Origin of the sequence: Alkaliphilus sp. B6464, from assembly GCF_018141165.1 — a bacterium.
GTDB lineage: Bacteria > Bacillota > Clostridia > Peptostreptococcales > Natronincolaceae > Alkaliphilus_B.
The window spans coordinates 634,386-692,056 of the sequence record NZ_CP058557.1; the positions used below are offsets into that span (position 1 = coordinate 634,386).

Here is a 57,671-nt window from a genome sequence, read left to right on the forward strand (position 1 = left end):
ATAGCAGACATTTCTGCTATTACCGTTTCTACCAAGAAGGGTTTCATAAATGTAGCTGTAATAGTAATTAAACCTTGATAAATAAAAACCGCTATACCAGAAAATGCAACTCCTATACCTAAAGTAGATGAAAATATTATTGCAGAAATACCATCAATCAGAGACTTAGCAAATAAAATTTCATGATTACCAGTTAGTCCACTTTCTAGAGCACCCATAATCGCCATAGCTCCAACACAATAAATTAAACTAGCCGTAACAAAACCCTTAGCAATTCCACCTTCCTTGTTACCAACTTTAGTTTCTAGCCATTTCCCTACATTTTCTAGCCTATCTTCTATTTTTGCCATTTCTCCTATTATAGTGCCTATAACAACACTTGAAATCATAAGTAGTATATCTCCAGTTTCTAGAGCTCCCGATAAGCCTATAACAAAAACACTTAAGCCTAGTCCTTGCATTATCGTTGCCTTATACCCTTCTGGAATACCTTTTCTTAAAAAAACTCCGCCAATTCCTCCAGCTATAATTGCTATAGCATTTACAATAGTTCCTAACATCGATTCATCCCCCAGTTGTTTAACATATGAAAATTTTATCCCCACATCCGTAATGGATGTGGGGACTTAAATATTTAATATTCCTAATCTTCCACTGTATTGATATTATCACTATTTTACATCCTTTTCAAGCTAAAACTCTCATGGTGATAAACTATACAATAATCTATTTCCCTATTCCAAGTTCTCTAGCATAGTAAAATAGATACTGTTGTGCATACCCACCATATTTTCCAAACTTATCTCTAGCAAACTCTTCGATTTTTTTATTAGGTGTGTCTTCATGAAAATAAAAATATTCCATGACTCTTTTAACCCATACATCTACAGGGACTGCTTCTACCTTTCCCATAGCAAATACTAAAATACAGTTAGCTACTTTAGGCCCTACTCCACTAAACCTACGCATAGCTTCAAAGCAATCTTCACTATTTAATTCTTTTAATTGTTCTAAAGAAATATTTTCATCAATCACTGCTCTAGCTGTATTTAAAATGTACTTAGATCTATATCCCACTCCGCAGGCTGCTAATTGTTCTTCCGACAAATTATAAATAGCCTCTGGAGTTGGAAAACTATAATAGTCCTTTCCACCATATTGTCCTAAATATTCCCCAAAATTTTCACTTAACAATCTTACAGATTTTTTTATACGAGGTATAGCATTGTTAGCAGAAATAATGAAAGAGATTAAAGTTTCCCAAGGTTCCTGCTTAAGTATTCTAATTCCATCGCCAAAATTAGTAGCGTCTTTCATAACCTCATCATCTTTACTTAAATCTTCTTTAATTTTCCCGTAGTTGTTATTTAAATCAAAATAAGAAGTCCATATGTTATTAAAATCTTCTATATTTGTATTGCTAAAAACGATTGTATCTTCTTCTTTTCTTACATTTAAAATTTTACCATAGGCGACTCCAATATAGCTTCCATCATCCTCTAGGTCCCATCTAAAACATTGACCACATTCAAAAATATGCTTGGGTTCAAAATCTCTTATGTTTTTTAATATTACTTTATTATCTTTATGTAGAATTTCCAACTAAATCTCTCCTCTCCATATATCTTACAGCTAATAATTCTAAAACTACATATATACTTATGTCTTTGCTTATTATACCCAATATTAAATCCCTAAAAACCTTCTGGTCTCTAGGGATTGTAATCTTATTTAAAATCAAACAAAAGGTCTATTTCAACTCTATCATTTAACAAACCTTTATTATCATAAGCAGCTTCATTAAGTCCACAAATATTGAATCCTTCTTTAATAAAAAACTTAATAGCAGGGTAATTATAATTTTCTACTTGAACAATAATACCTCTAGCCTTGTTAAATCTAGCAAATCCTTTCGCTGACTTTACAAGCTTTCTACCAATATTTCTTTGGCGCACATCCTCTTCTACCCAGAGGTTTATTATTTGTAGAAGATTATTATGCTGAGTACATAACATCTCTATATATCCAAAAATTCTTTCATTCTCCTCTATTAAAAAAGTCTTAGTATATTTACCTTTCTCATCCATTAATTTAATACTATACTTCTCTTCATGACTTTCTCCCAGTTCTTTTATCTCTAACTTATAACTAGACCCTTCCTTACTAACCTTATAATATTTATTAGATTTAAGGCTATAGTCAAGTCTTTTTATATTGTCAATATCATCCGCTACCATTTCACGTATAATCATTGATAATTTTCCTCCGTGGACATGTAGGACACGGGCTCATATATAGAATATGCCTCATAAACCTGATTTCCTGTAACTATATCAAAGTATAGCTTTCTTATATCTTCTTTTTTAGTTGATTGATAACTATAAGTAGCTACTGGTCTATAGTGGGTATAAAATGACCTAACAACTGCTATTCCATTATATTTCATATCTAAAAGTTGTTCACTATGTTTTTGCTCCACATCCTCTAGGGACACTACTACTTCTGACATAGGTACTACTGTACCGTTGAAGTTATTAGAGTATTTAATAACCTTCCCACCATGAGAAGAAACATTTACTTTAACTATGTCACTAATCATAGTAATATCATCTAAGGTAGGAATAAATTGAAATGCATAAATAGTATTTTTTGTATTTTCATCTGTAATTGCCGATACCCCATCTATCATCTGCTCATAGGATTCAAATCTATTTATAAACTTTTTAGCGATTTCTGAAGCTTCATCTTTAGAAACAAGTGTATCCTTAACATCTGCTGTATAATCTTCAAATTGTCTAAGGAATCCGTTAACAGCGTCTATCCATATTGAATATACTAAATCATCTTCAATATAATAATTTATTTCATAATAATGAACACCATCTCGGATTTGAATATTTTCTGTTACTTCCCTAGATCCCGAAAAATTACCAAGCTCAGGAAGCATTTTATCTACTCTTGTTAATATTGAGTCTATTGGCATATATGCAGGATGCTCATTAGGAATACGACTATGTCTATATAGTCTAGATACTTCCTCTATATTATTTGCCCACTGTCCTAATCCACCGTCACCATTATCCGGATCTTTAATTTCGCGTACTCGTCTTTGAATATTATTGTATACTGCTGAAAATCTATCTAACTGTTCATAAATTTTATCTAAAAACACTATATCATAATCTGTTAAATTTTCATTACGGCTACTAAACTGATTGTTCAGATTATGAACCACTGCACTTCTTAAAGTTTCTAGTCCCTGTAATCCTCTCATTAATGCCTCATTAGGTTTTTCCTCTGTTTGATTTAAGTCAACCCAACTGTTAAAAATCAAAACTAGTTGTTGAATAGAACGCTGTAAATCGATCATCTCTTCCTTTGCACCTGTTTCTTTTATTTCTTTTATTGAATGCATTGTATCCCTAATAGCACTTTCCACCCGTGTGGATATAACTATATTGGAATTACTAACCTTTTTCCCTAATAATCTTAACTGAATAGCAAAAAATAGATTAGCACTTAAGCTAATAATTGTAATTAAAATAATCAAATATCTAACATATCTTCTATAACTATACAACGGAACTCCTCCTCACTAAACATGGGCACTTTCCTGTTTATAACAACTATATCATAAAATCTTTAAAGTCCTATTATAGGTTCATTGCTCATAGATAAAAATAAAGTATCCTTTTATATAATAACATAAACCAGATTGATTGGTAATAACTATTAGCTTAATTTTATCCTTTTCCTTCTTTTTAAACCCTTTATTATTATAAAAATATATTCTATATATTAATTATTTAAGTGGTCTGATGCTTCACAAATATATAAAACTAGGTTATTATAAATTAATAGTACATAGATTTATTCCGTAGCTTACATAATTGCGAGCTCAGCAGGATAACAGCACCCTCTGAATGTAGTATTAATTTCTGGTTATAATGTTGAATATACTAATATTTGAATAGGAGGATTTTTATGGATCAACCTCAACAAATGATGGCAAATGCAGGGAAAGAACTTGGTATTAATGTTGGTAATAAACAATTTGCGAGAATACCAGTTAAAACACATTTAATTAAGCGAGAAGATAATATTGTGGATGTAGCATGTAAATATTTAAAGGACAAGGTACGAGAGAAAGATATAGTATTTATAACTGAAAAAATAGTAGGAATTACTCAAGGTCGAGCTATTCCTTTAAAGGAAATAAAGCCTAGACCTTTAGCTACTTTTCTTGCTAAATATGTAACTAAAACTCCAGCAGGGATAGGGCTAGGTATGCCTGAAACTATGGAAATGGCTCTTAGGGAGTGTGGAACTATTAGAATTCTATTTGCAGCTATAGTTGGAGCTATAAGCAAAATACTTTTTAGAAGAAGAGGGGATTTTTATAGAATTGCTGGCCCAAAAGCCAGGGCAATTGATGGGCCTACCTCTGGTACAATACCACCATATAATACACATGTAGTATTAGGTCCTGCTAATCCTGACGAAGTTGCTCAAGAAGTTAGTAGAGCTCTAGGAGGCATTAGGGTAGTCATTTCAGATATTAATGACCTAGGAGGCAATATATTAGGTGGATCTCATAAGGATATTAACTTTAATGAAGTAGTTCAAATACTTAAAGATAATCCTCTAGGGCAAGGTAAGGAACAGACACCTATGGGAATTATTAGGGAAATATAATTGTTTATGCAAGATTAAAAATACAGCTCCATATGTAATAGAGCTGTATTTTCTATTTTAAATCTATTCAATTTCTCTAAATCTTTTGGTGGTAAAGCTACTCAAAAATTTAAACAATACTATGGATATAACAATATATATTACCACTAGAGATAAATAAATAATTAGTGAGCTTGCTTTAATCTTAAACATAAATAATACTAACAAAACATTAACAACCAAATACGCCATTCCAAGCAAGAAAGCAAAAAATACATTCATATTTTGTTTCATTGCTTTCTGAGGATTATCCCAATCTAACAATGGTCTCGAAATATCAATAAGCATAGCCAGCTCCGTTATAGGTATGCCTCCTAAAATACCTAAGATAGTAACTATTAATATAGTTGATAATTTTAGAGGAACAACAAATAGGGCTACACCTAAAATTATAACTAATGCTAATATTTGAATCAATATAGAGCTTAGTATTTTTCCCATAACCTGATCTTCTACTTTAATAGGAACAATCCTTGAAATCCAAAATTGTCTACCTTCTCTTGAAAAGGTTGTAGCTCCTATACCATTATTTGCAGCAATAAACATTATAAAAGCAGATAATATAAGATTAACTATTGTTGTATTGCTTTCGTTATAAAACTGTGCAATTGTGCTTAGCATCTGTGGATCTGTAGTAAAAACTGGGATTGCTAAAGCAAATGGAATAATTATTACAGCCCCAATAGAGTTCATTAAGAAAATAGGTGTCCTAACTAAAATTTTCATATCTCTTTCTAATATGGCCAAAATAGGATGTCGTACTTTGCCAATTTGATTACTAAACTGTTTATCCGTCAGTTTTTTCTTTTTAGACGATACCTCTTGCCCACCAATTAACCCTTTGTAAAATACTTTCTCACTTATATATACCATTCCATAAAATACAAGTCCAGAAATACCCATAAAAGTAAGTAAAGACAATAGGCCATTTATATTGTTAAACTCGACCAATGCGGTAGATGCCCAAATACTTGGTGGAAATGATACTCCTATCTGTCTAATCAAAATGTTTTTTTCACTAATCAGCCTAGCAATGTACTCCATTTCTCCTCCTTGAGGAAGAGTTGTAGCAGTTTTTTGAGTAATAATTTGTACTGATAAAATAATTAACACCATTAGTACTCCACCAATTACTCTTATTAAGTCTCTTTTACCCTTTATATTTGTATATCGCATGAAAATCATTACTACTATAGATGAAAGAGCTAATGGTATAACAGGAATAGCAATGATAATTAAAATACTATAGAGCCAATATAATATCCCTAATCCACTTTGTATTCCATAGACTAACAGAATAGGTAATATAATCGGAAGTACTGTTAAATACTCATTTATCATTACAGTAATAAAACGAGCTGTTAGTATTGTACTTGGCTTAATAGGTAATGGTATTAAAATTTGTAAATCATCTGCATAATAAAACTTTGCAAATATATGGGATATACCAAATATAAAAAGAATAATCTGAGATCCTAAAACTCCAACCAATAAAATAGTACCTTCTTGATTGATGGACTTCAAAGATGAAAATACACCACCCAGTAGTTTAATATAGCCTATATATAATGGCAATAGAGAAAACATTGCAATTAAAAATATAATTGGCTGCCATAACTCCTTCTTTTGTTTAAAATACTTGTACTTAATAGCGGAAATACCAAAATTCACATTCAATTGAGTTTTTAATAAAGAACCTAACCCCCTCATTACTCTGTCAACTCCAAAAAGATATTTTCTAACGACTGTTTACTTTCAGATTGCTGTCTTAGTTCCTCCATAGTTCCACAAGCAATAATTTGACCTTTTCGTATAATAGCTATTCTGTCGCAAAGTTTTTCTGCCACTTCCAATACATGAGTGGAGAAAAACACGGACTTTCCTGCATCACATCTATCCCTCATTATTTCCTTTAACTTAAAAGCAGACTTGGGATCAAGTCCAACTAGAGGCTCATCTAATATAAAAACCTCTGGATCATTTAGTAAAGCTCCTATTAAAACAATCTTTTGCTTCATTCCATGGGAATAACTTTTAATTAAATCTCCTGCAGCATCTTTTAATTCGAAGAGCTCTAAACACTCATTTATTTTCTTACTTCTTATATCCTTTGAAATACCGTACATATCTCCCATAAAGTTTAAATACTCTATTCCTGTTAACCTTTCATATACTTCATGATTATCCGGAACATAGCTAATCATCTTTTTTACTTCTATAGAATGTTCTTGAAAATCTAGCCCATTTATAAAAATATTCCCTGCATCAGGCTTCAAGAGTCCTACTATCATTTTTAAGGTTGTAGTTTTACCAGCTCCATTTGGTCCTAGAAAACCAAATATTTCACCAGGCTTTACTTCAAAACTAACATTATCAACCGCTTTTACATTTCCACTACTATAAGACTTACTAACATTTTCTAATTTTAGCATACAATCATCCTCTCCTTAAATTATATTTTATAGGTATAAAATGACTCTGAGTACTTCTACTCTGGGTACCCTTTGCCTGTAGATTTTAATTCCTTTTAAATATTTAGCAATATAATTAATAATGGTGTGATAAAGACCGTAATAAGCCCTGCAATGCCAATTGAAAGACTACTCATAGCCCCTTGCTTTTCACCTATTTCCATTGCCCTACTTGTTCCTAAAGCATGGGCAGCAGTACCATAGGCTATACCTACAGCCACTTCATCCTCTATCTTTAATGCTCTAAACAAAAACCCTGCCATAACAACACCTACATTACCTGTTATTATTATAGACATAACTGTTATAGAAGATATCCCTCCTATTTGGTTAGAAATTTCTATTCCTATTGGTGTAGTTACAGATTTAGGAATCATAGAAAGCACCAAAGCTCTATCTATACCAAATAATGTACTAAGGGCCCATACACTAACAATGGCAGTCAAAGACCCTGCTAATATTCCTCCAAGTATAGGTATTAGATTAGACTTTAAAAGATCAATTTGCTTATAAAGTGGAACTGCAAGAATCACTGTTGCAGGCCCTAAAAAGAAATTAATAAAACTTCCACCCTTTTCATAAACCTCCACATCTATATTAAAAGAAAGTAGAAATACTATAGAAAGAATTATGCTTACAAAAAGGGGATTAAATACTGCTAGCTTTGTTCTCTTATATATAATTCCTCCTATTTCAAAGGATATTATAGATAAAAGTATACCAAAAACCGGTGTGTTTAATAGTTCCATTATTTTGAAATCCTCCTTTTTAAAAACTGGACTGTAAATCCTGTTACAGCAATTACTAATGCGGTTGATATAACTAATATTATTGTAATATACAGCCACTCGTTCTTTACTAGATGAAAATTTTTAATCATACCAACACCAGCCGGCACAAATAGAAAGGCAAGATGATCTAGTAAAAATTTTGAAACATCCTCTATAGTTTCAACTTTTAATATACCAGTTAAAAGACATATCAATAATATTATCATACCTAAAATATTACCTGGTATAGGAATTGCAGTAAAGCTCTTTATAAATTCGCCTACAAAAAGTATACCCAGTATAATCGCAAACTGCCTTAATAGCTTCAAATAATCATCTCCAATATGTAGAATGTTAATATAATTATAGCATGATTCAAAAATTAAGCATATATATTCAATTTTATTTAAACTTAAGCTAAATAAAAAACCGAGCTCAAATGAACTCGGTTTTTTTATATATTTAATATTTAAATATTAGTACCATCCTCTAAGTTTCATTGCATCTGCAACTCTCTTAATAGAAATCATGTAAGCAGCTGTTCTCATTTCTACTTGCTTTTCTTCTTTAAGATCCCAGATTTCATTGAAAGCTTTAACCATTAATGCTTCTTGCTTTTCTTGAACTTCTTCAAATGTCCAGTTATATCTTTGTAAGTTTTGTACCCACTCGAAGTATGATACAGTTACTCCACCAGCGTTAGCAAAAATATCTGGAACAACGATGATTCCTTTTTCGTTCATGATTTTGTCAGCTTCTAAAGTTGTAGGTCCATTAGCACCTTCACAAACAATTTTAGCTTTAACGCCACCAGCATTGTCAGAAGTTATAGCATTTTCTAATGCACATGGTAATAAAATATCTGCATCAAAAGTAATAATATCTTCTTTAGGGAATTCACTTTCAGCTCCTGGGAATCCTTTAATGCATCTATGCTCTTGTACATATGCAGCTAATGCATCAACATCGAATCCTTTGCTGTTATAAAGTCCAGCTGTATGGTCAGCAACTGCTACTATTGTTCCTCCTAGTTGAGCAACGTATTTAGCTGTAAAGCTACCAACATTTCCAAAACCTTGAATAGCTACTGTAGCTTGTGTCATATCAATACCAACTTTTTTAGCAGCCTCTCTAGCAGCAAGAGCAACTCCATATCCTGTAGCTTCTGTTCTAGCTAAAGAACCATAGAAGGATACTGGCTTACCTGTGTATACTCCAGGAGCAAATTCACCAGTTGCTTTTTGGTATTCATCTACAAACCAAGCCATAACTTGTCCGTTTGTTCCAACGTCTGGAGCAGGGATATCTACTTTTTCACCAATGATAGGAGCAATAGCTCTTGAGTAACCTCTAGATAATCTTTCTAATTCACCTTGAGATAATTCGAAAGGATCAACGATAACGCCACCTTTACCTCCACCGTAAGGTACACCAACAACTCCACATTTAAAAGTCATCCATGTAGAAAGAGCTTTAACTTCATCCGCATTTACTCCTGGATGGAATCTAACTCCACCTTTAAATGGTCCAATAGCATCGTTATGTTGTGCTCTGTATCCAATGAAAGTTTTAACAGTTCCATCATCCATTTTAACAGGGATAGCAACCTCTAATGTTCTCATTGGGTTTTTAAGAATTTCGTATACCGCTTGTTCAGTACCTAGTTTGTCACATGCAGATTTTACTTGTTGTTGAGCGGTCTCAAAAGGATTTGCTTTTCCAGCCATTATAATACCCTCCTAAAAATTTATTAATGAATTATTAATGCAAAAAATATAATGTTATATATTTTAAGAAAGTGTCCTAATTAGGGCATCTTCCTAAAATGTCGCAATTTTGAATCGTTATTTCTTTAACCTAATATGTACATTTGAATTATATCATACCTACATTCCGATTGTAAACCTTTTACTCTAGTATAACTAAATTTTATATATATAACATACTTAATCCTAATGATACCCTATAATATAACTAAATTTTTCACATTTACATCTATAGAAACTATATTAAAGGAAGTCATATCCTCTATTTCTGTTTTAACTTGTTCTTGAAGTCTTTCAACTAAAGGTCTAATAGGATTTCCATATACAATTCTAGCATCCATTTCTATTATAAGGCCGTTGTTAGTATTATTTATATTTATATTATTGATTTTAAAAATACCTATTATTTTACTAGCCACATGATATACTAAATCCTCAATAACACCATTTGAAATAAAATATCTTCCCATATAGCTAAAGGTCGGTCTCACCACAGAACGCTCTTCCCAATCGTGAGCTTCTTCTTTGCTGAAGTTTCGAAATATCTTTAATGGATTTAAAAAATATCCAGAAAAGTCCTTCTTTATCTCAAATGTTGGTACAGGAATAATATGTTTACCTTCCTTTACCCGATATTTTCGTGCTAGCCTAATTTCATCCTTACTTGCAACATCTTCTATAAAAATCCATTCTTTAATTTCCCCAACTCCTAAAGTTTCAACTATAGACTCCACCATTTTATCTGAAGTACCTAAAATCAATATTCTATTCGGTTTCTCTTTATCTAAAATTCGAATAATTTTTCTTCTATGATCATCCTCAATAAAAAGAGCCCTTTTTATAGCCGACATCTTTGACTTTTCTCTTTTAGCGGAACTACCCCCAAGAACCTTATTTCCTTTTATTAAAAGACCATCATCAATTATATATTCAATATTTTTTTGTTTTGCTACACTGATAGCCCGAAAGCTTTTGCCAGTGCCACTAGAGCCTACAAGCACAAATACTTCCATAAATCTCACCTCTCCTTTTACTGGCTCAATAATATTTGCTAACAACTATAAAACTTTATATTTAATAATAATATTACCGCTGCATAATTTACTTCTTTATCTAATAATATCACATTAATAATCTAATACATTAAAATCAATACATTTTATAATAGATTATAATGAAAGCTTATATTCTACGACAGTTAGATGATATTCGACTTAGCTAATTAGAGTGAAAATCATTATATATTTTATATTTTTATCAAATATTTATATTTCTTTATTGATTCTATACTTTTTATGTTGCTATAATACAGTTAGTTAGTTTTATTAATAATATTTACATATAGGAGGTACTTATAATGGCTTATAAAATTTCAGATGCATGTATTAGTTGTGGTGCTTGTGAACCAGAATGTCCAGTAAGTGTTATTTCAGCTGGAGATACACAATACGTAATCGATCCAGAAGGCTGTATCGAATGCGGTGCATGTGCTAACGTTTGTCCAGTAGATGCTCCACAAGCAGAATAATATTTATTAAACAAAAAAGGTTAGAGTACTCTAGCCTTTTTTTATTATAATTATACATAAATATCTAATTTTCGAATTATTGACATTTATTTAATGAATCAGTAGACTAGTAATATTTTAAGTACTTTAAATTTAAAAGCTTAGAGTTTAAAATCGAGTGCACATAGGTCCATGTGATAGCACAAGACGAATTTTAAGGAGGGTTTAAATGACAATTTTTTTAAAAAAGAAGACCTTATTTATGCTCATTACAATTTTATCTATTTCCAGCATATTAGTAGGATGTGTAGAAAAAAATGTTAAAGCAGACGAACTTCTGCCTCAGTCTATTGAAGTAATGAGGACATTAGACAGTTACCTATCTGACGTTCAGGTTATTTTCACTTCCGAAGCTAATGAAGGCGGAGAAGTAAATATGAATGCTATTATTACTTACAATAAAGAGCCTTTTGCCTATTCTAATGTTCAAGAAATAACTAGTACTAATAAAAGTCCAAACAATCCACTAGACAAGCTTATTCTTTCTCTTCTAGCAAAAGATGGAGTTGTATATACAAACAATTCAATTACAGGATTATGGATAGACGAAACAGACCCTGAGCTTGTTAAGGAAGTAGAAAATAATGCAGACTTATTTCAAAATTTTAATATAGATCAGTTTACAGATTTAGAAGTAATATCTATAAATAAAAATAAGGTAACTATTAAAGCAACCGCTAATAACTCAACTTTTCTTAAAAGTCTACTAGCCTCCTTTAATACAGAAACTTCTGGATATGTAGAAATGATTATAGATATAGATACTAAATATATGGAATCATTCACATACTATCCGAAAATTGATGCTAAATCAGGTGAACAAAACAAAATAACTATAAAAACTAAAGATTTTAATAATGCTGATGAAGTTGTAATTCCAAAAGAGGCCTTATACGAATAAAAAAGTAGGAAATTAGCTTTCCTACTTTTTTTCTCTATTTAGCATTTCTAATTTTACAAGAAACTTTAATATAGCCTTTTCTTCATTAAATGTAAAATCGTTAAGTAAAGAGAAAATCATCTGTTTCTCTTTATCTGTAATTTCTTCAAATACTCTTCTACCCTTATCCGTTAATTGTAAAAAATATGCTCTTTTATCATCGTCACTTCTACTCTTAACTACATAGTCTTGAATAATCAATCGATTAATTATTGTCTTGAAAGCATTACGATCTATATTTATTATATCCATTACTTCAAACATCTTCTTACCTTCTCCATGTCCTAGTAATTTTAGGATTAAAAGATCAGTAATAGACAGATAGAATCCATTGTTGTTAACGCCTTTTTTATCTAATACAATAATATTACTAATTAATTTTTCCAAATATTCATGTATTTGGGCATAATAATTTCTCATAGAATCACTCTTGTTTATTATTTTCTGCTTCTCTTTCATTCAATAGGTATGACAACGTAAATAAGCTTTCACTAAGATGCACATTTTCTACTATAATGTCTTTTGGTACCTTTAGATCTGTAGGTGCAAAGTTCCAAATTCCTTTAACATTTTTTTCATTAAGCTTATCTACTATACCTTGGGCAAATTCTTTTGGTGTACAAACAACAGCAATATCCACATGATTATCTAAAGTAAACTGTTCTAATTCATCTACATCACGAAATGGAATATCTCTAATTTTCATTCCTATCAATTTAGGATTTATATCAAACAGTGCTAATAGCTCAAAACCAGACTTTTCAAAGCTAGTATAGTTAGCAATTGCCTGCCCTAAATTACCAGCCCCGATGATAATTAATTTATAGGTTTTATCTAAACCTAATATTTTACCAATTTCATTATATAATTCTTCAACATTATATCCATACCCCTGTTGTCCAAATCCACCAAAACAATTTAAATCTTGACGAATTTGAGATGCGGTAAAACCTATTAATCTGCTTAACTCTTTTGACGAGATACGGTAAATTTCTTTGTCTAATAATTCTTTTAAATACCTATGATATTTTGGTAATCTTCTAATTACTGCCATGGAAATATTGGCAAGACTTTTATTATTCACATTCATCAACTCCCATTATTAAATATTTTATTTATAATACATCCAATATAATTGCACCTTCACGCTCAAATTATGCTTATTAAATAAAGTAGATACCATTATTATGACATTTAATAAACAAATTGTCACTGATTAATGTACCCATTTAATAGCTTTTAAAAACTATGAACATTAAGTTTAAGCTATTTATAAATATAATAAGCCTTTAATTTAAAAATTATAACAGTCTTTTTTTCTAGTGTCAATGTATCTTTGATATAATGTTATCATCTATTGCTTTAAATAAGTTACTTTTTTTGTTAAAATGAACATACGTTAAATGTAATTTTTAGGAGGAAAAATCTATGATTGTCTTATCTTGTAATAATATATGTAAATCCTTTGGTATAGATATAATTCTGAATAATATTAGCTTTAGTATAAATAAAGGCGAGAAGGTTGGCCTTGTAGGAGTTAATGGTGCCGGTAAATCTACCCTCTTTAAGATTTTAACCAATCAACTGTCGTATGATACAGGGGAATTATTTATTTCTAAATCTACTACAATTGGTCATCTAGAACAAAGTACAATATTAAATGAAAATTCTAGTATTATGGAAGAATGTATGAGTATATTTCAACATTTAATCGATATGGAGCAAAACCTGCGCAGTCTAGAAATAGACATTGCTAACTTGAGTAATAATGAAGAACAATCACATTACCTAGATGAAGCTATGCATAAGTATTCCATTTTACTAGAAGAATTTAATGAAAAAAATGGATACGGCTTTCGTAGTGAAATAAAAGGTGTATTAAAGGGATTGGGCTTTTTAGATGAAGAATTTGTGCAACCCATATATCAATTAAGTGGCGGACAGAAAACACGTGTAGCCTTAGCAAAGCTTTTGCTAACTCATCCTGATCTTTTATTATTGGACGAGCCTACAAACCACTTAGATATTGAAGCCGTTGAGTGGCTTGAAGGTTTTTTAAGAGATTATGATGGAACTATATTAATGATATCTCATGATCGTTATTTTCTGGATCAAATGGTTAATAGAATTTTTGAAATTGAAAATCATAGCCTAACTAGCTACAATGGTAATTTTTCAATATTTATGGAAAAGAAAAGAATCTTAATAGAGCAACAAATAAAAGAGTATATAGAACAACAAAAAGAGCTGGATAGACAAAAAGATATAGTTAGAAGACTTAGGCAGCACGGAACAGAAAAGCTAATGAATAGGGCAAAAAGTCGCGAAAAACAATTAGAGAAGATAGAACAAATGGAGGCCCCTATAGTATATAGAAATAAAGCGTTTATTCGTTTTGAAGCTCAAGTAAAAAGCGGTAACGATGTTTTATCTTTACAGAATGTTAGCAAAAGTTTTAATAACAATATGTTGTTTGAAAATGTTGCCTTTGATATATATAAAGGAGAAAAGGTTGCCTTAATTGGTCCTAATGGAATAGGTAAATCTACATTATTTAAAATAATATTAGATGAGTTTAAGGCTAATAGCGGAAATATACGGTTAGGTCACAATGTTTTTACTGGCTACTATGATCAAGAACAAAAAAATCTTAATTATAGTAAAACCGCCTTAGATGAAATTTGGGACGACCATATTAATTTAAATCAAACAGAAGTACGAACACTTCTGGGATCCTTTCTTTTTAAAGGTGATGATGTTTTTAAAACAGTAGAATCCTTAAGTGGTGGCGAAAAGGGGAGACTTTCTCTGCTTAAGCTTATTTTATCCAAATCTAATTTACTACTATTAGATGAGCCAACTAACCACTTAGATATTGACTCTAAAGAAGTTTTAGAGGAAGCATTGATAAATTACGATGGTACAGTATTTGTTATCTCCCATGATCGTTATTTTTTAAATAGGGTGGCTACTAAAATTATAGAACTTAGTCCAAATGGTAATGAAACCTATCTTGGTAATTATGACTACTATACTCAAAAGAAAAAAGAAAAGTTATCAATGAATGAACCTGAAGCAAAAGAAGAAAAAACAAAAACACAGTTAAAAGAAGAAAAAAGAAAAGAAAGAGAAGAAAGAGAAAACTTAAGAGCCATAGCTAAAACTCAAAAAAAACTTGAGGCAGAAATTTTAGAGTTAGAAGAAAAAATAAATGAATTAGAAGAATTAATGTGCCGAGAAGAAATCTATTCTAATGAGGAAAAAAGCAAAGAAGTACATCAAGAAACTCAAAAATTAAAGGAAAGCTTAGAGCTTCTTTACTCCGAATGGGAAGAGATTATTGATATGTAATTATATTTAAGGACGATTTTTACACAGTAATTTCTACGTGCTAAAAAAATCGTCCTTATTATATGGAATATTTCAGCCACACTGTGCATATATTTTAAATAGAAAAAGTCTGTCCACATTTATCCACAAGTAATCCACAGAATCCACAGAATTATCCACAATATTTTTGTGCATATTAGTATTGTTCATATGTCTTACACATTATCCACATTTTTCGTGCTTTTTATATGTGAATAAAACTCTTCTGCTGCTGCCCCAATTAACTAAAAAAACATCCCTATTTTTAAATTTGGTATAGCATTTAAATCTAAATTTGATCGTAAACCTCTTACATAATCATAGTAGGCAACACAACCTATCATGGCTGCATTATCAGTGCAGAGAGTTAGAGAAGGATATTTTAAGTCTATATTGTTTTTATCACATTCTCTTTGTAAATAGCTTCTTAGTCCACTATTTGCCGCTACTCCGCCTGCAAGCACAACACGATTTACTCCCTTTTCTAATGCACATTTAATAGTTTTCTCTGTTAATATTTCGACTACAGATTTTTGGAAACTGGCAGCAACATCAGCAACTTCTATATCCGATCCCTTCATTTTTTGAGAATTTAAATAGTTCAGTACCGCTGACTTTAATCCACTAAAACTAAAGTCATAGCTTCCTTCTTCTAAATATGCTTTAGGGAATTGAATAGCATCTGAATTTCCTTCCTTAGCAAGCTTGTCTATTTGAGGTCCTCCAGGATAGCCTAGTCCTAAAGCTCGTGCCACTTTATCAAAGGCTTCCCCTGCTGCATCATCCCTAGTCTTACCTAAGACCTCATATTGTCCATAGTCCTTCATATAAACTAAATGAGTATGTCCACCAGAAACAATTAAACAAATGAAAGGCGGCTCAAGTTCTTTATGCTCAATAAAATTAGCATAAACATGACCTTCAATATGATTAACACCATTTAGTGGAATTTCTCTAGCAAAGGCTATAGCTTTAGCTGCAGATAACCCAACTAATAAAGCACCTACCAACCCAGGACCATATGTAACTCCAACATGGGTTATATCACTAAATGAAACCTCAGCTTTTTCCAAGGCTTCACTAATTACTCCATTAATATTTTCAATATGCTTTCTCGATGCAACCTCTGGAACTACACCGCCAAATTTTTTATGTTGCTCAATTTGAGAATTAATAATATTAGATAAAACCTCTCTTCCGTTTTTCAAAACGCTTACAGAGGTTTCGTCGCAGCTTGATTCTATTGCCAACGTAATTATATCTTCTTTAAATTTTATTGACATCTCTTATTCTCCTTTATTTTTTACCTATTGATATTATATCCTAATTATAAAAATTGTTCATTTAAATAATAGTAGTTTTTAGTTTTTTTGCAAATACTATTATAGATCTTCTTTTTAAAATCCTATAAGGAGTGATCTATATGGATAGACATACTCGTTATGATAATGTTAAGAAATCTTTTTCTCAACGTTTAGGAGAGGCTAATGTAATGCCTGATGGTATGTTATCAGCTATAGATGATACAGACCTAGCTATATTAGCTATAGAAAAGGGAGCTCAAGAAGCAGAGGAAACATATGAAAAAGATCGATAGAAGAAATTTCTTCTATCGATTTTTTATTTATACTAAATCCTTCCACATAATAAGAGCATCTTCTCCATTATCCTGATAGTAACCTGGTCTAATACCACAAGGAATAAATCCTAGCTTTTTATAAAGTCCTTGAGCCGTCAAGTTAGAACGTCTTACTTCCAATGTCATTCTATAAATATTAATTTTTTGTCCTTCTAATATTAGGCCCTCTACAATTTTTTTACCTATTCCCTTGCCACGATATTTAGGATGTACAGCTATATTGGTAATATGAGCCTCATCAACAACTAACCACATTCCCCCATAGGCTGCAACATTGCCATCAACTACTACTACACAATATTTAGCTAGCTTATTTTTTTTAAGCTCCGTTACAAAAGCATTTCTCGTCCAAGGGATTGAAAAGGAATTTTCTTCAATATCTAATACAGAATCAATATCCCCCAATTCCATTTGTCTTACAATGATTGACTCCATAAAGAATTATTCCCTGCCTTTCATTCTTTCTTCATATTGAACCTCTGCCGCAGATTTCCTCATGTATATAGGAGTAATATCTGAAACAAGTCCATTTTGAATTTTAACTTTGGCAGCTTCTCCAACAGAAGAAGCAGAAGGTATTAAAAACTTTTTCGGTGGAACACAAAACTGTTCTCGCAATTCATCTTTTAAAGGATCATAAAACTTGTCTAAAGCATCTCCAACAAAGAAAATCCTTTCATTTTCTTCCTTTAGTCTAGTAATTAATTCATCTATATGTAACACCTGCTGCTCCATTACTTCTAACATACGGCCATCTATCCATTGATAAAGCCCTGTATATACTAGATCTCTTTGAGCATCTATAATAGGACAAACTAGTCCCTGAGTATTAAACAAATTGAAAGCTAATGCCTCTAGTGTAGGCACTCCTACTACGATTTTATTCAGTGCTTGAGCCATAGTGGTTATAGTAGCAATACCTATCCTAAGTCCCGTAAATGAGCCTGGTCCTAAGGATACTGCAAATACATCAATATCCTTTGGAGTGAGATCACAGCTATTAATTAACTCCTCTATCATAGGCATAAGCTTCTGAGAATGACTTTTCTTGTGATTTAAGGTATATTCTCCAATTAATTTATCATCGTCTAACAGTGCAACTGTAGCTGTCATTGATGATGTATCTAAGGCTAATAGTTTCATTTAGCTAACAACTCCTTAATCATTTCCTCATAGTAATCATTTGTACTAGTAAAACAGATCTGTCTAGATTCTAAACCCGTTACTTTAATTTCAATCCATAATCGCTTATCTGGAAGAATCTCCTCTATTAAAGAGGCCCATTCTATTACACAAACTCCATTACCATAAAAATATTCTTCATATCCTAAATCTTCCATCTCGCTTACATGGTTAATACGATATACATCGAAATGGTAAAGTGGAATCCGTCCATCATATTCATGAATTAATGTAAAGGTTGGGCTAGTTACATATTCTTCCACACCTAATCCCTTTGCAAAGGCTTGTGTAAAAGTAGTTTTCCCAGCACCTAGGTCTCCAGTCATACAAAGAATATCTCCACCATTAACTAATTGGCCTAATTTTTTAGCAAATACTTCTAATTCTCTTTGGTTTGATATATCAATACATATCATAATTACACCCACTTACTATTATTTTCCTTATATATAGCTTGTACTACTTAGTTTTCCAAGCTTTAATAATTACATTCATAATGATAGTAACTTCATCTACTCTATTTTAGCATAATTTATTTAGTAAAGCATATGTTGTTTACAATTTCCTTTTAGATACCTCTGTAGAAAACCAAACTACACCTACAGTTACAATAGAGGTAAAGCAAAAAAGAGCCTCCAAATTGAGACTCTTCTAATCTTATTTTTACTTAATTATTTTTTAATATAGGAGATATCTTTTTGTAAATTGGTAATGTTACAAAAGCGATAACTGCTCCCTTTAGTATATTAAAAGGTGAAATACCATATAAAATCAATGTGTTTACGTCCACAATCTTGCTATTAACAGCATTACCAATGCCTACTATAGCATCCATTGAGCTAAATGCAGCGTAAAAGGGAAGCGTAATATACTTATTTACTACTGCACCCGCTAAGGTCATCACAAGTGTACCTGCTATTAAACCAATTAAAGCATGGTTACGATCTTTTTTTCTATGATAAATAATTGCAGCTGGTAATATATAAGAAACTCCAACTATAAAGTTTGCAAGTTCTCCTACTCCACCAGTTTGAGTTTTTGTTAAAAGGTGTAGTGTTACCTTTACTAGTTGTACAAGCACCCCAGCCATTGGTCCCATAGCAAAACTTCCTAAAAGTGCAGGTATATCACTAAAATCAAGCTTTAAAAATGGTGGGAACATAGGTAGTGGAAAATCAATTACCATTAAAATATACGATAATACTGATAATACTGATATTTTCACTAAGCTATTTGTTGTGAGCCTTGGTTTACTTACACCAGTTGTTTTTGTTATTTTTTGCATAATCCTTCCTCCTTTATTAATTCATTACTAAATAAATAAGTAGAGGAGAAACCATAAAGAGGGAATAAAATTTGTTCGTTTGCACTCCCAAACTTTATATCGCACTCAATTCTAAGCTTTGCCTAGAATTGAGTGCTCAAAATCAAAAATGCCCTGGAATACTTCCAGGGCATAAGCATACAAAATAACCTCTTTAATTCTTCTCCCATCCAGACTCTACTGTCGGTACTGGAATTTCACCAGTTCAATCGATTTGCATCGACTCACGGACTTTACCGTCGGTCGGGAATTTCACCCTGCCCTGAAGAATTTTTTATTAAATTAATTCTACACTTTTATTATATACATATTCAGTATATAATGCAATACTTCTCTTGATACTTTTGAGCACTTAAAAATTTTAATGCTAGTTTGAAATTTAAGTAGTATAGGAGTTGATTCAATAGAATAGGGCTACTTTTCTAACCTTATTTTTTCTTTATCCTTAATATTCCTATTTCGTCTTCTAATGTAAAATTATGCTTCAAACACAGATAGACTAATATAGATAGTATACAAAGATGTGGTAAAAACAAAGCAACTCTCAACCAACTCCTTGACATTATTTCTGCCAACGATACTCCTATAAGCTTAGGAATAATAAGAACCATAGTTCCTTCTATCAAGCTAGTTATAGTAACACCTATTAAAACTCCTAATAAAGATAAGCAAATAGGCATTCTAATTATTAACCATACTAATATGCACATAGTAATATACTGAAGCAATATATGCAGACCAAACCCTACATTTTTTCGAATATAATAAGCCGCTACTCCTTGAATAATTGCTGCTACAACGATTTTTCTAAATGGGGGACGCATTCCTATTAATATAAGACCTAAAGAAATTACCAATATTGCTTCTGGTATAGAACCAAAAACAACTACATTTATAGGCATTCGATCCATATAACATAACCTCTTTTCCCCCGTGTTCTCTAATAAATCTCTCTAATCTATAATGTTAATATTTTTTATATACAACACTTCCATCTATAATTGTACAAACTACAGAGGATTGTATATCAAAAGGATGACCGTTCCATATAACTATATCTGCATCCTTACCAACCTCAATACTTCCTACCCTATCTTCTATTCCTAATATTTCAGCAGGATAAATAGTAATAGCCTTCAATGCCTCTTCTTCTGGTAATCCTGCCTTTGCAGATAATGCAGCGCATAAAGGCAAATTCTGTACCGGAATTACTGGGTGGTCTGTCATAATAGCAATCTTAACTCCTGCCTCCCATAACATTTTAGGAGTATCAAAGGTTTTATTTATAAGCTCAAATTTAGAACGATCTCCAAAGGTAGGTCCTACCACTGCTGGTAATCCCTCTTTAGCAATATAATCCGCAATTAAATGTCCCTCTGTACAATGCTCTAAAGTTATTTTTACTCCAAATTCTTTAGCAATTCTAATAGAAGTAAATATATCATCTGCTCTATGGGCATGTGCTTTTAACGGAATTTTTCCTTCCAATACATCCATCATGGCTTCCATTTTCATATCTAATGCAGGAGCCTTTGATTTATCATCTTTCGCTTCCTGCTTCTTATTATAATATTCCTTGGCTTTCATTAATGTATCCCTTAATAAAGCAGCTGTTGCCATCCTTGTCATAGGCATACGTTTTTTATCGTTATACACCCTTTTAGGATTTTCTCCAAAAGCCACCTTCATTGCTGAAGGCTCTTGAACAACCATTTCATCTATCCTTTTACCATAGGTCTTAATGGAAGCAAATTGTCCCCCAACAACGTTTGCGCTTCCAGGACCTGTTGATACGGTTGTAATTCCACCTTCATAAGCTTCTTTAAAAGTTCTATCCATTGGATTGATAGCATCAATTGCTCTTAGATGTGGTGTAATAGGATCTGTCATTTCATTGCCATCAGATCCTTCAAAGCCTATAGCATCTTCCCACATTCCTAAATGACAATGGGCATCTATCATACCTGGAAATACAAGCTTACCTTCAGCATCTATAACTTCTGCATCAAAAGGTGCTACAATATCTATACCTATTTCTTTAATCTTACCTTCTTCTAATAAAATTGATCCTTTTTCAATGACTTCACCAGCCATTGTATAGATTTTCGCATTTTTTACTAATATCATATTATTTCCTCCCCACATGTTGTGATCTACTATGCATACAGCATAATACATATATATTTCAACAGGTGTACAGAAAATTCCTGCAATATTTTTAGGGAATAGAAATATTTTTACTGTTTTTTGCCATTCCTATATTAGACCTTTTAAATTTAAAAAAGTTTCTATTTTTTAAATTCTTTAAACCTGCTTAATGCTAAGTGAAATTTTTCCTCTTTCAATATCTAAACCAATAATTTTAACTTTAATCTCATCACCAACAGATACAATATCCATTGCATTTTTTACAAATTTATTACTAAGCTCAGAAACATGTACCAGTCCATCCTGTTTTACACCAATATCAACAAAAGCTCCAAAGTCCACTACATTTCTTACTGTACCTGTCATAATCATATCTAGCTTCAGATCCTCCATCTTTAAAACATCACTTCTAAATATAGGTTTTGGCATCTCTTCCCTAGGATCTCTACCTGGTTTTTTTATCTCCTCTATTATATCGTTTAGGGTAAGTATTCCTATACCTAATTCATCTGCCAGCATTTTTATTTGATTATCTAATCCTTTTGCTGATGCTTTAGCATACTCAGATATTTTCTCCTCTATATTTTTTAGCTTACCTGCTCTTATGTCTTCAGTAGTATACCCAAGCTTTTCTATTAATCCCATAGTTATTTCATAAGACTCTGGATGTACAGCAGTATTGTCTAATGGATTAACTCCATCTGAAATTCTTAAAAAGCCTGCACATTGTTCAAAGGCCTTACCACCTAATCTTGCCACCTTTGTAAGCTCTTTTCTACTTTTAAACTTTCCGTTTTCTTCTCTATATTTTACAATGTTTTTAGCTACGGCAGATGAAATACCAGATACATATTGAAGTAGAGATGGAGTGGCAGTATTTAAATCTACTCCAACACTATTAACGCAATCCTCCACAACATTTTTTAGTGTTTCTCCTAATTTAGTTTGGTTTAAGTCGTGCTGATATTGACCAACCCCAATGCTTTTAGGATCAATCTTAACTAGTTCTGCTAAAGGATCTTGTAATCTACGCCCTATTGAAATAGCTCCTCTAATAGATACATCTATATCTGGATATTCTTCAGTAGCTAGTTTTGATGCTGAATATACAGAAGCTCCTGCTTCACTGACAATTGTATAATATACATCTTCTCTAACGATTTCTTTTATAGTGTCTGCCACAAGTAGCTCCGTCTCTCTAGATGCGGTTCCATTACCAATTGGAATTATATCTATATTGTACTTATCTATTAATTCTTTAATAACTTTTTTAGATTCTTCTATCTTGTTATGAGGTGCATTAGGATAAGTAGTAGTATAATCTAATAACTTGCCAGTCTCATCTAAAATTGCAATTTTACATCCAGTTCTATAACTTGGATCAATAGCCAAAACCCTAACATCTTTAACAGGAGAAATTAATAATAAAGGTTTTGTATTTTTACCAAATACTTTTATAGCTTCCTCCTCTGCTCTTTCTGTTAATAGATTTCTAACTTCTCTTTCTATCGAAGGCGATATTAGTCGTTTATAAGAATCTTCTATAGTCTCTTGTAATACTTCTTTTGTTATTGCTTTGTTATTTGTTATAACCTGCTTTGTTATATATTCTATTATTTCATTCTCCGGACTTAATAACTTTACTTTAAGTTTTTTCTCATTTTCTCCTCTATTTAAAGCTAGCACTCTATGGTTTGCAATTTTATTAACAGCCTCATTAAAGTCATAATACATTTCATAAACAGTTTTTTCTTCCTTATCTACTGCCTCGCTTTTAATTGTACCACTTTTAATATTCATATTTCTTATATTTTCTCTATACTGTGCATTATCGGATATAATTTCGGCTATTATATCTTTTGCTCCGTTTATTGCATCTTCCACAGTACTTACCTCTAACTCCTCATTAATAAAGGGCAGAGCCATATCCTCAATAGTTCCCTGCATAACACTTTGCTCTAATATTAACTCGGCTAATGGCTCTAGACCTTTTTCCTTTGCAATGGTAGCTCTAGTTCTTCTTTTAGCTCTAAATGGTCTATATAGGTCTTCTATTTTCTGAAGCACATCAGCCTCTAATATATCCTTTTTTAATTCTTCCGTTAACTTTCCCTGCTCATTAATCAGTCTTATAACTTCTTCTTTTCTAGCTTCTAAGTTTCTTAAATATATAAGCCTGTCATAAAGATCTCTTAAAACCTCGTCACTTAATCCGCCAGTCATTTCTTTTCTATATCTAGCAATAAAAGGAATAGTGTTTCCCTCATCTATTAATTGAATAGTGCTGCTTACCTGACTTTCTTTTATTCCGAACTCTTTAATCAGTTGTTTTATAATATCCATAAAATTCTCCTCTCTGATTTTTTATAGGGCTATTATATCATAATGATACTTAATTTTATAAAAAGTTTCAAGAATTCGTCTGATGCTAGTGAATATACTGGCCCATAAGACTATTAAAAAACATCCTAGTCTTTAGAATGTTTTTTACACTCTACTAAGACTAGGATGCTTCATTATTGTTATTTTAACCCTTTTGCCATCTATCATCGTTATTGATTACATAGTCATTAAGCTGGCCCTTTCCGTAGGTCATGCCTGCAACAATAGCTGGTCCATTAGTAGATTTTGTACCTACTTGGGAGGATGTTGCAGATACCTCGTCTTTTTCTCCAAGCTCCTGCCATGCTTCATATAGAGGAGTTATTACTTTAATAGCTTCCTCCAGCTTTCCTTTATCACATTTCGATTCAGCTTCTGTAACTATTTTATTTAAATAAACATAAATACTTCTTAAGTTATTAGCAATTTCGAAATCACCTTGAAGGGTCGCTAAAAGCTCAGCTAAAATTTCTCTAATTTTATTAATAGAAATATTTAGCTTGTCTGGACTTTTAGACTCAATATCTTCAATAGCAGTTTTTATTGTATCTATTAGTCCTTCATATACTAACACAACTAGCTGTGCATCGTTGGCATTAGCTACCCGATTAGCTAAGTATTCTTTTTCTATCATTTTTTCACCTCGATACATGTGTATAATTTTATAGTATTAAAACTATACATAAAACATACATTCATGCGGTTTCTAATTAGTTGCCTAAAAGTTGTAATATAGTTTGCGGTCTCTGGTTTGCCTGAGCAAGCATTGCAGTACCAGCTTGGACTAGAATATTATACTTAGTAAACTCAGACATCTCTAATGCCATATCAGTATCCTCGATACGAGATAGAGCAGCAGTTAAGTTTTCTGCAGCATTGTCTACATTAGCAATAGTATGCTCTAGCCTATTTTGAGTTGCTCCTAGTTTTGAACGGCCTTCTGATACTGTTTGAATAGCCTTATCTATTATTGTAATCGCTTTCGAAGCAGACTCATTATCTTTAATTACATTATCACCAGGAATAAGAGGTCCAGTAGGATTGTCTGGATCAGGTACCTCTGTTTTTAAAACATCAATTTTTAAGTTTCCAGTTGTGATATCCACAAGGTTAAATTTCATAACCTCATTTTCATTGGCGCCGATTTGAAGTTGGATTTCATCAGTAGTGTTACAAATATTTTTACCATTAAATTGAGTAGTCTTTGCTATATTATCTATTTCCTCTAATAATTCCTGTATTTCATTATTAACAGATTCTATATCATCATCTTTATAAACCCCATTTGAGGTTTGTACAGCTAACTCTCTCATACGTTGGAGCATTGCATGAACCTCGTTCATAGCTCCTTCTGCAGTTTGTATTAAAGATATACCATCTAATGCATTTCTTGAAGCTATTTTAAGTCCATTTACTTGGGCTTTCATCTTTTCTGAAATAGCCATTCCTGCCGCATCGTCTGCAGCACGGTTAATTCTTTTACCAGAAGAAAGCCTCTCCAATACTTTTGCAGATGCATTGGAGCTTCTATTCAGCATTCTATGTGAATTAAGTGCAGGTATATTATTGTTTATACGCATTTTGTTTCCCCCTTGAAATTTAAGTTTATATTGTTTTTTTATATTAATTCATTTACAACTACAACTCAATCTAAAATTCATATTTCATTGATGCAAGTATTCGTATAGTAAAAATACTATCTACAATAATTAGCTTTAATAATTGCTTACTAGAATAGTTATCGTCTATTTCTATCAAAATCTTTATAGATTTTACTAGTAATATTTAGTGTATTTTGCAGAACCTTTTTTTTGGTCTATATTTTCTATAAAAATTAGGACTTGAGCCACGATTTCATAAAGCTCTGGCGGTATTTCTGTACCTACTTTAAATTGAAGCAATTCCTTCACCAGCCTTTCATCCTCGTATATAGCAACATCACTTTCTATTCCTTTTTCTACAATTTTATCTGCCACTGTGCCTAGTCCAGAAGCTGTAATAATAGGGACACTATCTTTTTCTAAGTCATATTTAAGGGCTACTGCCTGTCTTACCTTGGCTTTTTTCTCCACCATATCACTCCTATTCTAAATCTTCACATCAAGTAGATTTTTTAGTGTACGATGGCTACCTTCAGTTTCTTTAATCATAGAAGTTATATGATTATCTTCATCTATTCTAAAGGATAAATCCTTTAGATCATAACCTAAGTCTTCTAAATACTTTTCCAGCTCCTTAGAGTAGCTCTCAACAAGACTCTGGTCATCCTTGTTAGCTAATCCCATCTTCATAACTATATTTTTATAATTAACTGCCACATAAATATTTACATTACCCATATTATTTGTATCAAAGTTTAATAGTACAGACATATTCTTCGGATCAATTTTTTTGCTACCCTTTTTATCTCTCATAATATACATCTGAAGATTTTTAAGTTGATCTCCCATCATCAATGGAAGCTGCAAAAGCGTATCCTCTCTGTTTAAATGAAGTTGTAGTTCCAAAGAATCCAGTAATTTTTCAGCACTTTTTTGTAGCGTTGCTCTCTCTCCGCTAGATAAGAAGGATGACTTACTCTCCAACTCTTTAAGCATTCTGGAAAACTCCTCATAAGGCCGTTCACCTATTTGCTTGCCATCTTTAATATCTCTATTTATTTTTATAAGATTTTTTTTAAGTTCTTCAGAAAGCTTAATAACATCATCATTATTATTTTTATCAATTAAGTCCAATATCTCATCCAGCTGCTGGCCTATCTGCCTCTCGTTACTTAAAAAAAATGATAAATTTCGAACTTCTTTTAATGTTAAAGGCATTGCATTTTTCATTAATAAAGAAATTATGCTATCTCGCCTTTCAGGCGAAATCTGTTTTAGAGCATCCACCATATCTTTCATCTTGTCTACTGCCTCAGCCACATGGACAGTATTTTTTAAAGTACTCTCAGTTCCTTCATCCTTTTTGAGTTTATCTCCATTTAAGGAAGTTGCCATATCAGCTAATCTACTTAAGCTTAGCTTTTCTACTGCTGTACCTTCCTCTGTGGCTATTTGGAGTACATCAGATGTTAAATTATCTGAAACCCTATCTAAACTTTTTTTAGTCATATAGATTTCCTGCATATTTATATTATTAAGAGTAATACCATTCTGAAGTAGTGCCTTGGCCATTTCACTTCTATAACCTTCATCCATTATAGGGCCTAATTTATCACCATTAGATCTTAAATAAGTTTGAGCAGCTATATCTAGCTCCCATGTTTCATTATTAGCTAGCCTATCTAATATAGCTATTAGATCAGATTCATCTGTTTTAGATAATATATCTCCTACACCATCTAAATCACTTAAAGTGTTTATCCATTCCTCAACTGTAATATCCCCATCGAGTAGACTCTGAGAAATATTCAAACTCTCTAAAGTAGTCGGTAGACTTAGCTTCATATGTAGAGCTAATGTCTTTATATCTATATTCTCAATTAATTCCAATATCTCAAGTCTATTTAAACCTAAACTAATACCTTCCTCAGCTACTCCCACCATATTAACAAGCTCTGCAACATCTACCTTCTCTACTATCACACCGGAAGCCATTAATAGAGCAGTTTTCTCGTAGTCCAGACTAGAGCCAAGTTCTGCAATTGCGCCCTTTACAGCCATTATTTTCTCTAAATTTTCCTTAGTTAAATCTAATCCTCTAGCTATAACATCCTTTGATAGTTTTACTAATTCTTCTGTAGCTTTTATGCCCAATTCTTCTAATCGGCCTCGAATATCTTCTTCTATTTGACTAAGATCCCTTTCCGTTACAGAACTGACTGCACCACTATATGCTCCATATACTTTACTCGCCAGCTGCCCTAGCTTTTCCTCAGCATGTATAGCACCTCTTACCACTGCATTTTTTAGTTTGTATAAGTTATCTATAGATGTATCTATTTTATTTTTCAAACTATCAATTATAGTTTTATCTTCTATATTTTCGATATTGTTTAGCTTTGAAAATACAGTATTTATCTCTTCTATCTTTTCCTTTGTAGGCTCTAGTCCAGCTTTATCTAGAGCCTTAATAATATCTGTAATGTCCTTACCCATCTTGCTTCCATATAAATTATAGGAAATTTTTTCAGCTTCCTCTGTAGACATATCTTTTTTTATACCTAAAAATCGTAAAAGTGAAAAAGGCCGCTTTTCTCCCTGTACATTTTGCATTTCCTGTAGCACTTTTTGAAGTGACTCCTTTTCAAAATCTACATCCTTATCTTTAAGCTTAATAACAGTGTCATAATCTAGCTTTTCGCTTATACTCCCCAGCTGCTCCTTTGCAGACATGAAGGATAATATATTTTCTTTTGTAATATCTACACCATGGTTATCTAAAGTTTTTACAGCCCAAATACTCTCTTCCTTTTTAGAAATACCTAATGAGCTTAAAATATAATCGTATTTACTTTGGGAGTTTTTGATAGACTGTGTCTCTACCACATTAACCATTTGTGACTTTACTATATCTTTTCTATCTATTACTACAGTATCTCCTATCTCTGCCTTTAATGGCTTATTTAGAGTAATCTCTAATGCTTTTTGGTCTCCGATACTAAGCTTTATTCTATTTTCATTTATCTCCAGCAAGGTTCCTTTTATTTTAGAATTGCTGGGTGTTTTCATATATGAATTGATCACATTGCTATATACACCTTTTCTCCATATATTATTATTCATCAAAAGTTTCACCCTCAATCTATATTTACTTCTTCTCTCAAATAGTTATCGACATTTAATCAGATTTTCTTTAATTTCTATAATTATATATCCAATGTTACAGCCCTAATGTATTTCACTTATTTTGCCGATAGTATATAATAGAAGGTATAAAGGAAGGTGTTTTGAGAATGGATTCTATTAAAGGCATTGGTCCTGTAGAAATGGGAAATATAGTTAATACTTCAAATAAAAGATCCGAGGTCCGTAACAGTCAATTTGTCGAAAAGTTTCAAAATATAAAATCAGAGCAAGTAAGAGATCATTTGGAAAAGTTATTTACTCAAATTACAGCCCAATCAGAAAAGATAAATGAAAAACTCCATCTAAGTGAAGTGATACGATATAAAGGTCTAGTTAAGGAATTTTTAGATGTGGCGGTAAAAAACTCCCATCAATTTTCTAAACAAAATTTTCTCGATAGACGTGGAAGACATAGAGTTTATTCTGTAGTTAAAAATGTTGATAGAGAGCTAGAAGCTATAACTAAGGAGTTTTTAAACAAGGAAGTTGATCGTCTGTCTATTGTTAAACGCCTAGACGATATTCGTGGTATGCTACTTGATGTCTTTATGTAAAAAATTTAGTCCCTTAACTCAAAGGAGTTAAGGGACTTTTTATTTCTATTTTATTCAACTATTTTTTCTTCATATTCTAGAATATTATCTTCTACAATATACTCATCTGCTATTTCATCGTATTTATCGGCTTCAACTGTTTCTGTACATGCTACTTCCAAATCTACTTCCTTATATTCACCCTCTAAATCCTGTATTACTTCTTTATTGTTAGTTGTAATAGAATCTGCTAATATTTCTTCCTCCTGAATATCGTATGCAAAATCATTATCAGTATTTAAATTATCCTGTTCACATTCTATAACTAATTGACTATCTTCATCCGCTAAATAAGTCATAGATACTTCATCTTCTATACCACTTATTTTAAACCTGTTTACAAGCCCTTTTAGTCCTTGGGCCATTTGACTTAATGTATCTGCAGATGTATTCATATGTTGGATAACGGAAGTTTGCTCCTCTGTGCTTGCAAGTATCTCCTCAGCACCTGCTGCTGTAGCCTGAGCCACGCCAGATACTTCTGTTATTGTATTTTCTACAATAGCAACACCCTGGAATATTTTATCTATATTGGCAGATAGACTTCTCATGGCCTCTGCGGACTCATTAGTTTTTTCAACAATTTCATTAAAAGATATTGCAGCTTTATCCGTAACAAGGTTACCTTGCTTTACTCCTTCAGCACCTTGATCTATAACTTCTACAGCTTTTCTTGTTTCTACTTGAATATTATTAATTAAGGATATAATTTCACTAGATGCATCTTTAGATTGCTCTGCCAGTTTTCTAACTTCATCAGCCACAACGGCAAATCCTCTGCCGTGTTCTCCAGCTCTAGCCGCCTCTATAGCTGCATTTAAAGCTAATAAATTTGTTTGCTCTGCTATTTGGGTAATAAGCTGACCTGCCATTCCAATATTTTGAGTATGCTTATCTAAATTTCGTATTAAAGTTGCAGTCGTGCTAGATGCAGTAGTAATATTAACCATCATATCCTGTATATTTTTTATATTTTCAGCACCATTTTGTGCTAAACTAGAAGCCGCCTCCGAAGCCTTAACTACCACATTATATCGCGCAGTCATTTCATCAATCTCATTCACCATATTGCTAATAGCTGTAGCTGTGCCTTCAACACTATTCATCTGATGGGTAGTATCTGATGCCATACTTTCTATAGCTTGAGAAACTTCCATAGAAGCCTTAGAACTTACTTCAATATTATCATTTAAATCTACAATAAAGCTATTTACTTCATCTGTAGTTCTATTTATTTCACTTAAAATATCCCCTATAGAAATGGTCATTTCGTTAAAAGCTTCCTGCAGTTGACCTATTTCATTATCTATGGTCACATCAATACGTTCTGTTAGATCTCCATCTTTTATTTTCATAGCACTATCTACTAATTTTGTAATAGGACGTGTAAATACTGTAGAAAAGATATATGTAACAATCAATGATAAAACTAAAAGTATAGTTGCAATTATTAAGCTTCTTTTTAAAGACACTCTTGTTTGACCAAGTATTTCATCTTCATTTTGCTCTACTATAACTATCCAATTATTTGTTCTTACTTTAGATCCAGTGATTAGGCTCTTTTCTAATTGATTATTTACTCCATATACTACATCATCTTCTGATTTTCCCACCTTTTTCACATCTTCTGAATTTCCATAGAAAACATTATATCGTCCTAAAACATATTCTGTAGTCAGCCTATGTCCAACAACATATCCATTTTCATCTATGGCATAAGCATAACCATCCTCACCAATTGTAGCATTCTTTACAAGCTCATTTATTTGGTTCATACCTACCATAACAGCCAGCACCCCTGCCCTTGCGCTAAACTTATTACTAATAGGAACACTGATCATCATACCAACCTGACTACCTTTATCAGCTTTAATAGATTGGCTAATAAATAGCTTGCCACTCTTAGCATTTTTAAACCAGTCCATTTCAGATACATTTTCATCTTTACTACCTAGATTGCTAACAATAACGTTTCCATTTAAATCTATGTATTGAAATCCGATAAAATCCTTATTTTGATAAGCATATCTTTTAAAAACATCTTCCATTTCATAGCGATCCATTTCAGTAAAATCATTAGTAGATGCAAGTAACTGCATTGTATTCATTACAGATTGTATATATATATCGATTTGGGTCGCTATAGAATCTCCGATATTTTTGTTTGTTTCTTCCGCCCTAGTTTTGATATCCCGAGAATCTATATAATATGCAATAATAGTGTTCGAAAGAATTGGAATTAATAATAATAGAAATACTATACTCATTAATTTAGTCTTTATGCTTTTTCTTTTTTTATCTTTCCCACTATTATTATTGACTAAATTTTCTGCATACTTCTTAGACCTTTTAGATACTATCCGCTTCATTCTAATCCCCCTTTTACTCTCTCTAAAATGCTTAATTAGGATATTTGCTAAATAAACATAAAACAAATAAATCTTCTGACTAATACTTCGACGAGAAAGTCCTTTTCCCTTTATTTATCTGACCTTTTTCTATCTCCATAGAAAATATTCAACTATAATTATGTTAGGCTTTAATAAATAAACCTAGACATTACTGTCTAGGTTTACTTTAAGATACCCATTTATAAATGGATCTATATCTCCATCCATAACACTTTGTATATTTCCAATCTCCACATTAGTACGATGATCTTTAACTAGGTTGTACGGATTGAAAACATAGGACCGTATTTGGCTTCCCCATGCAATTTGATTATACTCACCTTGTAAGTCTTCAATCTTCTCCTTTTTTTCTGTTTCCTTCAATTCGACTAGCTTGCTTATAAGCATTTTCATTGCTGTTTCTCTATTGCTATGCTGGGATCTTTGATTTTGACATTGCACTACCAGTCCAGTAGGAATGTGGGTTATTCTAACGGCAGAATCCGTCTTATTAACATGTTGTCCACCAGCACCACTAGCTCTATAGGTATCTACCCTAATATCGTTTGGATTAATTTGAATATCCACATAATCATCAATTTCTGGCATAACATCTACAGATGCAAATGAAGTATGTCTTTTACCAGAGGAATCAAAGGGAGAGATTCTAACTAACCTATGCACTCCCTTTTCCGACTTTAAATATCCATAGGCATTAATTCCCTCAATAAGAAGAGTAACACTTTTAATACCGGCTTCTGTATCTGTTAAAATATCTAAGGTTTTAACCTGGTATGCTTTATCTTCTGCCCAACGAGTATACATCCTCAAAAGCATCTTTGCCCAATCTTGAGCATCTAATCCTCCTGTCCCTGCATGGATAGATATAATAGCATTACTCTTATCGTATTCTCCTTGAAGAAGAGTTTCAATTTTTATTGTATCAATACGATCTTCAAGCTCCTTTATGCCTTTAATTAAATCCTTTTCAAAGGCTGTATCTCCCTCTTCAATAAAGACAGTCATCATTTCCAACTCTTCATAGACCTCTATTAGTTTTTCATAGTTCTCTATTTTGTCTTTGTAACTCCTTGCCTTTTTTAAAGTACTTTGAGCTTCCTGTGGATCATTCCAAAAGGTTTCCTCTGCCATTTTATATTCTAGTTCTTCGCTTAATGAAGCTAGTTTATCAATGTCAAAGTGAATCCCTCATTCCATTAATATCTTCATTAAGTTTGAAAAGTTGCTGTTTGTAATTATCTAAGTTCAGCATTTTTTCACCCCATTATTTATTGTCCACAACATTTTTTATACTTTTTACCACTACCACAAGGACAAAGATCATTACGACCTACTTCTTCTTTTTTAACTACAGGAGAACTTTTCCCATCTTGATCTCCATGACTAGCAGCAATTGGTTTCGCTACTTGCTTTCTTTCAACAACTACCTCTTTTTCTATACTAAATAAATATCTAACAGTCTCCTCTTGAATGCTCTTTATCATTTCTTGGAACATATCATATCCTTCTATTTGATACGCTCTTACAGGATCCTCTTGCCCAATAGCTCTTAATCCTATACCTTGACGTAATTGATCCATTGCATCTATATGATCCATCCATCTTGTATCGATTACTTGAAGTAAAATTACCCTTTCTATTTCTCTCATACGCTCTGCGCCAATATCCTGTTCTTTTTCGCTATATATCTTTCCAGCCACTTCAACTATTTGACTCTTTAATGATTCAATGGTTAAATCTTCAACATTAGTAAACTCTAATGAATTAGCTGGTAAAAACATATTGCTTAAATAATCCTTTAGTCCATCTAGGTCCCACTCTTCAGGATATTTGGCATCAGCAGTATAAATAGCAATACCGTCTTCAACAATATTTTCTAATAGGTTGAAAATATGATCCCTCATATTCTCTCCTTCTAATACTTTCTTTCTTTCACCATATATAACTTCTCTTTGCTTATTCATTACATCATCATATTGAAGTACGTGTTTACGTATTCCAAAGTTTCTTCCCTCTACCTTTTTCTGTGCATTCTCAATAGAACTAGTTAAAAGCTTATGTTCTATGGCTTCATCTTCAGCAAGTCCCATTTTTTCTACCAGACCTAACATACGATCTCCACCGAATAATCTCATAAGATCGTCCTCTAGGGATATATAGAAACTACTTGAACCTGGGTCTCCCTGACGTCCAGCACGACCTCTAAGCTGGTTGTCTATTCTTCGAGACTCATGTCTTTCTGTACCTATAATATGAAGTCCTCCTACTGACTTAACTTCCTCATGGGCCTTATCTGTTTCTACCTTAAATTTACTATAGATTTCTTCATATTTTTTCTTTGCATTTACTAACTCTTCATCCGTAGCTTCACCGTGACTAGTTACCATAGACAAAATTTCATCACTATAACCTTGCTTTTTCATTTCACGCTTTGCTAAAAACTCTGGGTTACCTCCAAGAAGAATGTCCGTACCACGACCAGCCATGTTAGTTGCAATAGTAACAATGCCTTTACGTCCAGCCTGTGCAACAATTTCAGCCTCTCTTTCGTGTTGCTTAGCATTTAACACTTCATGAGGCACTCCTCTTCTCTTTAATGCATTAGCAAGCTCCTCAGATTTTTCTATAGATATAGTACCTACTAAAACAGGTTGGCCTTTTTTATTTTTCTCTTCAATGTCTTTTATTATGGCCATTACTTTACCTTTTTCTGATTTATATACAAGATCTGATGTATCTTGTCTAATTACAGGCTTATTAGTTGGAATTTCAACAACATCCATATTATAAATAGACATAAATTCTTCCTCTTCCGTTTTAGCTGTACCAGTCATACCAGATAGCTTGTCGTACATTCTAAAGTAGTTTTGGAATGTAATAGTAGCTAAGGTTTTAGATTCTCTTTGTACCTCTAACCCTTCCTTTGCTTCTATAGCTTGGTGTAACCCTTCACTATATCGACGACCAAACATTAATCTTCCCGTAAAGTCATCTACTATAACGATTTCTCCATCCTTCACAACATAATCCTTATCTAGTTTCATTAGGTTATTCGCCTTTAATGCTTGATTAATATGATGCGATAACTCTATGTTTGAAATATCTGACAGGTTCTCTATTCCAAAGTGTTTTTCTGATCTCTCAACACCTTCTTCTGTCAAAGTAACAGAGTTAGCCTTTTCATCCAGAACAAAATCAACTTCCTTCTTCAAGGTTTTAACAAATTGATCTACAATAAAGTACATCTTAGTAGATTTTTCCCCTTGACCAGAAATAATTAATGGTGTTCTAGCCTCATCAATTAAAATACTATCCACCTCGTCTACAATGGCATAGTTCAATTTTCTTTGAACCATTTCGTGAAGGTGAATTACCATGTTATCCCTTAAATAGTCAAATCCAAACTCATTATTTGTTCCATAGGTAATATCACATCTATAGGCAGCTCTTCTTTCTTCATTAGTTATTCCATGTACAATTACTCCTACTGTTAAACCAAGGAAATTATAAACCTTACCCATACCCTCTTGGTCCCTTTTTGCTAGGTAATCGTTAACAGTAACAACATGAACTCCCTTGCCAGCTAGAGCATTTAAATATACTGGTAAAGTCGCCATTAGAGTCTTACCTTCTCCAGTTCTCATCTCCGCGATTCTTCCTTCATGAAGCACTATACCACCATAAAGTTGTACTCTATAGTGTTTCATTCCTAAAGTTCTCCATGCACCTTCACGTATAGTAGCAAAGGCTTCTGGTAGAATATCGTCTAATGTTTCTCCCTTTTCTAATCTTTCTTTAAATTGTCTAGTCTTATCCTGTAGCTCAGCATCAGTTAATTTTGCATATTCAGATTCTAAAGCTTCTATTTGATCAACTGTTTTATCTAATTTTTTAATTTCTCTTTCGCTATAGGTGCCAAAAACCTTTTCAAATAATCTTTTCACCATATCCACCTCAATATTTTCATTATTAATGTACCTATCATATTATTTTAGCATTAATTATTTAACAATACAATAAATCCTAAATTACAATATATGTCTAAATATATCATTTATACATATCATTTGTACATACTTTTTAATATAACCACTACAGCTACAGCATATATTTAAAATTTATATTATATTTACATTAATTAAGCTGAGATATTATCTCAGCTTAGTTTTTCCACTATATACAAGGATCCTACAGCTTCATTTTTCCACGGTAATCAAACTTCAAAATTTTTGATGGATAATGATGCCTATTAAGCTGCATTATCCCTTGAGTAAATAATAAAAGGCCTAAAGATATACCTATGTCTCCAGCGCTAAATATCTGTTTGAAAGGATACCATATAGGAGTAGCAAACCTTTTAGCTAAATAAATTGTAAAAGAATATGCCTCATTAATATCAATATAATTAGGCATTGCCCCTATCTTAATTGATTGAAGCATATTTTCAAAATTCATTTTTTCTAGAATAGCAACATCGATAGGCATGCTTCCTCCATTTAATACTATAGCAGCAAAATTAGCAATAGCACCAATTAAAATAAACCAAACAGAACCTCTACCTAAATTTAAAAATAAAACAATAAAAAGCATAATGTAGGCAACAATATATATGAACATTCGATTATCTATAACCTTTTCATAACCAATAGAAATTAAAATAGATGTCCCTAGTTGCAGTATCAATGAAAAAACCAATAGAAAAGAAGATTTAAACATAAACTTACCTAGGTTTCTTACATTGCCTCCCCGAAGCTTTCCGACTATTATTCCCAATATTAATCCTTCAAATATCATAAAAATACACTCCCCCTGAAAAATTAACAGTTAACTATATTACAAATTCTCCAAATATTCTTCTTCTCCTCCTAAATATTTTATTTATATAAAACTTTAACAAAAATCAACAAATCCTTAACCAAATCAAATATATGATAGGGTTAAGGATTTATTAATTAGCTGATTGAGCCTTTAATACTCTACTCTGTACATTTTCCTGCTCTTCAACCTCTTTTTTTATTAATTCTATAAATTGTTCTGCTACCAGTGGATGGAAATGGGTTCCAGCATCCTTTTCAATAATATTTATTGCCTTTTCCACTGTCATACCTTTACGGTAAGAACGATCACTAGTCATAGCATCAAATGCATCTGCAATAGATAATATATATGCTTCAATTGGCACTTCATCTCCCTTTAATCCCGAAGGATATCCAGTTCCATCGTATTTTTCATGATGATTTAAAATGATCTCTCTTATCTCCTTTAGAAAGTCTACTGAACTTAAAATTTCCACACCAATTTCAGGATGCTTTTTAATAGTTTCAAACTCTTCATCTGTTAATCTTCCGGGTTTATTTAGAATATTATCCATTATTCCTATTTTACCTACATCATGAAGTAAAGCAGCTGTTTTTAAAGTTTCTATTCTTTTATATCCAAGTTTCATCTTGTCACTTAGCTTTTCAGCATATTCGGCAACCCTCTGGGAGTGGCCATTAGTATATTTATCCTTAGCTTCCACCGCCTTAGTTAAAGCATAAACTGTTTCAATATAAACTTGTTTCATTTCTAAATATAATTTAAACGAATGTCTTGCTAATAAAAGTGGACCAAAGAATAATAGCATAATTGCTGTTCCATAATTTAGGTATAATATGCTTATAAAAATTCCTAGGGATGCAATTACAAAACAATTAGGTAGTAGCCATTTTATATTCTTAATAAACATCTTCCTAAAAGATTCATTATTTAATTTAGAAAGTAATTTAGTTATTATAAAAACATTTAAAAGTACATAAACACATATAGAGATTACCAAAGGAATTATATTTTTATAAAATAATAAATCTGCAATTTTAGTATCAAAACTATAGTAAACTATAGATGCTAAACCGATACAAATCAAGGCTTGAGCACCATTAAAAAGCACTTTGTACAACGGTGTATTTCCTATATGCCTTACTGATCCATCTGACAACTTGGCATATCTCAACATTACACCGATCGAACAACAAACAGCAGCACCCAAAGGACCTAAAATAATCATAGCAGTAAATGTAACTGCATAACCTACTGATATAGCTGCACCTCCGGGTATAGGAACAACTAATGATTCTACTATTATCGACAATATAGTCAATATTACAAAAATAGAATAATCAGGTATACTATACAAACGTACCATAGTAAACAATAATAAAATTGATAGACCCATAATAATTAATATATATTTTTTAAGATTAATGGGTAAGCTTTTCATTTTATTCCTCCAAAATATAGAACCTAGATCGACTAATGACTATTATAACCAAGTAAGGTTTCCAACAGCTTTTGTTAAAACTTCTAAAATAGCAGTTAAAATTGTCATTAAAATATGCCCCCCTTGCATAATCTCTATTGCTACGCTAATACAATAGGAGCTTACGCTACGCTAGGAAAGGCTTCAAAACTATACTTTTTGTCAATTTAGTCGATCTAAGGTACTAACTAAATTTAGGTAGCCTACGATTTAAGGCATCTAAGGTAGCCTTAACCACAGCTTCACGAACATCCTCCTTAATTAGGGTGCTTCCCAGTAATATTTCTTCATATTCTGAAGAAACAATACTTACAGCCACAATGACTGCTTCCTTTTTCCCTATTTTAACCCTCTCTATATCTTCAATTGCAAACACATGCTCTCTATCAATATATTTATGAATAGCATTTAATGTTGCATTAGCTAAAATTCTATAAACATTAGATAATGTATTAGGTCCTATTTCCTCTGCAGTATATGTTTTATCATCATATTGTAGTATTACTTCCGTTTTTACTTGATTTCCTTTTATGGCATAATCAATACCAGCAATTTTTAATCTCTTATTGCCTTGTATAGTATTAGTCGTGTTTTCATATTCGATTTGGGCAATACTAACCTTTTTATGATCAAAGTCCAAATTAAATTTGGCACTCATAATAGATTGAATATCCCTTGAAATTTGCTTAGGATTTCTTTCAGTAGTAGCAACAATATGTATTTCTTCGATATTGAAATCTTCAATATTTTCCTCTGAAATTACTTTAGTAAAAAGAACCCCTGGTATACATTTTAATATTTTCTCTATTTCCAAAGATAAGTTCTGCATATTTTCCATACAACTTCTCCCCCATATATCGAAAACCAATTATATATTATTTGTAATATTTTTCTGGATAAAAATCTAATTATCCACAATAATTCGAATAAATATTATGTGCTGAACAATGCCAATGCTATATATTCTACAATTTTCTATTTTTTCCTTCTATTTTTATTCTAATATTTATTTTTTCTACAAAATAAACAGGATGGCTCTAGGCCATCCTGCAATATATAAAATTATTACTACTATTTATTCAAAATCAGGTTCAATCAAACCATAATTTCCATCTTTACGCTTATATATAACATTTACATCATCAGTTTCTGCATCTGCAAATACATAAAAACTATGTCCTAAAAGCTCCATCTGCAAAATTGCTTCTTCTGCATTCATTGGCTTCATAGCAAAACGCTTTGTTTTAACAATTTTAGATTCCTGCATACTTTCTTCATAAGCTGGAATATTTTCAAAACGGATTGTTTCATATTTATTATTACGATTCTCAAGCTTATTTTTCTGCTTTCTGAGCTGTCTTGTTAATTTATCCACTGCCTTATCAATAGAGCCATACATATCTTCTGTAGATTCTTCTGCTCTTAGTATAGAGCCATTAATAGGAATAGTCACTTCTATAATATGTCTATTTTTTTGAACTGATAATGTGGCCTGCGCTTCCAGCTCCTTGTTGAAAAACTTATCAAGCTTACCTAGCTTAGATTGTACTGTGTCCCTTAAAGCGTCTGTAATATCTACATTTCTCCCACTAACGATTACTTTCATAAATCCAGCTCCTTTCAATCTATAGAGTTTAAGCTGAGGTTAGTCAACTTAAAATATCAATCCTTATTATTAAACATGTTTAACCTTGATGTTACATCTTATTTAATTCGAATTAGATAATTTTTATAGTTGATTAATTGATTTATATTATTTTACCCAAATATATATCTATCAAACTAAAATTAGTAATAATTTTAGTTTTTCAGCATATATATACATATATTATAATAATCGAATAATTATTATAATATATGACTAATTATTTAATTGAATTCTTCATTATTATATTGATTTTTTTCTTTTATAAATAAAAGTTATCCCTGTGGATATGTTTATATAATAACTGTGGATAATGTTAATAAGTTTGTTGATAACTTATTTTCAAAGGGTATAACACTGTGAATAGTTCTGTGAATAGTCTGGGACAAACTATTTTTGTCGAATAGTTCCTGTATATTGTACAAATATTTTCAACCTTCATATATTAATATTATTACATCCGTTTTCCTTCATTTTTGTGCATTTTCCAACATTTGGACAAACTATTACAATTTATAATAAATAAAATGTCTAAATAAAAAAAGTAGACAACACATACATGTCATCTACTTATTTAGATAAAAATCAACATTTTTCACTTTTTTATAGTACATTAAAGCTGACCTGGTCTTTGCCCCCACACTCGCCTGCTGGAGGGTTCGCTACGGGGTTACTTTCACTACTACCCCTCTCGATTTATATATCGGCAGGTCTTACTTCTAAGCCGCACCATGCTCAATAGCAATTTTACTACCTTACGTGGGTCCTTTTGCCTGCGACTGGCATGGACTTTCAACCACAGACCTTTAAATGCACTATATCCATTATAGCTAATTTATTGCTTTTTATCAACGAAAATCGAAATCCCATCTGTTACCTTATTATTACCATATCCTTGGGCAATCTTTTTTCCAAACTTAACTTTTTTTAGCTCATTTTTTACCAATTCCATATTTTTCTTTAATCTCTCAATATTAGCATTATCTATTTGTTGTATCTTCTCTGTTAACATTTGTATTTCTCTAATTTTATCTTGTAGAAGCCTCATATTGTTCTTATCATCAGCCTGCATAGTTTCTACATTATCTATTAGAAACTCGCCCTTTAATAAATCATGCTTACTGACAAATTCTTTATCTAAAACATCAATTCTACCCATAATATTTTGTTTTTGCTCAATTATTTCATTTAATATATGACTTTCTTCACTTTCCAGACCTTCGCTTTGCTGCTGAGTTAAAGTCAATAATTGATTAATTAAGAACAACTTTCCTTCACTTAGTTTAAGTAAATATTCTATTAGTTCTTCTCTTCCCACCCAATCACCTATCTTCCACTTTTAGAGATTATCATAGATTCTTTCCATGTATCTCTAAGCTCTGTAACCATCTCTGCAGCCTCATCTAAATGCTTAATATCCTTAGATATGTTGGCATCCACCAATTTATCTAAAATATATATGTACAGACTTCTTAAACCTGTGGAAATTTCATAATCCATGTTTAGAGTAATGTTAAGCTCTTGTATAATGTCCTGAGCTCTCATTATTGATTCATTTGCTTTTGGAATATCTTTTTGCTCAATATATATTTTAGACATACCAATAAACTTTAAAGCTCCGTTATAAAGCATTAGTGTAAGCTCCTGTGGGCTTGCAGTGATAACACTATTCTGTTTGTACTGACCATAAGGATTCTTCATTGCCATTTACATTTCCTCCTAATAACTAAATTGCCCGCCAACCACAGATTTACTTATTACTATTGTCCTAGCTGAGCATATAACCAAGAACTTTGGCTGTTCATCTTTTGCATCGCCTTTTCCATTGCTGTAAACTGCTTCCAATAACGTGTTTCTTTGGAAGTAAGTAGAGATTCTTCTCTCGCTATACGGGTACCAACACCAGTAATATCCTTATCTAATACACTTATAGATCCACTAGTTACAAAGTCTATAAGCATGTTAGACTGAACACTTCTATACAAACTGGCATTATCGCCTGTTCCGGATCTTCTAACAATGTCCTTCATGCCTACAATCATATCACTAAATAGCCTATCTATCAAACCAGACTCTGCACGATTTTTAGCAGCACTTTCTTTATCTCCGCTCACTACTTTAGTATCGGATTTCTGAAACAATAAATCTATAACACCTTCCGGATTGTCAATAATAGCCGCCCTAAGTTTATTTTCATCTACCTCTAACTTACCACCACTTTGGTAGTTTCCTGTAGTAATACCTATTTGGGTAATATGGCTGAAGCCCTCTAATCCTTCCACCTTGCTATATAATCCACTCCTCATAGATTGAAGCATTCTATTTATGGACTCATCTCCACGGAGAAGTCCGCTTTTTGCCCTTTCTTCCCAAAGTTCTATTTCCTTATCCTTCATGGCTTCCTTTTCCTCTTTTGTCAGAGGTTGATAGTCTCTATATGACTTTTCTTTTAATAGACCATTTAAATTGTCAATCAGTGCATTGTAGTCTTCTACGAAGCTTTTAACCTTGTCCATTATACCATCTACGTTAGATTCCACATTAACTGTTATTTCTCCTTTTGATTGAAGTTGGTAGTTTACACCAAACATTGAGAAGTTGTTTGAAGGTTTTGTAATTTCATCCCCATTAAACCTTATTTTAGCATCTTTTCCTTCAGCTATAAAAACTGCATTTGGATTACTAGGATCCATAGGATGTGTAGGATTTTCAGTACCTTTAGGATCTCTAAAAAATCTATCTGTCAAGTCGCCACTAATTTCAATTCTTTGATCTGCTCCTTGTTCTTTACTGCTAATCATTAACTTGCCTAAAGAACTATCATAAGCAGCTCTAAGCTCAAGGCTGACTTCTTTTCCTGGTTCACCTACTTTTGCATTGTTAATTGCGCTAACAAGGCCATTAATAGATTTAATATCTCCCTCATAATCCTCACTAGCTTCTCGAATACCTATATTAAATGTTTTCCCATTTATAACCAACGACTTAAATGGCGTAGTTTCATCAATTCCAAGCTTTGCTAAATCAAAACTTCCATCCTCTTTTACTATATCTTTAATATCCTTACTTGTAACACTAGCAACTTCAGCAAGATTCACAACTTCTATCTTATGTGTTCCCTCCATAGCATTTGCAGAAGCTGTAGCCTTAATAACGCTTTCATCACTTGAACTTACCTTTTTCACCCAATCAAAGCTATCTTTAGTCTTGTTTAGAATAGTACCTGTGCTAGTTGTACTAGTTAATCCAAAGCCACTTCTAGCCTTTAAAATAAAGTCTGCTAATGTTTTATTTGTAGTGTTAAGAGCATCTCGTTTCCATTTTAAACTTTCCTCTTGTCTAAAAAACTTGTCTACTCTTACCCTTTCTGCTCTCATTAAATCTCTAATCATTTGCTCCGTATCCATACCGGATGCTATACCAGCAATTCTCATTATATCTCACCTCATCTTATCTTATTGTATACTATACCCTTTCATCTACAAGAATACCTGCTAACTCCATCATATTAGACACCATATCTAATATTTTTTCTGACGGAATTTCTCTTATTACTTCATCAGTTTTAGAGTCAATTACTTTAATCATTACGGCCTTAATTTTATCATGCATTGAAATTTCAAAACGCCTATCAAGGGGTTCAAAACTTTTATTAGCTTTCTCTACAGCTTGTATAAGCTGATCCTCTGGTATAACCTTTTCTCCAGGAAGAATCTCTCCTACTCCCTGCTCCCCTGTCTTAATATTTTTTTCTTGGCTTCCTTGCCCTTGTGTTTTTTGACCAACTGGATATATAGTACCTAGTTGTGCTCCTTCTAACCTCATTTAGGTTCCCTCCTAAAATATTGTATTGTCTATATACTATATCGGTTATTTTATATAAAAGTTTAGAAAAAATAAAACTTAATATCAGAATATATCCAATAAGTTCTTACCTATATATTTTTTCTTATAAGTGGTAGAATAAAGATAATAATAAATTAAGAGGTGATATAAATGTACATTTCAAAGAATTCAAATAAGGAAATAGCACAAAGCTTCTTTTTATTAAATGGTCAGGTTACTCCATCTAGCGAATTTGAACAGGAAAAAACGACTATTTATCCTTCGTTTTATGAAGTGATTAGAGTTATTAATGGTGTGCCTCTGTTTTTTGAGGAGCATATACAACGTTTAATAAAGTCTTTAGATTTACTGAACTACAAGCTACCTTACGATGAAAATACTATAAAAGAACAAATACATACATTAATAGAATCCAACAAATGTTATAACTACAATGTTAAAATTGTTATTAATGGGTTAAATGATGAAGAGACAAACTTATTTATATATTTCATTACTAGTAACTATCCTAATAATGACCAATATACAGATGGTGTACATACAATACTTTATGAAGCAGAAAGGGAAAATCCCAATGCTAAAGTAATCGCCAAGTCTTTTAGAGATGCAGTTAACAAAAGTATAAAAGAATCAAATGCTTATGAGGCTATTTTAGTCAATCAAAACAAAGAAATTACTGAGGGAAGTCGCTCTAACATGTTTTTTGTAAAAGATAATATTTTCTACACTTCCCCTGCCAAAGATGTGTTAGTTGGAATTACCCGTAGCCGTGTTATACAACTATGTGTTCAATTAGGCTACGAAGTTAAGGAAGAACCAATACCAGTTTCTTTTTTAGATGAAATAGATGGACTTTTTTTAACTGGCACTTCACCTAATGTACTACCTATTGCATCTATTAATAACACACATTACGAATCTAGTAACAATCCGGCAATACTTACTCTTAGCAAAGCCTATGATGATTTAATAAATAATTATATAGCTAAAAATAAAGAATCTATGGCATAATTCGCCATAGATTCTTTATTTTTATAGAAATAGTGTACAACCATTATACATTTTGAATAATATCATGAAAACTCATATTGTTTTGTAATTGTTTTGTTAAATCAACATTATTAGTTACCATCTTTTTAACTCTAGGTACCTTAGACATATCGTTAATAACTACTCCACCAACGACTTTTCCATTAGTTATAAATAATTTATAATGAGCATTTTTTACTTTATCCACTTCTTCTACAGTTTTATCAAAATCTTTTATATTTCCTGCTGAAAATACTGATAGTTTCCCTATCATTAACATAGCATTAAGCTCTGGCATTTTATACTCAGCATTTCCACCTGCCATATTTTCACCTGCTACCTTACCTTGGTCTCCAGATATTCCCCATAAACCAACAACCATACCGTTAAGCTCAGCCACATCTCCAGCAGCATATACATTATTAACATTAGTTTTCATAGAAGGATCAACTTGAATGCCCTTATCAAACTTAATATTGCTATCCTTTATTATATCCAAAACAGGACGTATACCAGCAGAAATCAGTATCGCATCAGTTTTAATTTCTCTTCCATCTTGTAGACGAATTCCTTCTACTTTTCCATCACCTAGTATTTCATCTGTTGCAGTTCCTAAATAAAGACTTAGTCCATTTTGTTCCAATTGATGTCCAAGCTCCTTAGACAATCCCTCATCCAATTGTCTAGGTAATAAATGAGGAAAAAATTCCACTATATTTACATCTTTACCTAATTCTTTAATAGCCCAAGCGGCCTCTAAACCTAAAAGTCCACCACCAAGCACAGTAATACTACTACAATTTTTAAAATAAGATTGAGCATTTTTTAAATCTTCTATAGTTCTTAAGGCGAATACTCCATCTTTTTCACTGCCTTTAATAGGGGGTACAAATGGTCTGCTACCGATAGCAAGTAATAGGGTATCATATTTAATTTTCATTCCGTCACTAAGTTCAAGTTCACTTGAATCTGTATCAATTTTATTTACCGTCTTCCCTAAAATTAAATCAATATTACGCTCTTTATACCACTGATCATTGTGTATAAATAATTCATCATCTTTAAAATCCTTACTAATAAAATGAGACAACTTCACTCTATAATAGGTTAAGTAGTTTTCTTTAGACACTACAGTAATTTTACCATTTTCATCATTTTTACGAATTGTTTCTGCAGCAGATAATCCAGCAATTCCATTACCAACAATAATATATTCCTTTGTCTGATTCATTAAGGTCTTCCTTTCTAATTGTAGTATTAAGCTATGGCGATTTACAATACACTAAATATATACAACCAATTTAAAATATATTCCGTTATCGTTAACCATATTATACCCATACTAAAATTATCAAATCAGAAAATGCAGGTATTATTTTTGTGTAAAAATGCCTTTTAAGCTCTCTATATCTAATTGTTGCTTACTTGCGGTTATATTTTCTTCCTCTATTTCTATATATATTTCTCTACGGCATATCTCTACATCCTTAGGTGCTTCAATCCCTAACTTTACCTTACCTTCTTCTATTCCAAGAATTTTTATTTCAATATCATTGCCTATCATTATACTCTCATTAGCCCTTCGAGATAAAACCAGCATTAAAATACCTCCCCTGTAGTCAATTTCTCTTGCTCCTTTGCACTATTATTTCCTACAGCAGAGTTTCTTATTTCATCTAAAATTAAATGTTTCTTGTTATATCCACTGTCTTGAAGTAATATTTGCTTTCCTTTTTTATTTACATAGCTAATTACAATAGGTGCTGCTAAGTTTGCAGACATTTTACTAATATCCTCTGGTATTGTAACTATTGAATATATACTTATATCCTCATGGGATTCTATTTGTAGTTTTTCAATAGCATTTTGTGGTAGGCTAAATTCGTAATTCTCTTTAAATATAAAGGGATTAATAATAACAAATGCTAAATCTGGATTATCCACACATTGAAGCCAGCTAAACGGTACATCTTTATCAGGATTTTCGATAATAATATATTTTTCTAGACCTTCAAATCCTGGTATACCGTCGTAAAAATTAATAATATCTTCTTCACCAATTTCTATTTCGCCAAAATGCTTAGTTTTTATAATCATAAGTACACCCCTTATCCTTAGTTTAGTTCAATGTTCTTCTTATTTGGTATTATATACTATTATATATTTCCTATAAAGAGTAGCTTTTAAATTATGCTATAATGTAAGTAAACCCATTATTTCAAATGTTAATATAATATTAATATAGGAGTTGACTAAATGGATAAAGAGACGCTTATTAGTTTAATTAATAATAATATTAAAGAAGGAATTCATATAGTAGATAGTCAAGGTAAAACCCTATTATATAATAATACAATGGCTGACTTTGAAGGTATGGAAGTAAATGCGGTATTAAATAAACGACTGTTAGAAGTATTACCTTCTCTTCAGGGAAAAAGTACCCTTATGCAGGTAATTGCAACTGGAGAACCTATTATAATGAATTATCAAACCTATTTTAATAAAGATGGTAAGCAAATTTCAACCTTAAATTCCACATGGCCTATTGAAAAAGATGGAAAAATAATTGGAGCAGTGGAAATTGCAAAGGATGTATCCATTATTGAGAGAACCGTTAACAAATTTTTATTTTCTAATGGTTATGTAGAAAAAGATAATAAGAAAGATAGTGATGTATCTGCTAAATATACACTTGATGACATTTTGGGCAATTCTCCAGAAATATTAAATGCAAAGCAGATCGCCAATATGTCTAGCAAAACCGATTCATCCGTACTAATAATAGGGGAGTCTGGTACAGGAAAAGAGCTCTTTGCTCAGAGCATACACAATTCCAGTAAACGAAGATATAAGCCCTTTATTGCAGAAAACTGTGCTGCTTTTCCTGAAGCACTACTAGAAGGACTGCTCTTTGGAACCGCAAAGGGAGGGTTTACAGGTGCTATAGATCGTGCTGGACTTTTAGAGCAGGCCGATGGGGGTACCTTATTACTAGATGAAATTAATTCTATGCCCTTAGGACTACAGGCAAAACTTTTAAGAGTACTGCAAGAATCAAAATTTAGACCAATTGGAAGCACAAAAGAAATAGAGGTTGATGTTAGGATTATTGCCATTACTAATAAAGATCCTTTTAAACTAATTACAGATGGAGAACTGCGAGAAGACTTATTTTATAGATTGAATGTTGTAAACCTTTATATACCACCTCTAAGAAATCGTGATGGGGATATTGAAATATTAAAGAATTTTTTTGTTAAAACCCTAGAAAAAAAACTTAATAAAACTATTTCTGGCATAGATAGTAGTGTAATCAATTTTTTAAATAGCTACTCTTGGCCTGGAAATGTTAGAGAGCTTCAACATGTTTTAGAAGGAGCACTTAATATCGTAGAAGATGGTGGTGTAATTGGACTTGAGCATCTCCCTTACTATATGAAAAAACATTTTCATAATCAAGTAACTGATGTAAATGTCCATGGTGACAAAGAAGTCCATACACTAAATATGCTTGAAAACAAAAAACTTGGCTTAAGTGAATATATATATGAGATTGAGCAACAACTTATAAATCAGGCATTAAAAATAAATGGATTCAATATAACTAAGGCAGCAGAATCATTAGGTATTACAAGACAAGGTTTACAATATAAATTAAGAAAAAATTCGTTACAGAATTAAGAATATAAATAAAAATGGCAAGAAGTTTTGCCGCAAAAAAGCAAGTTTTTTTGCCGTTTCTATATAGAATACAATTTTTTTATAATATAAACATCACCAGCCTTAGGAATAAAACTATTATAAAAACAAAAATTCATAGATTATCTATTGATAAAAATTATTGTTAATTCCAACCATACTATATACTTTAGAACTACTATTCCTAATTGCAAAACTTCAAATATTTTGTAATTAATGATTTTTCTGAACATTGGCATTAGTATTGCTTGTATGTATTATATTAATAGTTATAATTTATTAACTACTTACAAGGAGGAAAACAGATGAACGTACGAAGACCTTATATTTATGAGGCAATACTTTCTTTTTTATTTCTTATTATAGTAATGGGAATAGGTATTGCAAAATTTGAGGCAGACCCCCATATTCCAATGTTATTTGGGACAGCCTTCGCAGCTTTAATGGCACTTAAAATTGGCTACAAGTGGGAAGATGTTGAAAAGAGTATGTATGATGGAATAATGCAAGCGCTTCAAGCAATAATAATTTTAGCTATTATAGGGGTTTTAATAGGTGTTTGGTTATTATCAGGAGTAGTGCCTACAATGATATATTATGGTTTAAGTATTCTGTCACCATCAATATTCTTAGTAGCCACAGTTATAATCTGCTCTATTACATCCTTAGCAACAGGTACATCTTGGGGAGCGGCTGGTACTATAGGTTTAGCTTTAATGGGAATAGCGCAGGGACTCGGAATTCCTGCTCCTATTGCAGCAGGTGCCATTATATCAGGAGTATACTTTGGTGATAAAATGTCTCCACTTTCTGATACTACTAATTTAGCACCAGCTATGGCAGGTACTGATGTATTTACACATATTAAATTTATGCTACCTACTACATTGATATCCTATGGTATTACTCTAGTTCTTTTCTTAATAATAGGATTTAGATTTAGAAGCGCACAAGTAGATTTTTCAGTTATAGAGCAAATTCAAAGTGGCCTACAATCTAGCTTTAATATATCACCTCTACTATTGATACCACCTGTAGTAGTTATAGTTGCAATCGCTAAAAAAGTTCCAGCTATTCCTGGTATATTTATAGGTATAATTTTAGGTATAATATTTGCCCCTATTTTCCAAGGCGCAAATTTTGGTGATATCTTATCTGCAAGCTATGGTGGATTTGTAAGTAATACAGGTCTAGAAACAATAGATGATCTTCTTACAGCAGGTGGTCTTGAGAACATGCTGTACTCTATATCTTTAACAATTATAGCCATGATGTTTGGTGGTATAATGGAGAAAACAGGTCAGCTAGAAGTAATAGTTGAAGCACTACTGAAACGTGTAAAAAGCATACCAGGACTTATTACTCTTACAATAGCAACCTGTATAGGAAGTAATGCTACAATGCCAGAGCAATATATATCTATAGTTGTTCCTGGTAGGATGTATGCACCAGCTTATAAAGAAAGAGGATTACATCCTAAAACCCTTTCAAATGCTTTAGAATCCGCTGGAACATTAACCTCTGCATTAATACCATGGAATACATGTGGAGTGTTTTTATATGGAGTATTAGGTGTTTCTACTACGGCTTATTTTAAATGGGCATTCTTTAACTATCTAACACCAATAATAGTTATATTATTCAGCTTTACAGGATTAGCTGTTGCAAAGCTAAATGAGGATAAGCCTCTAAAAGTAAAATCTGCTAAGTAAAATTTGCATAAACAAATTAATATGTTATCCCTCTATTTATTCAAAAATTATTGCCGATATATATTATAAGAAAAGACCTACAAAAACAGGGGGTGTAGATTTTGAAAGTTACAAGAGTTGATCAAAGATCATATGTAGAACCGGTTAAGAGTGTTAAAAGTAAGCATATTGAAAAGGGAAATACAAGAAGTGAAAAACCTGTAGAAGAAGCCGTAAAATATGAACCTTCTAAAAACAATGAGCCGGTTACTTACAAAAAAACGAGCCATGTATATGACCATGAAACTGTAGCCAAGCTTAAAAGGCAAAGCGAGGAAGCATATGCTCACCTTAGAGGACTGATAGAAAAGCTTCTACTTAAACAAGGTCATTCTCTAAAAACTATTACTTCAGAAGAATGGGCTGGAATTCAAATTGATGAACCAACTAGACTTGAAGCACAAAATATGATAGCACCTGGTGGCCCTCTCAGTGCTGAAGCAGTGAGTGACCGTATAGTAGATTTTGCAAAGGCAATATCTGGCGGAGATGTTGAGAAGCTAGATAAATTAAAAAATGCTATAGAAGAAGGATTTAGACAAGCAGAGTCGATACTGGGTCAACTACCAGAAGTATCTAAAGAAACATATAAACTTGTTATGGAAAAACTGGATAAGTAGTCTGAAGAAGGTAAATCTTTAGAGAAATAATAATAGGAACAGTTTTCTGTTCCTATTACTATTTCCAATTATTTCACCTTATCTAAAAAGCATCTTCATCCACTAATAAATCTGAAGTTTCTGATATTAATTGTTCTAGCATAAGTCCATCAATACCAAGAGCCTGGAGAGTTTCTTGGGATAAATTATAAATCATTCCGTCTACACCTAGCCCTATCCCCATCATCATTACAATAGCATCTGCCAGATGAATAATTGATGTAAGTTTAAAGTTTATAGTTGCTTCTTCAGGGCTATGATGGTACTCAATGGCCTCCACTAGTTCTTCAGGCAAATTCCATTTTTTTGCGACTTCTGCTCCAACTTGCCCATGGTGGAAACCCAAAACCTTCTCTTCTGCTTCTAAAAATGATATCCCGTCATTTTCAACCATACTCATAATCTGTTTAAAATGATCATTTAAATAATAACTAACTATTACCTTGCCAATATCACGAAGCAATCCTGCTACATATGCCTGATCCACTTTTGCAAAACGTAACTTTTTAGCTATATATCTAGATATAATTGCACAAGATTGGGACTGTCTCCAAAGTTCATTTTCTTTCAATCCATAACCACTAACCTCTTTCATTAGTAAACCATTAACTGATGCAGTTAATGTAATACTCCTTATAGCTTGAAATCCTAATAAAACAGAGGCTTCTGAAATGGTGCTAATCCTTCTAGGATAACCATAGTGAGCCGAATTAGCTAACCGTAAAATTCTAGTAGTTAAACTTTGATCCTTCATAATGACCCGTTCAATATCTTGAACATTCGAATCCGGATCTTCTGTTAGCCTCATAATATCATTTGTTACTTTAGGCAAGGCAGGGATGTCAACCACTCTTCTAGTAATTTCTTCTAATGTTAGTTTCACCTTAATCTCACTCCTATCAGTGGGATATTTTGCTCCTAACTATACTTTAAATGATTTATGCCCCGTTATATATAGTATAATAGTCTAGTTTTTAATAATTCCTCTAATAATAAAATTATCTTGTTAAGTGAAACTTACTTCTTTTCATTAACGTCCTATCAGATATCTTAGGTTTTTCATCATTATCTTCAACATTTAATTTATTTTCCACATAAACAATACCGCCTTCTTCAACAAAGCAATTAATACTTTTAAGAGATACTGATGTTTCTGTAATAATATCTAATACAGTTGCATTGGGATGTTTTTTTATATGATTAATAATTAACTCGTATTCTCTTTCATTCTTTTCAAAACAATCTTTACAGTATATTTTCCCATTTTTCTCAAACATTTTGCTACATCTTTTACATATTTGATAAGCCACAAAATCACCTCTTAATTATATATTATCATAAATAGTATAAATAGAGTAATTATTACGCATCGTTATATCTAATACCTCTTATGATAATATATACATATATAGTGTAGTTGTATAATAAAAGGAAGCAAATAACCTGTCCATTTGCTCCCTTCTAATCTAATCATATTTAATTACATTCTTCTACAGTTTATCAAAGCGCTTTAAGATACCTTCTAACATTCTAGCATGTCTAGCTTCATCCTTAGCTGATATATTAAAATAGTCTCTAACAGAAGTGATTCCTAGTTCTTCGGCCTTATCTGCCGCCTCTTTTTTACCGTTGTTTGCAAAGGTTTCTCCTTCTAACATCTGTTTTAAATTATCAAATATATCTTCTTGAATCATTCCGTTGAATTCCGCAAAAACTGCTGCATGCTCTGCTTCTTCCCAGGCAATCGTCTTTAATACTTCGGCTATTTCTGGGTATCCTTGTCTTTGAGCTAATCTTGCCATAGCTAAATATATACCAACTTCACTGGTTTCTCCGTTAAAGTTTTGTTTAACTATTCTTTCTAAAGCTGTTCCCTTTGTTTCTCCAATTATATTTTCTGTAATTAAGCTTAATTTTTCCATTTCAAACCCCTCCTATTTATTAACCTGCTTAAAAGCAGAATATATTTTTTGTGAAATCTCTTTGTTTTTATTACCTAAGTCAGAAAAATACATTAATGTACTTCCCTTATAATCAATATGATCACCTAAAAGTGCAACCTCCATAGAGCATCTAATAATATTAATAATACAGTCTTCATCATGGTATAGCTGACAGTTCTTACATTGATTTAAAATAAATCCAATTGAATTAATAATTTTTTCGTCATCATATAATTTTGTGTCCTCATAGGGTATATCATCCATGCCATTATCTATAAACTCATCTTTCTGCTTAAATGCAGTCAATAACGATTGCTTACAGTATCCTACTAAACAAGTTCCTTTTTCACATGTGCCACAAGATTCTTCAGAGAGACAACATTTTCCTACCTCTCCAATTAACCCATTAAAATCAATATTTTTATCCATCCCAATTTTCCTCCTTAGTTGCTTAATACATATCTTAATTACCCGATTTCCGAAAACATAAACATTTTATTAACAATGTAATCAGTTAGGGTATAAAATAATAAAGATCCTAAACAGAATCTTTATTATCTAATATAAATATAAACTTTATTTAGTAGCCCTTATCACTTCTACATCATATCCATCTGGATCAGTTACAAAATAATATCTAGGCAGCTCACCTGGTAGTCCAATTAATTCTGTAACCTTATGTCCCATTTCTTTATGTCTTTTTTGAGAACCTTCTAAGTCAGCTACTGCAACTGCAATATGACTAAATCCATTCCCTATTTCATAAGGTTTATCTGGATTATAGTTATATGTTAGCTCTAATTCATACTGCCCTGATTGATCACTCAAAAATACTAAAGTAAATTCATGTTCTGGAAAATCTTTTCTTCTAGTTTCAACAAGTCCTAATGCTTCATTGTAAAATTTCAAAGACTTTTCTAAATCCATTACTCTTATACAAGTATGTAGCATTTTGTAATTCATAAGGTAATCCCCTTTCATATTTATTTTTATTTAATTGCTTTAAGCTGAAGGGACAAAGATATAAGTCTTTGTCCGTTTTATATTAATTATAACAAATATTAGGAACTGCTTATAAGTATAAAAACTGTAATAAACATTATTTACTGAAATACTTCAACATTGTAGCCCTTTTCTCTTAAGTGATGAATTACTGTATTATCTCGTACAAAATGACCTGCCCCTACTACAACGAAATATGTGCCTTTTTCTTCTGATTCTAAAATATCAATTATCTTCTTTGCCATATCCTTGTCTCTCTTGCCAAATAACATATTGGTAAGCTCATTTTCGGATTCCTCAGTAATTCCATTATAGTCACTAGTAAATCCTTCAACATCTCCATTTCTCCATTGTTTTAACCATTCGTCTAACATTTGAGCAGAATCAGGAGCTTCATTAGTCTGCGGATCTAAAATACCATCTAATATAGCATTCAAATATTCTTCTTGAAATTCAGGTGATAATCCATCAAACAAATCCGCTTGATATTTTATACCCTCTAGCTCTTGGATTGGCTTTTGAGTAATTAAAGCTTTAGTAAGGAAATATATATCTATTCCTAAACCAGCTGATTGAGATGCTATTTGAGACTCTTCTGAGCTAGTCATGGAAATTACACTTAAGTCATTTGCTACTCTCCATGGCTTAATTTGACTATACACCTCTTCTGGTAGATCCAATTTTTCAAATACTTTTAATACTTTCTCATATGTCTCTTGGCTAATATTATCCTTTAAAGTAGCGTCATCCTGATATGTAGATTTTTCTAAAAAATATTCCATTCCACCTTCTTGATCAAACAAATTAGCTTCTACAATCAAAGCATCCGATTCATTAAATGCTTGCTTTAATCTTTGCTCTATAGGATAAAGTTCATTATTGCCTATATGAATCGACCCTAGAAAATAAATAACATTACCATTATGCTCTACTTCCCAAGCAAACCCCTTTGAACCTGCATCTAGTAAATTATATGTATCTTCTACCAATCTAGTAGCAAGTATTACTGCCTGTTCTGTAGTACAGATTTGATCTAGCTCTAAGCCTTTAGATGTTCCCTGTAGTATACCTTGATCTTTCATATAATCCACAGGTGATTCTCCTATAGGCAAATCATATTGAGCTAAAATATTATACATCTTTATTAGCACATCGCTTCGTGTACTATCACCGTTATAGGAAACAGGAATAAAGTCCTCTTTCTTGTTTAATTCTAATGCTGCTATTTTGTTATCTGTGTTTGCCAATAGAACCTCTAATCGTTCCTGAGAAATTTCAGATCTAAAGCTGTCATAGTACCACTCAGCAGGATAAATGCCATACCTTTCTCCCTCATTCAAAGCTCCTATAGCCCATTGACTTAAATCAAGAGTTTGTTGTGGTTGCTCAGCCCAAACTGGAATAATTGTAGTTAACATCATCATAAATGTCAATAATACAGCAACTATACCCTTTTTTGATATCTTATTACATATTTTTTTCATAATCTCTCCACCTTATTTTTATACTATTATATTAATATTTACTACTTATATTTACAGTTTTACTATTATCGTCCCACACAACATCGTATCCGAATGCTTCCAAAACAACTCTAATTGGTACATAAGTTTTATTACTATTTATCATAGCTACAGTGTCATTTTTAATTTCCATATTATTTACTGTTATATAGTCTTGTCCTATCTTAACCGAAATAGATATTCCATTCTTGTCTACAGTAGCAGTTTCTTTAGAACTGTCCCAAGTAACATTTGCTCCAGCGCTCTCCATTGTTACTCTTAAAGGGACTTGGATTCTGCCATTTTTATCAATATATGGCTTGCCCGTACTGTCTGTAAAGACTACCTTTTTTCCGTCAATATTTATATTTATTTCTGGTTGTTTTATTTCTGTTTTTACAAATGCGAGTCCATTGTTAATGTTTCTTCCTTGTACAATAGCCCCTTTATCTTTATAATATAATGCTGTTGACCATCCTCCATCAAGACACATAGCATTTATAAGATTTAAGCTTTGACATATAGCTACAGCTTCTTTAAGTGTGGCATTCGGAATTGTTCCAATTACTATTTTTCCGTCCTTTGTACTTCCTATAAATGATCTACTTGCCTTGTTTGTATTTATTTTAGCTTCCCAAAATCCTTCCTTTAATCCATCCGCAGTAACTTCTCCATTAATTATAAGGCTTGGTCCTGCACCTATAGCACTTACTACATTATCCCAGTCTTCTGGTTTTGTGTGCTTTGTTACAAATTTATGCTTATATTCAACCTTATCGCCAACTTTATATCTTTCCTCTACTAAATGTGCAACACTAGGATTATAAGATATTGCGAAACCATCTTTAGGTGCTGTAAAATCTCTGTCTGTAATTGATGTTACAATCCCGTTAGTTACTATAACTGTTTTTGTGCCTTCCAGAACCTGTAGCTCCTGTTTATATTCAGGAGTAAATATGGTTATAGCTCCATCCTCTGTACTGGGATGATTTATTCTCCATGGTATGGCTCTATAAACACCATTTATGTATACTTCAAAATTAATAGTAAGATTATCAATAATAAGTTTATTCTCCTCTGTTATACCAACAACTGAACCTGTATTACCTATATGTAATACTTTTTTATCTCTTATTATAGTGCCCCAAGGTATTGGTATTCCACCATATGCTTCAAAATAAGTCCCATTTATAGCTGCAATTGCATTAACCTCTTTAGCCATTTGCTCTAGGGATTGAGTTGAGGTTATTTCCTTATTAGCATTTAAAACTACAGATTTTAATGTGGCATCATTCATATCCAGAGTTACATATTTTATATTATATCCATTTACATTTGATGATGTATATGAATATGGATTAGAATAAGCAAATACAGATGTTTTACCTAAAATAAATATGGATATAACAATACAAATCAATTTAGCTTTTCTTAACATAGCCGCCTCCATAATTTAAAATTTATTATGACCTAACAGTAATAGAACTATATATTTGTTAATTCACATATTTATAATAACATAGGGCTACAAGTATTGCTATAAGTAAATCCTAAAGATTTTAATTATATTGTTTTAATAAAAAATAATAAAGACCTATATAATTAGGCCTTTTATCAAAGATTATAATCTAATATCTATATTTCCTCCCATATGAGGATTAATCGATTGCTCCATTATTTTAGTATTAACTTCTAACATTTCTGTCAAATCAACTGCCTGTACTTTGGTAGTATCCATAGCCATTTTCATAATTGACACACTGGCCTGCTGAGTCAGTTTCATTTGACCCATTCCCGTTGATAAAGCTGCTATGTCCATAGTATCAGCTCCTTTTTTCCTATGCCTTAATAACATTTTTATATATTTTTTTATACACACCTCTAGTATCTACTATCAACTTGCTATTTTCTAAAATAAAATCATAATCAAAACAATCATGATTCGTGCTTATTAATATACAGTCCATTTTTTCCAAATTTTTTATATTAAGCTCTATAGATTCTAAATCAAAATGATGATCTCTCATTTTGGGGAAAGATGGGACGTATGGATCGGAGTAGTAAACTTCAGCTCCCCTTTGTCGTAATAACTCCATCAATTTTACAGATGGTGTTTCTCTAGTATCATCTGTATTTTTTTTATAAGCAAGCCCTAATACCAAAACTTTAGCATTTTTTAAGGGCTTCCCAATTTCATTTAATCCTTCCATAACT

57 protein-coding genes and 1 riboswitch (2 of these 58 cut by a window edge) are annotated in these 57,671 nt (G+C 32.0%); of the genes, 10 read left to right on the top strand and 47 right to left on the bottom strand.

What is annotated here, in order from left to right; all coding sequences use genetic code 11:
• From HYG84_RS03110 to HYG84_RS03125, 4 genes are all read right to left on the bottom strand, one after another.
• A protein-coding gene (locus HYG84_RS03110) for a DUF554 domain-containing protein (RefSeq protein ID WP_212380660.1) crosses the window boundary here: on the bottom strand, positions 1-560 show its 5' portion. It extends 151 nt beyond the left edge of the window; only the first 560 of its 711 coding nucleotides appear in the window; its start codon is at positions 558-560; its stop codon lies off the left edge, out of view.
• A 166-nt stretch (positions 561-726) separates the two neighbouring features.
• On the bottom strand, positions 727-1,602 hold the full coding sequence (locus HYG84_RS03115) for a DNA-3-methyladenine glycosylase family protein (protein ID WP_212380662.1): 876 nt from the start codon (positions 1,600-1,602) through the stop codon (positions 727-729).
• Positions 1,603-1,727: 125 nt separating this feature from the next.
• Positions 1,728-2,252 carry a GNAT family N-acetyltransferase gene (locus HYG84_RS03120; protein WP_212380664.1) on the bottom strand — a complete coding sequence of 175 codons (525 nt, stop codon included), beginning with the start codon at positions 2,250-2,252 and terminating at the stop codon, positions 1,728-1,730.
• A complete protein-coding gene (locus tag HYG84_RS03125; RefSeq protein ID WP_212380666.1) occupies positions 2,249-3,580 on the bottom strand; it encodes a YcdB/YcdC domain-containing protein in 1,332 nt (443 codons plus the stop codon). Before HYG84_RS03125 ends, HYG84_RS03120 begins: the two co-directional genes overlap by 4 nt.
• A 404-nt stretch (positions 3,581-3,984) precedes the next feature.
• Between HYG84_RS03125 and HYG84_RS03130 the strand changes: the two genes are divergently transcribed.
• Entirely contained in the window at positions 3,985-4,695 is a 711-nt protein-coding gene (locus tag HYG84_RS03130; protein WP_212380668.1) for a coenzyme F420-0:L-glutamate ligase, read from the top strand.
• Positions 4,696-4,758: 63 nt separating this feature from the next.
• Here the strand turns inward: HYG84_RS03130 and HYG84_RS03135 are convergent, their stop codons facing one another.
• The 6 genes from HYG84_RS03135 to HYG84_RS03160 all read right to left on the bottom strand — a co-directional run bounded on the left by HYG84_RS03135 (position 4,759) and on the right by HYG84_RS03160 (position 10,754).
• Complete coding sequence (locus HYG84_RS03135; protein ID WP_212380671.1) at positions 4,759-6,444, bottom strand: putative ABC transporter permease subunit; 1,686 nt, start codon at positions 6,442-6,444, stop codon at positions 4,759-4,761.
• The gene (locus tag HYG84_RS03140; RefSeq protein WP_212380673.1) at positions 6,444-7,166 is read right to left on the bottom strand and encodes an ABC transporter ATP-binding protein; all 723 of its coding nucleotides are present in this window, start codon (positions 7,164-7,166) and stop codon (positions 6,444-6,446) included. The genes HYG84_RS03135 and HYG84_RS03140 overlap by 1 nt, the downstream gene beginning before the upstream one ends.
• 95 nt (positions 7,167-7,261) lie before the next feature.
• On the bottom strand, positions 7,262-7,954 hold the full coding sequence (locus tag HYG84_RS03145) for an LrgB family protein (RefSeq protein WP_212380675.1): 693 nt from the start codon (positions 7,952-7,954) through the stop codon (positions 7,262-7,264).
• Complete coding sequence (locus HYG84_RS03150; protein WP_212380678.1) at positions 7,954-8,304, bottom strand: CidA/LrgA family protein; 351 nt, start codon at positions 8,302-8,304, stop codon at positions 7,954-7,956. The genes HYG84_RS03145 and HYG84_RS03150 overlap by 1 nt, the downstream gene beginning before the upstream one ends.
• A gap of 147 nt (positions 8,305-8,451) precedes the next feature.
• Positions 8,452-9,702: a Glu/Leu/Phe/Val family dehydrogenase gene (locus tag HYG84_RS03155; RefSeq protein ID WP_212380679.1), complete on the bottom strand. Its 1,251-nt coding sequence runs from the start codon at positions 9,700-9,702 to the stop codon at positions 8,452-8,454.
• Positions 9,703-9,938: 236 nt separating this feature from the next.
• Entirely contained in the window at positions 9,939-10,754 is an 816-nt protein-coding gene (locus tag HYG84_RS03160; protein ID WP_212380681.1) for an Asp23/Gls24 family envelope stress response protein, read from the bottom strand.
• A gap of 344 nt (positions 10,755-11,098) precedes the next feature.
• Between HYG84_RS03160 and HYG84_RS03165 the strand changes: the two genes are divergently transcribed.
• Positions 11,099-11,269 (top strand): 4Fe-4S binding protein, encoded by a 171-nt coding sequence (locus tag HYG84_RS03165; RefSeq protein WP_212380683.1) that lies wholly within the window; start codon positions 11,099-11,101, stop codon positions 11,267-11,269.
• A gap of 208 nt (positions 11,270-11,477) precedes the next feature.
• A complete protein-coding gene (locus HYG84_RS03170; protein WP_212380685.1) occupies positions 11,478-12,209 on the top strand; it encodes a hypothetical protein in 732 nt (243 codons plus the stop codon).
• 21 nt (positions 12,210-12,230) lie between these two features.
• Here HYG84_RS03170 and HYG84_RS03175 read toward each other — a convergent pair whose 3' ends face one another.
• Positions 12,231-12,668, bottom strand: coding sequence for a MarR family winged helix-turn-helix transcriptional regulator (locus tag HYG84_RS03175; protein WP_212380686.1), 438 nt, complete (start codon positions 12,666-12,668; stop codon positions 12,231-12,233).
• A gap of 4 nt (positions 12,669-12,672) precedes the next feature.
• Positions 12,673-13,302, bottom strand: a complete 630-nt coding sequence (locus HYG84_RS03180; protein ID WP_249168739.1) for a redox-sensing transcriptional repressor Rex — start codon at positions 13,300-13,302, stop codon at positions 12,673-12,675.
• A gap of 374 nt (positions 13,303-13,676) precedes the next feature.
• Between HYG84_RS03180 and HYG84_RS03185 the strand changes: the two genes are divergently transcribed.
• A complete protein-coding gene (locus tag HYG84_RS03185) occupies positions 13,677-15,599 on the top strand; it encodes an ABC-F family ATP-binding cassette domain-containing protein (protein WP_212380688.1) in 1,923 nt (640 codons plus the stop codon).
• A 263-nt stretch (positions 15,600-15,862) separates the two neighbouring features.
• Here HYG84_RS03185 and tsaD read toward each other — a convergent pair whose 3' ends face one another.
• Complete coding sequence (tsaD, locus tag HYG84_RS03190; RefSeq protein WP_212380689.1) at positions 15,863-16,900, bottom strand: tRNA (adenosine(37)-N6)-threonylcarbamoyltransferase complex transferase subunit TsaD; 1,038 nt, start codon at positions 16,898-16,900, stop codon at positions 15,863-15,865.
• A 140-nt stretch (positions 16,901-17,040) separates the two neighbouring features.
• Here tsaD and HYG84_RS03195 point away from each other — a divergent pair, with 140 nt between their 5' ends.
• Positions 17,041-17,214, top strand: coding sequence for a hypothetical protein (locus HYG84_RS03195; RefSeq protein WP_212380690.1), 174 nt, complete (start codon positions 17,041-17,043; stop codon positions 17,212-17,214).
• A gap of 27 nt (positions 17,215-17,241) precedes the next feature.
• On the opposite strand, the gene rimI is transcribed toward HYG84_RS03195, so the two are convergent.
• From rimI to HYG84_RS03250, 11 genes are all read right to left on the bottom strand, one after another.
• Positions 17,242-17,691 (bottom strand): ribosomal protein S18-alanine N-acetyltransferase, encoded by a 450-nt coding sequence (rimI, locus tag HYG84_RS03200; RefSeq protein WP_212380691.1) that lies wholly within the window; start codon positions 17,689-17,691, stop codon positions 17,242-17,244.
• A 6-nt stretch (positions 17,692-17,697) separates the two neighbouring features.
• On the bottom strand, positions 17,698-18,399 hold the full coding sequence (gene tsaB, locus HYG84_RS03205) for a tRNA (adenosine(37)-N6)-threonylcarbamoyltransferase complex dimerization subunit type 1 TsaB (protein WP_212380692.1): 702 nt from the start codon (positions 18,397-18,399) through the stop codon (positions 17,698-17,700).
• Positions 18,396-18,854, bottom strand: a complete 459-nt coding sequence (gene tsaE, locus HYG84_RS03210; RefSeq protein WP_212380693.1) for a tRNA (adenosine(37)-N6)-threonylcarbamoyltransferase complex ATPase subunit type 1 TsaE — start codon at positions 18,852-18,854, stop codon at positions 18,396-18,398. Before tsaE ends, tsaB begins: the two co-directional genes overlap by 4 nt.
• 251 nt (positions 18,855-19,105) lie before the next feature.
• Complete coding sequence (locus HYG84_RS03215) at positions 19,106-19,723, bottom strand: ECF transporter S component (RefSeq protein ID WP_212380694.1); 618 nt, start codon at positions 19,721-19,723, stop codon at positions 19,106-19,108.
• Positions 19,724-19,916: 193 nt separating this feature from the next.
• Positions 19,917-20,036: riboswitch (FMN riboswitch) on the bottom strand.
• Positions 20,037-20,190: 154 nt separating this feature from the next.
• Positions 20,191-20,673 (bottom strand): hypothetical protein, encoded by a 483-nt coding sequence (locus HYG84_RS03220; RefSeq protein ID WP_212380695.1) that lies wholly within the window; start codon positions 20,671-20,673, stop codon positions 20,191-20,193.
• A gap of 55 nt (positions 20,674-20,728) precedes the next feature.
• Positions 20,729-21,889 carry an amidohydrolase gene (locus tag HYG84_RS03225; protein WP_212380696.1) on the bottom strand — a complete coding sequence of 387 codons (1,161 nt, stop codon included), beginning with the start codon at positions 21,887-21,889 and terminating at the stop codon, positions 20,729-20,731.
• A gap of 177 nt (positions 21,890-22,066) precedes the next feature.
• Positions 22,067-24,253: a Tex family protein gene (locus HYG84_RS03230; RefSeq protein ID WP_212380697.1), complete on the bottom strand. Its 2,187-nt coding sequence runs from the start codon at positions 24,251-24,253 to the stop codon at positions 22,067-22,069.
• 184 nt (positions 24,254-24,437) lie between these two features.
• On the bottom strand, positions 24,438-24,926 hold the full coding sequence (gene fliS, locus HYG84_RS03235) for a flagellar export chaperone FliS (protein WP_212380698.1): 489 nt from the start codon (positions 24,924-24,926) through the stop codon (positions 24,438-24,440).
• Between the two features lie 76 nt (positions 24,927-25,002).
• Positions 25,003-25,872, bottom strand: coding sequence for a flagellin N-terminal helical domain-containing protein (locus tag HYG84_RS03240; protein WP_212380699.1), 870 nt, complete (start codon positions 25,870-25,872; stop codon positions 25,003-25,005).
• 195 nt (positions 25,873-26,067) lie between these two features.
• Entirely contained in the window at positions 26,068-26,364 is a 297-nt protein-coding gene (locus HYG84_RS03245) for an EscU/YscU/HrcU family type III secretion system export apparatus switch protein (RefSeq protein ID WP_212380700.1), read from the bottom strand.
• Between the two features lie 15 nt (positions 26,365-26,379).
• Positions 26,380-29,016, bottom strand: a complete 2,637-nt coding sequence (locus HYG84_RS03250; RefSeq protein WP_212380701.1) for a DUF6240 domain-containing protein — start codon at positions 29,014-29,016, stop codon at positions 26,380-26,382.
• A 170-nt stretch (positions 29,017-29,186) separates the two neighbouring features.
• Between HYG84_RS03250 and HYG84_RS03255 the strand changes: the two genes are divergently transcribed.
• On the top strand, positions 29,187-29,633 hold the full coding sequence (locus tag HYG84_RS03255; RefSeq protein ID WP_212380702.1) for a YaaR family protein: 447 nt from the start codon (positions 29,187-29,189) through the stop codon (positions 29,631-29,633).
• Between the two features lie 50 nt (positions 29,634-29,683).
• On the opposite strand, the gene HYG84_RS03260 is transcribed toward HYG84_RS03255, so the two are convergent.
• The 11 genes from HYG84_RS03260 to HYG84_RS03310 form a co-directional block, all read right to left on the bottom strand.
• Positions 29,684-32,041, bottom strand: coding sequence for a methyl-accepting chemotaxis protein (locus HYG84_RS03260; RefSeq protein ID WP_212380703.1), 2,358 nt, complete (start codon positions 32,039-32,041; stop codon positions 29,684-29,686).
• Positions 32,042-32,224: 183 nt separating this feature from the next.
• A protein-coding gene (prfB, locus tag HYG84_RS03265) for a peptide chain release factor 2 (RefSeq protein ID WP_212380704.1) occupies positions 32,225-33,335 on the bottom strand; the annotation gives its coding sequence in 2 pieces (ribosomal slippage) (positions 32,225-33,259 and positions 33,261-33,335; 1,110 coding nt in all).
• 16 nt (positions 33,336-33,351) lie between these two features.
• Positions 33,352-36,027, bottom strand: a complete 2,676-nt coding sequence (gene secA, locus HYG84_RS03270) for a preprotein translocase subunit SecA (RefSeq protein WP_212380705.1) — start codon at positions 36,025-36,027, stop codon at positions 33,352-33,354.
• A gap of 244 nt (positions 36,028-36,271) precedes the next feature.
• A complete protein-coding gene (locus HYG84_RS03275) occupies positions 36,272-36,877 on the bottom strand; it encodes a DUF5317 domain-containing protein (protein WP_212380706.1) in 606 nt (201 codons plus the stop codon).
• Positions 36,878-37,031: 154 nt separating this feature from the next.
• Entirely contained in the window at positions 37,032-38,342 is a 1,311-nt protein-coding gene (locus HYG84_RS03280) for an HD-GYP domain-containing protein (protein WP_212380707.1), read from the bottom strand.
• Positions 38,343-38,565: 223 nt separating this feature from the next.
• Positions 38,566-39,219: a hypothetical protein gene (locus tag HYG84_RS03285; protein WP_212380708.1), complete on the bottom strand. Its 654-nt coding sequence runs from the start codon at positions 39,217-39,219 to the stop codon at positions 38,566-38,568.
• Positions 39,220-39,456: 237 nt separating this feature from the next.
• Complete coding sequence (gene hpf / locus HYG84_RS03290; RefSeq protein WP_212380709.1) at positions 39,457-39,987, bottom strand: ribosome hibernation-promoting factor, HPF/YfiA family; 531 nt, start codon at positions 39,985-39,987, stop codon at positions 39,457-39,459.
• An 874-nt stretch (positions 39,988-40,861) separates the two neighbouring features.
• On the bottom strand, positions 40,862-41,344 hold the full coding sequence (gene flgN / locus HYG84_RS03295; protein ID WP_212380710.1) for a flagellar export chaperone FlgN: 483 nt from the start codon (positions 41,342-41,344) through the stop codon (positions 40,862-40,864).
• Between the two features lie 8 nt (positions 41,345-41,352).
• A complete protein-coding gene (gene fliS / locus HYG84_RS03300; RefSeq protein ID WP_212380711.1) occupies positions 41,353-41,733 on the bottom strand; it encodes a flagellar export chaperone FliS in 381 nt (126 codons plus the stop codon).
• A 53-nt stretch (positions 41,734-41,786) separates the two neighbouring features.
• Entirely contained in the window at positions 41,787-43,460 is a 1,674-nt protein-coding gene (fliD, locus tag HYG84_RS03305) for a flagellar filament capping protein FliD (RefSeq protein WP_212380712.1), read from the bottom strand.
• A 31-nt stretch (positions 43,461-43,491) separates the two neighbouring features.
• On the bottom strand, positions 43,492-43,851 hold the full coding sequence (locus tag HYG84_RS03310; RefSeq protein WP_212380713.1) for a flagellar protein FlaG: 360 nt from the start codon (positions 43,849-43,851) through the stop codon (positions 43,492-43,494).
• A gap of 171 nt (positions 43,852-44,022) precedes the next feature.
• Here HYG84_RS03310 and HYG84_RS03315 point away from each other — a divergent pair, with 171 nt between their 5' ends.
• Entirely contained in the window at positions 44,023-44,883 is an 861-nt protein-coding gene (locus HYG84_RS03315; RefSeq protein WP_212380714.1) for an aminotransferase class IV, read from the top strand.
• Between the two features lie 43 nt (positions 44,884-44,926).
• Here HYG84_RS03315 and HYG84_RS03320 read toward each other — a convergent pair whose 3' ends face one another.
• The 3 genes from HYG84_RS03320 to fliW all read right to left on the bottom strand — a co-directional run bounded on the left by HYG84_RS03320 (position 44,927) and on the right by fliW (position 46,998).
• On the bottom strand, positions 44,927-46,132 hold the full coding sequence (locus HYG84_RS03320; protein ID WP_212380715.1) for an NAD(P)/FAD-dependent oxidoreductase: 1,206 nt from the start codon (positions 46,130-46,132) through the stop codon (positions 44,927-44,929).
• Positions 46,133-46,273: 141 nt separating this feature from the next.
• Complete coding sequence (gene csrA, locus HYG84_RS03325) at positions 46,274-46,501, bottom strand: carbon storage regulator CsrA (RefSeq protein WP_212380716.1); 228 nt, start codon at positions 46,499-46,501, stop codon at positions 46,274-46,276.
• Positions 46,501-46,998: a flagellar assembly protein FliW gene (gene fliW, locus HYG84_RS03330; protein WP_212380717.1), complete on the bottom strand. Its 498-nt coding sequence runs from the start codon at positions 46,996-46,998 to the stop codon at positions 46,501-46,503. The genes csrA and fliW overlap by 1 nt, the downstream gene beginning before the upstream one ends.
• Before the next feature lie 159 nt (positions 46,999-47,157).
• On the opposite strand from fliW, the gene HYG84_RS03335 reads away from it, so the two are divergent.
• From HYG84_RS03335 to HYG84_RS03345, 3 genes are all read left to right on the top strand, one after another.
• Positions 47,158-48,582 carry a sigma-54 interaction domain-containing protein gene (locus HYG84_RS03335; RefSeq protein WP_212380718.1) on the top strand — a complete coding sequence of 475 codons (1,425 nt, stop codon included), beginning with the start codon at positions 47,158-47,160 and terminating at the stop codon, positions 48,580-48,582.
• Positions 48,583-48,905: 323 nt separating this feature from the next.
• Positions 48,906-50,312 (top strand): Na+/H+ antiporter NhaC, encoded by a 1,407-nt coding sequence (gene nhaC / locus HYG84_RS03340; protein WP_212380719.1) that lies wholly within the window; start codon positions 48,906-48,908, stop codon positions 50,310-50,312.
• A 101-nt stretch (positions 50,313-50,413) separates the two neighbouring features.
• Positions 50,414-50,971 carry a hypothetical protein gene (locus HYG84_RS03345; RefSeq protein WP_212380720.1) on the top strand — a complete coding sequence of 186 codons (558 nt, stop codon included), beginning with the start codon at positions 50,414-50,416 and terminating at the stop codon, positions 50,969-50,971.
• Positions 50,972-51,053: 82 nt separating this feature from the next.
• On the opposite strand, the gene HYG84_RS03350 is transcribed toward HYG84_RS03345, so the two are convergent.
• The 9 genes from HYG84_RS03350 to HYG84_RS03390 all read right to left on the bottom strand — a co-directional run.
• Positions 51,054-51,893: an HDOD domain-containing protein gene (locus HYG84_RS03350; RefSeq protein WP_212380721.1), complete on the bottom strand. Its 840-nt coding sequence runs from the start codon at positions 51,891-51,893 to the stop codon at positions 51,054-51,056.
• 115 nt (positions 51,894-52,008) lie between these two features.
• The gene (locus HYG84_RS03355; protein ID WP_212380722.1) at positions 52,009-52,320 is read right to left on the bottom strand and encodes a hypothetical protein; all 312 of its coding nucleotides are present in this window, start codon (positions 52,318-52,320) and stop codon (positions 52,009-52,011) included.
• Between the two features lie 180 nt (positions 52,321-52,500).
• The gene (locus tag HYG84_RS03360; RefSeq protein WP_212380723.1) at positions 52,501-52,932 is read right to left on the bottom strand and encodes a ferritin-like domain-containing protein; all 432 of its coding nucleotides are present in this window, start codon (positions 52,930-52,932) and stop codon (positions 52,501-52,503) included.
• A gap of 12 nt (positions 52,933-52,944) precedes the next feature.
• Positions 52,945-53,382: a hypothetical protein gene (locus HYG84_RS03365; RefSeq protein ID WP_212380724.1), complete on the bottom strand. Its 438-nt coding sequence runs from the start codon at positions 53,380-53,382 to the stop codon at positions 52,945-52,947.
• Positions 53,383-53,529: 147 nt separating this feature from the next.
• Positions 53,530-53,916 (bottom strand): lactoylglutathione lyase, encoded by a 387-nt coding sequence (gloA, locus tag HYG84_RS03370; protein WP_212380725.1) that lies wholly within the window; start codon positions 53,914-53,916, stop codon positions 53,530-53,532.
• 140 nt (positions 53,917-54,056) lie between these two features.
• A complete protein-coding gene (locus tag HYG84_RS03375) occupies positions 54,057-55,439 on the bottom strand; it encodes a TraB/GumN family protein (protein WP_212380726.1) in 1,383 nt (460 codons plus the stop codon).
• A 31-nt stretch (positions 55,440-55,470) separates the two neighbouring features.
• A complete protein-coding gene (locus HYG84_RS03380; protein WP_212380727.1) occupies positions 55,471-56,895 on the bottom strand; it encodes a stalk domain-containing protein in 1,425 nt (474 codons plus the stop codon).
• A 183-nt stretch (positions 56,896-57,078) separates the two neighbouring features.
• Complete coding sequence (locus HYG84_RS03385; protein ID WP_212380728.1) at positions 57,079-57,276, bottom strand: YjfB family protein; 198 nt, start codon at positions 57,274-57,276, stop codon at positions 57,079-57,081.
• A gap of 19 nt (positions 57,277-57,295) precedes the next feature.
• On the bottom strand, positions 57,296-57,671 hold the 3' portion of the coding sequence (locus tag HYG84_RS03390) for a nucleotide sugar dehydrogenase (RefSeq protein ID WP_305829061.1). Its footprint extends 935 nt past the window's final position; the window shows 376 of its 1,311 coding nt (coding positions 936-1,311); its start codon lies off the right edge, out of view; the stop codon is at positions 57,296-57,298.

What these genes read in the sequence shown, in the direction of transcription:
- HYG84_RS03120 (WP_212380664.1), bottom strand. Translation starts at nt 2,252, where the DNA reads ATGATTATACGTGAAATGGTAGCGGATGATATTGACAATATAAAAAGA.
- HYG84_RS03130 (WP_212380668.1), top strand. Translation starts at nt 3,985, where the DNA reads ATGGATCAACCTCAACAAATGATGGCAAATGCAGGGAAAGAACTTGGT.
- HYG84_RS03135 (WP_212380671.1), bottom strand. Translation starts at nt 6,444, where the DNA reads ATGAGGGGGTTAGGTTCTTTATTAAAAACTCAATTGAATGTGAATTTT.
- HYG84_RS03140 (WP_212380673.1), bottom strand. Translation starts at nt 7,166, where the DNA reads ATGCTAAAATTAGAAAATGTTAGTAAGTCTTATAGTAGTGGAAATGTA.
- HYG84_RS03145 (WP_212380675.1), bottom strand. Translation starts at nt 7,954, where the DNA reads ATGGAACTATTAAACACACCGGTTTTTGGTATACTTTTATCTATAATA.
- HYG84_RS03155 (WP_212380679.1), bottom strand. Translation starts at nt 9,702, where the DNA reads ATGGCTGGAAAAGCAAATCCTTTTGAGACCGCTCAACAACAAGTAAAA.
- HYG84_RS03160 (WP_212380681.1), bottom strand. Translation starts at nt 10,754, where the DNA reads ATGGAAGTATTTGTGCTTGTAGGCTCTAGTGGCACTGGCAAAAGCTTT.
- HYG84_RS03165 (WP_212380683.1), top strand. Translation starts at nt 11,099, where the DNA reads ATGGCTTATAAAATTTCAGATGCATGTATTAGTTGTGGTGCTTGTGAA.
- HYG84_RS03170 (WP_212380685.1), top strand. Translation starts at nt 11,478, where the DNA reads ATGACAATTTTTTTAAAAAAGAAGACCTTATTTATGCTCATTACAATT.
- HYG84_RS03175 (WP_212380686.1), bottom strand. Translation starts at nt 12,668, where the DNA reads ATGAGAAATTATTATGCCCAAATACATGAATATTTGGAAAAATTAATT.
- HYG84_RS03180 (WP_249168739.1), bottom strand. Translation starts at nt 13,302, where the DNA reads ATGGCAGTAATTAGAAGATTACCAAAATATCATAGGTATTTAAAAGAA.
- HYG84_RS03185 (WP_212380688.1), top strand. Translation starts at nt 13,677, where the DNA reads ATGATTGTCTTATCTTGTAATAATATATGTAAATCCTTTGGTATAGAT.
- tsaD (WP_212380689.1), bottom strand. Translation starts at nt 16,900, where the DNA reads ATGTCAATAAAATTTAAAGAAGATATAATTACGTTGGCAATAGAATCA.
- HYG84_RS03195 (WP_212380690.1), top strand. Translation starts at nt 17,041, where the DNA reads ATGGATAGACATACTCGTTATGATAATGTTAAGAAATCTTTTTCTCAA.
- rimI (WP_212380691.1), bottom strand. Translation starts at nt 17,691, where the DNA reads ATGGAGTCAATCATTGTAAGACAAATGGAATTGGGGGATATTGATTCT.
- tsaB (WP_212380692.1), bottom strand. Translation starts at nt 18,399, where the DNA reads ATGAAACTATTAGCCTTAGATACATCATCAATGACAGCTACAGTTGCA.
- tsaE (WP_212380693.1), bottom strand. Translation starts at nt 18,854, where the DNA reads ATGATATGTATTGATATATCAAACCAAAGAGAATTAGAAGTATTTGCT.
- HYG84_RS03215 (WP_212380694.1), bottom strand. Translation starts at nt 19,723, where the DNA reads ATGCAAAAAATAACAAAAACAACTGGTGTAAGTAAACCAAGGCTCACA.
- HYG84_RS03220 (WP_212380695.1), bottom strand. Translation starts at nt 20,673, where the DNA reads ATGGATCGAATGCCTATAAATGTAGTTGTTTTTGGTTCTATACCAGAA.
- HYG84_RS03225 (WP_212380696.1), bottom strand. Translation starts at nt 21,889, where the DNA reads ATGATATTAGTAAAAAATGCGAAAATCTATACAATGGCTGGTGAAGTC.
- HYG84_RS03230 (WP_212380697.1), bottom strand. Translation starts at nt 24,253, where the DNA reads ATGGATATTATAAAACAACTGATTAAAGAGTTCGGAATAAAAGAAAGT.
- fliS (WP_212380698.1), bottom strand. Translation starts at nt 24,926, where the DNA reads ATGATAGAAAAAGAATACTTAGCTAATCGGGTAGCTAATGCCAACGAT.
- HYG84_RS03240 (WP_212380699.1), bottom strand. Translation starts at nt 25,872, where the DNA reads ATGCGTATAAACAATAATATACCTGCACTTAATTCACATAGAATGCTG.
- HYG84_RS03250 (WP_212380701.1), bottom strand. Translation starts at nt 29,016, where the DNA reads ATGAATAATAATATATGGAGAAAAGGTGTATATAGCAATGTGATCAAT.
- HYG84_RS03255 (WP_212380702.1), top strand. Translation starts at nt 29,187, where the DNA reads ATGGATTCTATTAAAGGCATTGGTCCTGTAGAAATGGGAAATATAGTT.
- HYG84_RS03260 (WP_212380703.1), bottom strand. Translation starts at nt 32,041, where the DNA reads ATGAAGCGGATAGTATCTAAAAGGTCTAAGAAGTATGCAGAAAATTTA.
- HYG84_RS03275 (WP_212380706.1), bottom strand. Translation starts at nt 36,877, where the DNA reads ATGATATTTGAAGGATTAATATTGGGAATAATAGTCGGAAAGCTTCGG.
- HYG84_RS03280 (WP_212380707.1), bottom strand. Translation starts at nt 38,342, where the DNA reads ATGAAAAGCTTACCCATTAATCTTAAAAAATATATATTAATTATTATG.
- HYG84_RS03285 (WP_212380708.1), bottom strand. Translation starts at nt 39,219, where the DNA reads ATGGAAAATATGCAGAACTTATCTTTGGAAATAGAGAAAATATTAAAA.
- hpf (WP_212380709.1), bottom strand. Translation starts at nt 39,987, where the DNA reads ATGAAAGTAATCGTTAGTGGGAGAAATGTAGATATTACAGACGCTTTA.
- fliS (WP_212380711.1), bottom strand. Translation starts at nt 41,733, where the DNA reads ATGGCAATGAAGAATCCTTATGGTCAGTACAAACAGAATAGTGTTATC.
- fliD (WP_212380712.1), bottom strand. Translation starts at nt 43,460, where the DNA reads ATGAGAATTGCTGGTATAGCATCCGGTATGGATACGGAGCAAATGATT.
- HYG84_RS03310 (WP_212380713.1), bottom strand. Translation starts at nt 43,851, where the DNA reads ATGAGGTTAGAAGGAGCACAACTAGGTACTATATATCCAGTTGGTCAA.
- HYG84_RS03315 (WP_212380714.1), top strand. Translation starts at nt 44,023, where the DNA reads ATGTACATTTCAAAGAATTCAAATAAGGAAATAGCACAAAGCTTCTTT.
- HYG84_RS03320 (WP_212380715.1), bottom strand. Translation starts at nt 46,132, where the DNA reads ATGAATCAGACAAAGGAATATATTATTGTTGGTAATGGAATTGCTGGA.
- csrA (WP_212380716.1), bottom strand. Translation starts at nt 46,501, where the DNA reads ATGCTGGTTTTATCTCGAAGGGCTAATGAGAGTATAATGATAGGCAAT.
- fliW (WP_212380717.1), bottom strand. Translation starts at nt 46,998, where the DNA reads ATGATTATAAAAACTAAGCATTTTGGCGAAATAGAAATTGGTGAAGAA.
- HYG84_RS03335 (WP_212380718.1), top strand. Translation starts at nt 47,158, where the DNA reads ATGGATAAAGAGACGCTTATTAGTTTAATTAATAATAATATTAAAGAA.
- nhaC (WP_212380719.1), top strand. Translation starts at nt 48,906, where the DNA reads ATGAACGTACGAAGACCTTATATTTATGAGGCAATACTTTCTTTTTTA.
- HYG84_RS03360 (WP_212380723.1), bottom strand. Translation starts at nt 52,932, where the DNA reads ATGGAAAAATTAAGCTTAATTACAGAAAATATAATTGGAGAAACAAAG.
- HYG84_RS03365 (WP_212380724.1), bottom strand. Translation starts at nt 53,382, where the DNA reads ATGGATAAAAATATTGATTTTAATGGGTTAATTGGAGAGGTAGGAAAA.
- gloA (WP_212380725.1), bottom strand. Translation starts at nt 53,916, where the DNA reads ATGAATTACAAAATGCTACATACTTGTATAAGAGTAATGGATTTAGAA.
- HYG84_RS03375 (WP_212380726.1), bottom strand. Translation starts at nt 55,439, where the DNA reads ATGAAAAAAATATGTAATAAGATATCAAAAAAGGGTATAGTTGCTGTA.
- HYG84_RS03380 (WP_212380727.1), bottom strand. Translation starts at nt 56,895, where the DNA reads ATGTTAAGAAAAGCTAAATTGATTTGTATTGTTATATCCATATTTATT.
- HYG84_RS03385 (WP_212380728.1), bottom strand. Translation starts at nt 57,276, where the DNA reads ATGGACATAGCAGCTTTATCAACGGGAATGGGTCAAATGAAACTGACT.